Below are 56,821 nucleotides of genomic sequence, written 5' to 3'. Positions count from 1 at the left end.
CCGAGCAAACGCCAGAACTGATTGCGCGGATGCGCGTAATACTGCGTGGCGGCAAGCGATGCCTCGCCGGGAAAGCTGCCGAGAATCAGCGTATGCGTATCGGCAGACACGACTGGAGGAAAGCCGCGCAGCATCAATGCGCCTGCGCACCGCGCGCACGCCGCTCGCCGTGCGCGTCCAGATGCCGCCACAACGCGGGCAGCAGGCACTCCGTCACCATCAGCGGCGCACCATGCCGCTCGAATACCGAGCGGCGCGCGGCGAACGCGTGCGGCACGGCGGCAATCTCGGCGGCCGCCCGTGCCGCGGCATCCACGGCGAAAATTGTCGCCGCCGCCGTCGCGGCCTCGGCACCGATTTCCGAGGCCGTTCCCGTCGCGCCTTCGTCGGCGCCCGCGAGCGCGCGCACCGACAGTGCGAACAGCGGATGCCGGGCGATCACGCGCCGGCTCACGAGCGGCGAGCGCGTCACGTCGGAATCGCTGTACAGCAACTCAGCGAGCGGCCGCGTGCGCAACCGGCGGATCGCCTGCCAAACGCCTTTGCTCGCGGCAAGCGGCGCGATGCTGTGCGCGGCGACGAACGGCACGCCATCGACCGCGAGCACGACCTCGCGCACCCAAACGGGCGCGCGCGCCGCGCACGCGAGCGCGGCATGCTCGTCGGTCCACGGCGTCGAGACAGCCTCGCGCGTCACGCGCACCGTCACGTCGCCGAGCCGCGCGAGATGGGCGGTCAGCGACCCGCCGCGCATGAGCCAATCCTTCTGAGCGGCCGACGCGCCGGCGCGCGGCGTCTCGCGCCAATGCGCGTCGGCCGCATCGAACCGCACTCGCGCCATCAGAGCGCGCGCGACAACAGCAGTGCGTTGGTCCGCTTGACGAAGCTCGCCGGGTCCTCGAGCGCGCCGCCCTCGGCAAGCATCGCCTGCTCGAACAGCAGGTGGCACCAGTCGCCGAAATCGGCCGCATCGGTCTTCAGCGCCTTGACGAGCGGATGCTCGGGATTCACTTCGAGGATCGGCTGGAAGGTCGGCGCTTTCTGGCCGGCGGCCTTCAGCATCCGTTGCAGATAGCCGCTCATGTCGTTGTCGTCGGCAACGAGGCACGACGGCGAATCGGTCAGGCGAAACGTGACGCGCACGTCCTTGACCTTGTCGCCAAGCGTTTCCTTGATCTTGTCGACGACGGGCTTGAACGCCTCGCCGGTCTGCTCCTGGGCCTTCTTCTCTTCGTCGTTCAGCGCGCCGAGATCGAGATCGCCGCGCGCCACGCTCGCGAGCGGCTTGCCGTCGAACTCGTGCAGGAACGACAGCATCCACTCGTCAACACGGTCGTTCAGCAGCAGCACCTCGACGCCCTTCTTGCGGAACACCTCGAGATGCGGGCTGTTCTTCGCGGCCTGCCACGTATCGGCCGTCACGTAATAAATCTTGGTCTGCTCGGGCTTCATGCGCGCGACGTAATCGGCGAGCGACACGTTTTGCTCGTCGGTGTCGCCGTGCGTCGACGCGAAACGCAGCAGCTTCGCGACCCGCTCGCGGTTCGCGTGATCTTCGCCCACGCCCTCCTTGAGCACCTGGCCGAACTCGCGCCAGAACGTGCGGTACTTTTCCCGACCGGCGTCGTCCTGCGCATTCGCGAGTTCCTCGAGCATCGACAGCGCACGCTTGGTCACGCCTTCGCGGATCGCCTTCACGTCGCGGCTTTCCTGCAGGATTTCGCGCGACACGTTGAGCGGCAGATCGGACGAATCGACAACGCCTTTCACGAAACGCAGATATTGCGGCAACAATTGCTCGGCGTCGTCCATGATGAACACGCGCTTCACGTACAGCTTCAGGCCGCCGCGATAATCGCGGTTCCACAGATCGAACGGCGCATGCGACGGCACGTACAGCAGTTGCGTGTACTCGCTGCGGCCCTCGACGCGGTTGTGCGTCCACGCGAGCGGGTCCTGATGGTCGTGCGCGAGGTGCTGGTAAAACTGCTGATACTGCTCGTCGGTGATGTCGCTTTTCGCGCGGGTCCACAGCGCGCTGGCTTGATTGACGGTCTCGTCTTCGTCCTTCTGGACCATCTCGCCCTTTTCCTGATCCCACTCTTCCTTCTTCATCAGGATCGGCAGCGCGACGTGATCCGAGTATGTCTGCACGATCGACTTCAGCCGGTAGGCCGACAGCAGCTCGTCCTCGCCGTCGCGCAAATGCAGCGTGATCGTCGTGCCGCGCGCGGCGCGCTCGATCGTGTCGATCGAGAAGTCGCCCTCGCCCGCGCTTTCCCAGCGCACGCCGTCCGCCGCGGGCAGCCCCGCGCGGCGGGTCTCGACGGTGATCTTGTCGGCGACGATGAAGCCGGAGTAGAAGCCCACGCCGAACTGGCCGATCAGCGCAGCATCCTTCTGCTGGTCGCCGGAGAGCTTCGAGAAGAATTCCTTCGTACCCGAGCGCGCAATCGTGCCGAGGTTCGCGATCGCCTCGTCGCGGCTCATGCCGATGCCGTTGTCGTCGATCGTGATCGTCCGCGCGGCTTTGTCGAATGCGATGCGGATACGCAGGTTCGGATCGTTCTCGTACAGCGCGTTGTTTTCCAGAGCCTCGAAACGGAGCTTGTCAGCGGCGTCGGACGCGTTCGACACGAGTTCGCGCAGGAAAATTTCCTTGTTGCTGTAAAGCGAGTGGATCATCAGGTGGAGGAGTTGCTTGACCTCCGCCTGAAAGCTCATGGTTTGCTGAGTCATCTTGGTTTACCTGTTGATTGCGTCAGGATGGACACGGTCTACATGGGCACGGCCGGTCAGGCTTGGCCGCCCTAGACGCGACGTTTTCGATTTACGACCCCATCGGGGCCGGCGCGCGGCGGCCCGCGTCGCTCGACCGCGAGCGCAGATAAGGGCGTTCGCGCGAATTTCAAGAGGCGCGCACGCAGTCTCACGGCATGCGGCGCCCCGCGCTGTCCAGATAACGCGACAGGAACGCGGGCAGCGCCGGATCGCCGCAATTGGCCACATTGAAGCGCGTCCATGTCGACGGCGACTGCTTCGGCGAAAAAAGGCTGCCCGGCGTCAGCAGGAAGCCCGCCTCGTGCGCGGCCGCCGCGAGCGCGTCGGAATCGACGCCCGTGTCGGCCCACAGGAACATGCCGGCCGCCGGCATCGCGAACAGCCGCATGCCGGCGCGCTCGATCATTCGGGCGGTCTTGTCGCGCACGCCGTCGAGCCGCGCGCGCAGCCGTTCGACGTGGCGGCGGTAATGCCCTTCGGTGAGCACCTTGTACAGCACGCGCTCGTTCAGCTCGGGCGTGGTCAGCCCGGCCAGCATCTTCTGATCGGTCAGCACCGTCGCACGCTCCGGCGCGCACGCGATATAGCCGACCCGCAGATTCGGCGCGAGCGTCTTCGAGTAGCTGCCCAGGAAAATCACGCGCTTCAGCTGATCGAGGCTCGCCAGGCGCGTGGCCGGATAGTTCGGCGCGCATAGATCGCCATAAACGTCGTCCTCGACGACGAGAAAATCATAGGTTTCCGCGAGCTTGAGGATCCGGAACGCCTGCGCGGCCGACAGCGACGTGCCCGTCGGGTTCTGCAGCACGGAATTGATCACGAGCATTTTCGGGCGCCAAAGCTGCACGAGGTGCTCGAGCGCGTCGAGATCGGGGCCGTCGGGGGTATACGGCATCCCGACGAGCTGCGCGCCCTGCGACGCGAAACGGCCGAACATTTGGAACCACGCCGGATCGCCGACGATCACCGCATCGCCGGCGCCGACATACTGACGCGCGATCAGATCGATCGCCTGCGTAATGCCGGACACGAGCACGATCTGCTCGGGCGTCGCGCCGATCTCGATTTCGGCAAGCCGCGTCTGCAATTGCTGGCGCAGCGGCAAAAAACCCTGCGCGGAGCCGAAGCCGAGCATCTGCGCGCCGGCCTGCCGGCCGAGCGCGCGCAACGCGCCCCCGATCAGCTCGCCGTCGAGCCAGCGGCTGGGCAGATAGCCCAGCCCCGGCCCCTTTTCCGGACTGACCGTATGCAGCATGTTGCGCAGCAGCCAGACGACATCGATCGTGTTATGCGCGGGCGGCGCATCCGCGCCACCCGCCAGCGCGACGGCAGGCTGCCCGGCCGCGCGCTCGCGCACGTAAAAGCCCGACCCGCGGCGCGAATCGAGATAGCCCTGCGCGACGAGCCGCTCGTAAGCCTCGACGACCGTGAAGCGCGACACGCTCTTGTCGAGCGCGAGCTTGCGGATCGACGGCATGCGCATGCCGGGCCGGAACACGCGCTCATCGATTCGGCGGCGCGCCCATTGAACGAGCTGGTCGACGAGCGTGAGCGTCGCGGTATCGTGCGGCGCCGGGATCTGCTCAAGCGGGACGGTGGACATCGCGGATCTCCAACCTCGAACTGTACAGAAAATTATTGCATCGATTGTACCGTTACTGTGCCGGTCAGCACGATTACAGTGTGTCGGGTCGATGATATGCGCAGCCGGCGGCACGCTCGCCTCAAAGACACCCGGAAGACGCGAGCCAAGCACGGCACGGCGAATCGACAAGATCGCGGCGCCGCGCGCGCAACGGCCTGGCGCACGCGCCATCCGCCAAGCCGCATGCCTAGGCCGCGCGCATGTTCCAACCGGCATCCGCCAAACCGATTCCGTTTTTCCGATTCCGTTTCAATTCATGGCTGCTCATCCCCTGACACTCGATCATCTCGTCGTCGCGGCGCGCACACTCGACGAAGGCACCCGATATGTCGCCGACACGCTCGGCATCGAGCCCGCCGGCGGCGGCGCGCATGCGTCGATGCGCACGCACAACCGTCTGTTCGGCTTGTGGGGCGGCGCGTATCTGGAGGTGATCGCGCCCGATCCCGACGCGCCGCCGCCCGCTGCCGGCGAACAGCCGCGGCCCCGGCTCTTCGGGCTCGACGATCCGGCCACCCGCGCGCGGCTCGAGCATGGCCCGTATCTCGCGCACTGGGTGGTGCGCGTCGAGCGGCCATGCGAGCTGGGCCGGTGGCAGCGGCAATATCCCGCGCGCATCGCGCGCGTCGTGCCGATGTCGCGCGGCGATTTCCACTGGCAGCTGACGGTTCCCGACGACGGCGCGCTGCCCGCGTGGCAATACGCGGGCGACGGCGTGCTGCCGTCGCTGATCCAATGGCAAGACACGCGCCATCCGTCCGATACGCTGCCGCACGGCGGCGTCGCGTTGAGGAAGCTCAACGGCGCGCACCCTCACGCGCACGTGCTGCGCGAGCAGCTCGCGTGGCTGCGCGCCGCGCATCTGATCGATATCGACGCGGGCGACGCGCCCGCGCTCGTTGCCGAATTCGAAACCCCGGCAGGCATGCGCACGCTGCGCTGACGCGCACCGCCCCGCAACCCGCCCTCCATAAGGACCCGCCTCGATGGATTCACGCGAAACCCGCGGTATGCTGCTCGGCCTCATCGGCGTGATGATCTTCAGTCTCACGTTGCCGATGACGCGCATCGCCGTCACCGAACTCCACCCGCTTCTGAACGGCCTGGGCCGCGCACTTGTCGCCGCCGTGCCGGCGGCGCTGCTGCTCGCGCTGCGCCGCGAAGCCCTGCCCACCCGCGCGCAGCTCAAAAGTCTGGGCATCACGGCGGCAGGCGTGATCATCGCGTTCCCGGTGCTTTCCGCCTGGGCGATGAAAACCGTGCCCGCATCGCACGGTGCGGTCGTCGGCGGACTGCAGCCGCTCTTCGTCGCGGTGTATGCGGCGTGGCTGTCGCACGAGCGGGCGTCGAAAGCATTCTGGGCATGCGCGCTCGCGGGCAGCGCGATCGTCGTCGCATTCGCGCTGCGCGACGGCGGCGGCACGTTCCAAGCGGGCGATCTGCTGATGCTCGGCGCGGTGGGCTTCGGCGCGCTCGGTTACGCGCAAGGCGCGCGGCTCGCGCGCGAGATGGGCGGCTGGCAGGTGATCTGCTGGGCGCTCGTCGTGTCCGCGCCGTTTCTCGTGCTGCCCGTCGGCTGGCTCGCGTGGACGCACCACGTCGCGCATCCGCAGCCCATATCGCCGCGCGTGTGGTTCGCGTTCGGCTACGTGACGCTGTTCTCGCAGCTCATCGGCTTCTTCGCGTGGTACGCGGCGCTCGCGATGGGCGGCACCGCGCGCGTGGGGCAAGTGCAACTGCTGCAAATCTTCTTCACGATCGCGTTTTCGGCGCTCTGTTTCGGCGAGACCGTCGCGCCGTCGACGTGGCTGTTCGCCGCCGCCGTGATCGCCACCGTCATGCTCGGCCGTCGCACCACGATCACCACCGCACCGCTGCCGGCTCGCGCGGGCTGATCCGGCGAGCGATAATCGCTTCCTTGCATCCCATTCACTACGATACCGAACGAGGAGACACATGAATTCGAGCGATCTCAAGCCGCCCCGCTGGACCCTGTCCGAACGCGCGCGCAAGCTCACCAGCTCGGCGATCCGCGAAATCCTGAAAGTGACCGAGCGCCCCGAAGTAATCTCGTTCGCGGGCGGTCTGCCCGCGCCCGCGACGTTCCCGGCCGAACGCATGCGCGAGGCCGCCGATCGCGTGCTGCGCGACGCTCCCGGCGCCGCGCTGCAATACAGCGCGACCGAGGGCTTTCTGCCGCTGCGCGAATGGATCGCCGAGCGCTACCGCGTGCGCACGACGCAAGTGCTCGTCACGACGGGCTCGCAGCAAGCGCTCGATCTGCTCGGCAAGGCGCTCGTCGATCCGGGCTGCCGCGCGCTCGTCGAGACGCCGACCTATCTCGGCGCGCTGCAATCGTTCTCGCTGTACGAGCCGCACTACGTGCAGGTGCCGACCGACGACGCCGGCCTGCTGCCCGACGCGCTGACACCCGAGCTGACCCGCGGCGCGCGTCTTCTGTACGCGCAGCCGAACTTCCAGAACCCGACCGGCCGGCGTCTTCCCGTCGAGCGCCGCCGCGCGCTCGCCGCGCTCGCGCAGACAAGCCCGTTTCCGGTGCTCGAGGACGATCCCTACGGCGCGCTCAATTACGCGGGCGAGCCGCTGCCGACGATGCTGTCGATGGCGCCCGAGCATATCGTCCATCTCGGCACGTTCTCGAAGGTGCTCGCGCCGGGTTTGCGGATCGGCTATATCATTGCGCCCGAGGAGCTGCACTTCAAGCTCGTGCAGGCCAAGCAGGCGACGGACCTGCATACGCCGTCGCTCACGCAGCGCATCGCATACGAAGTGATCAAGGATGGCTTCCTCGACACGCACATCCCGGCCATCCGCCAGCTTTACGCCGCGCAGTGCGACGCGATGCTCGCGTCGCTCGCGCGGCATATGCCGCCAGGCGTGAGCTGGAACCGTCCGGAAGGCGGGATGTTCATCTGGGTGAAATTGCCCGCGCGGATCGACAGCATGCAGCTGCTCGACGCCGCGGTGGCCAATCATGTCGCCTTCGTGCCGGGCGCGCCGTTTTTCGCGAACGACGCGCAGCAGAACACGCTGCGGCTGTCGTTCGTCACGGTGCCGCCCGAGCGGATCGAAGAAGGCGTCGCGCGGCTCGGCAAGCTGCTGCGCGAACGCCTGTGACAGGCCGCCGTCCGCCTGCTTCATGCAACCGGCGGACGGCTTCACTCAGCCATTCACATTGTTACGATTGACAGAAAGGACAGCAACGCCATGGCGAACGTCTACGACAAACTGAAGGAACTCGGAATCGAACTGCCCGCCGCCGGCGCGCCGGCCGCCGCCTATGTGATGAGCGCGCAAAGCGGCAACACGGTGTATCTGTCCGGCCACATCGCGAAAAAGGACGGCAAGGTGTGGGCCGGCAAGCTCGGTCACGATCTGGGCACGGAAGACGGCAAGGCCGCCGCGCGCGCGGTCGCGATCGACCTGCTCGCGACGCTGCACGCGCACACGGGCGATCTGAACCGCGTGAAGCGGATCGTCAAGCTGATGAGCCTCGTGAATTCGACGCTCGAATTCACCGAACAGCATCTGGTCACGAACGGCGCGTCCGAGCTGATCGCCGAAGTGTTCGGCGACGCCGGCAAGCATGCGCGCTCGGCGTTCGGCGTCGCGCAAATTCCGCTTGGCGCGTGCGTCGAGATCGAACTGATCGCCGAAGTCGCCGGCGACGCATAACGCGATGGCCGCGCGCACCGTCGCACCGGGCGCCATCGCGACGGTGCGCTTCAAGCAGGTCGATGTGTTCACGTCGACACCGTTCAAGGGCAATCCGCTCGCCGTCGTGTTCGACGCCGATGCGCTCGACGACGCGGCCATGCGCGCGATCGCGCATTGGACAAACCTGTCCGAGACCACCTTCATCGTCGCGCCGACCGATCCCGGCGCCGACTACCGGGTGCGGATCTTCACGCCGGGCGGCGAGCTGCCGTTCGCCGGCCATCCGACGCTCGGCACCGCGCATGCGTTCCTCGAAGCCGGCGGGCAGCCGAAAACGCCCGGCAAGCTCGTCCAGCAATGTGGCGCGGGGCTCGTCGAGCTGGCCGAGCGCGACGGCTGCTGGGCATTCGCCGCACCGCCCGCGCGCGTCACACCGCTGCCCGAGCGCGACTATCCGGCGCTCGCGGCCGCATTGCGCACCGAGTCGATCGATTACGCCGGCATGCCGCCGCAGGCGGTCGACAACGGCGCGCCATGGCTCGTCGTGCGGCTCGCATCGGCGGCCGACTGCTTGACGCTCGCCCCCGATTACGCGGCGCTCGCGCCGCTCGCCGCCGCGATGGACACGCACGGCGTCGCGGTATATGGGCCGCATCCGGCGGGCGGCCCGGCGACGTTCGAGGTGCGCTGCCTGATGCTCGACGACGCATTCGGCGCGGGCGAAGATCCCGTCACCGGCAGCGCGAACGCGGCGATCGCCGGCCTGCTCGCCGATGCGGGGCGCCCGCCCGGCTCGCGCTACACGGCCCGCCAAGGCACCGCGATCGGACGAGACGGCCGTATCGGCGTCGAATACGACGCCGGCAGGATCTGGATCGGCGGCGCGAGCGTGACGGTCATCGACGGCCGCATCCGCTTGCGCTGAAACGCCGGCGGCGTGCGCGACACCGACCGTTTCCGCGCCTTGGCGCGCCGCCGGCACGGGCTTGCCGGCACCGCCGGGCCGAGCGCTTCGCGCGCCGGCGGCTAGCGCTAGCTTGCCCGGGATAAATTCCAGCACGGTCATTCAGTAATATCGGACCTCATCGGTCATCTCAATTTTGGCCGTTCATCCCGTCATTCCGTCGAATCGACCATGCGCGAAAGGACACCTTCCGTCCGATGAGTCCGTTTCGGTCCCATGCCTCCCGTACCGGGAGACCGGTACGCGTGCAGCGCATGTCGCGCCGCCGCGCGCTGTTTGCGATTCCGTTGCTCGGCACGCTCGCGCTCGTGCTGCTGTGGGTCGTGATCGTCGCGCGCCTGTCCGTCGAGAAAGACGGCGCCTATCGCGAAGCCACCGCGTCGGCCGCGATCCTGTCGGCCGCGCTCGAGCAGCACACGGTCAAGGCGATCCATCAGGTCGACCAGATCACCCGCTTCGTCAAATACGAGTTCGAGAAATCGCCCGCGCACTTCAATCTCGCGAACACGGTCGAGAAAGGCGTGGTGCCGAGCGATACGCTGATCCAGGTGTCGCTGATCGACGCGCACGGAAAGCTCATCTCGAGTACGGCCGACGCGCACCCCAAACCCATCGACCTGTCCGATCGCGAGCACTTCAAATTTCACGCGCAACGCAACGACGATCAGCTCTATATCAGCCGCCCGGTGCTCGGCCGCGTGTCCGGCCGCTGGACGCTGCAAATGACGCGGCGTCTAAACCACCCCGACGGCACGTTCGCGGGAATCGTCGTCGTATCCGAGGATCCGAACTACTTCACGAGCGACTTCTATAACAACGCGGCAATCGGCAAGGAAGGCGTGATCGCCGTGATCTCGGACACCGGCGCCGTACTGGCGCGCCGCACCGGCGCCAACAAGCGGGCGCTCGGCGCATTCACGGCCTCGGGCGTGTATTCGCCGCCGGAGCGCGCGTCGGGCGCCTATGTCGATCCGATCGACGGCATCGCGCGGATCGTGTCGTATCGCCATCTCGACGGCTATCCGCTCGGCGTGCTGGTGGGGCTGTCGCAGGCCGAGGAATTCGCCGACTACCGCCACACGCGCAACATCTATCTGCTGATGACGAGCTTCATCACGCTCGCGATGCTGTCGTTCTTCGGCGTGGCGACCGGCTTGATCGGCAAGCTGCTCGGCCGCGAGCGCGAAATGACGCAACTGGCCGAATACGATCTGCTCACCGGCCTCGCGAACCGTTATGCAACGCTGCGCGGGTTGCGCAACGACGTCGCGCAGGCCTCGAGCCTGTCGCGGCTTGCGCTCCTGTTCATCGATCTCGACAACTTCAAAACCGTCAACGATACGCTCGGCCACAATGCCGGCGATATCGTGCTGCAAATGACGGCCGCGCGGCTATCCGACGCGGTCGGCAACGAGGGCGCGCTCGCGCGCATCGGCGGCGACGAGTTCGTCGTCGTGGTCAAGGGCGACCATGTCGAGCGGCGCGCCGAGCGCCTCGCCGCGGCGATCATCCAGATGTTCTCCGCGCCGTTCGACGTGCGCGGCAGCACGTTCGTACTGCACGCAAGCATCGGCATCGCGCTGCATTCGGTAGCGAACGAAAGCGAAATCGACCTGCTGAAAAAGGCCGACCTCGCGATGTACAGCGCGAAGGACGCGGGCAAGAACTGCTATCAGTTCTATGCGCCGCATCTGTCGCATCGCGCCGATCATTTGATGCGATGGGAGCAACAATTGCGCATCGCGTTGTCGGATGAGCAACTCTTCCTTGCGTATCAGCCGAAGATCGATCTCGCGCAACGCTGTATTACCGGCTTCGAAGCGCTCGTGCGCTGGGATCATCCCGAACACGGCGTGATTTCGGCGAACGAATTTATTTCGATTGCCGAATCAACCGGGCTGATCGTGCCGATCGGCGATTTCGTGATCCAGAGCGCATGTGAGCAACTCGCGCACTGGCGCGACGAGGGCCTCGATACGCTGACGCTTGCCGTCAACATCTCGCCCGTCCAGTTCTGGCGCGGCGACCTGATCGAGACGATCGCGCACGCGCTCGCGCAAACGGGCATCGAAGCGCGCCGCCTGGAAATCGAGATTACCGAGACCGCGATGATGGAATATCCGGAACTGGTGTCGGAAAAAATCGCCGCGCTGAAAAAGCTCGGCATTCGCATCGCACTCGACGATTTCGGCACCGGCTATTCGTCGCTATCGTATCTGCAACGCTTCTCGGTCGATACGCTGAAGGTCGACCGCTCGTTCATCCAGGCGGTGCCGACCGACCGCAACGTCTGCGTCATGGTGTCGTCGATCGTGCATCTGGCACGCGCGCTCGGGCTCACGGTGGTTGTCGAAGGCACCGAGACGCAAGAGCAGGTCGCCTGGCTCGCCGCGCTCGGCCAGATCGAAGCGCAAGGCTTCCTGTTCTCGCGCCCCGTGCCCGCGGACGGCATCGCCGCCCTGCTCGCGCGCTTCGGCGTCTGCGGCCGCACGACGCCGCACGACGCGAGCACGGAAATGGCAAGCATCGCTAAACAATCGGCCGACAAAAACTAAACAAACGATGGGCCGCGCTGCGCGGCGATTGACCACGCAACCGGGCCCCCGCTGCCCTATTCGCCATCAATTTTCGCAATCCTCAAAAATCCGAAAAAAGCGGCGTCCCGGTGGCACAATGACAGCCAAGTTTCGATGCATGCCAGGCCGGGCGTGCACGTTCCATCCGTACATCATCATGCCAATGACAAACCTCAACGCCGCATTACGCGGCGAGCAGGAGCCGCTGTGGGCGCTGTTCAGGGCCGTCGCCGGCGTGTCCGCCGTGTCCTGGGGCGGTTTGGCGATGATGGCCCAGCTCGAACGGCATTACGTCGAGCGGCAGCGGCGCATCGATGCGGCATCGTTCGCGGATCTCGTCTCGCTTGCTTGGATGATGCCCGGCCCCGTCGGCTGCAATGTCGCGATTCAGGTCGGCCATGTGCTGCGCGGCCCTGCCGGCGCCTGGGCCGCCGGCGTGGCGAGCGTGCTGCCGTTCTTCGCGGCGATGACACTATTCGCGATTTTCTACCGCACGCCGTTCGTCCGCTCCCTCGCGTCGCCCGTGCTGCTTCATCACTTCGGCATGGTGCTCGCCGCGTTGATCGGGCTCACCTGGTTCAGGCAAGTTCGCACGCTCGTGCATGCGCCGCTCGAGCGCAGCATGGCCGCGCTCGCGACCGTGCTGCTCGCGCTCGCGCATCGCCCTGCGGCATTCGTCGCCATTCTCGCCGCGGCGTTCGCCACCGGCTGGCTTGCCACCGGCCGGTGGCGCAGCGAGCCGATGCGGCTTGCGCTGCCCGCGCGCGAATGGCGGCTTCTGATCCTGTTCGCGATCCTGATCGCCCTCTTCGCACTGCCGCTGCCCATCCGATATCAAATACCGCTGCTCTGGCCGCGACTCGCGGGCGCCGGCATGATGCTCTTCGGCGGCGGCTTCTCCGCGTTGCCGGTGCTGAAATCGCTGTTCGTCACGAGCGCGACGGGTATCTCCGAGCAGGATTTCATGCTCGCGTTCACGCTGTCGCCGGTGTCGCCGGGGCCGCTGTTGAACGTCGTGCCGTTTCTCGGCTATCTCGAAGACGGCTGGCGCGGCGCGCTGCTGTCGACCATCGCGCTCTTCGTGCCGTCGGGCTGTCTGGTCGTGCTCGCGCGCCGGCACGTCGAGCGCCTGAAATGCCACCCGCGCTTCGCAAACGGCATGCGCATGCTGCGCGCCGCCACCACGGCGTTTCTCGCGATCGCGTCCGCGCGCCTCATCGTGAAAACGCCCGCCGAGCCAATGTACTGGGCGACGGGCGCGCTCGCCTGGCTGTGCCTCGCGCGCTTCAAGATGCCCGTCTATGCCGTCTATGGCGCGGTCGCGGCAGGCTGCGGCGGCTGGCTGATTTTGTCCGCGCACGGCTGAGGCGGCCGCTGCGCCCTGCCGGCCGCCTTCTCACGGCAAAGCGCCGGCAATCGCGCCGAAAAACTCCGCGCGCGAAGCATAAAAAAAGCCGGCAGTCACGCCGGCTTTCGTCTCGAACCCCTGCAATCGATTCGCTTTGCGTTCGTCATCAGGCCATCGCCCTTTGCGCAACCCAGCGCGTGCGCAGGCGGTCGTAGCCCAGGTTGAACAGGAACGTGTACGGCAAGAAGAACAGCAGAATGCCGAGGTCGAGCAACAGGGCCTCGAACAGGGTGATTTCGAGCCACCACGACGCAAGCGGCAACGCCATCGCGATCAGGCCGAGTTCGAACACGATCGCGTGAACCGCGCGCAACGCCAGCGTGCGCGTCAAGCGATACCGACGCTCGATCCGCTCGAACAACGCGTTGAACGCCATGTTCCACGCCATCGCGATCAGCGACACCACGGCCGTCAATGCGCCGACATGCACGAGCGACAAGCCGAGCAACCAGCTCATGAACGGCGCACAAATGGCGATCGCGGTCACTTCGAAAATGAGCGCGTGAATCAGGCGCTCGGTCAGGGTTTTCTGCGGAATCAGCTTTTGCATGAACATCTCCATCGGTCAACGACATGGCACTATTTTTATCGGATTGACCGAAATTATCCAATTAAATAGCATCGGTTTTTCCGATATAAAAAAGGACGATGCGCCATGCGTCATTCCCCCGAAGCGCTGCTCGCGTTTGCCGAAGCGGCCGCCCTTGGGTCGTTCTCCGCCGCCGCGCGCAAGCTCGGCAAGCGGCAGTCGACCATCAGCGAGGCGATCGCGAATCTCGAAATCGACCTTGGCGTCACGCTGTTCGACCGTTCGACCCGTCAGCCGACGCTGACCGACGCCGCCCGCGCACTGCTTCCCGACGTGCATCGCGTGCTGGAGGCCAGCGAGGCGATCGATCAGGTCGCCGCCCGCCTGGCGGGCGGCGAGGAAGCGCGGCTGACGCTCGTCGTATCGGATACCTACCAGTCGAGCCGGTACGAGCAGACGCTCGCGGAACTCGATCGCCGTTTTCCGACGCTGGAATTCGAATGCCAGATTGCCGAACACGACGACGTGCTCGACCTGATCCAGCAGGGGCGCGCGCAGCTCGGGCTGATGGCGGCGCGCAGCACGTACCCGCCCGACATCGGCGCGGCAACGATCGCCGAACGCTCGGAAATCGGTCTGTACGTCGGCTTGCAGCATCCGTTCGCGGCGCACGGCAACGCCGAAGTGCCGCTTGCCGCGTTGCACGACGCCCGCGAGCTGCGGCTCAACACGTATGTCGCGCCGCATGGCGAGCGCATCGAGACAGGGCTGGTCGCGGGCAGGCGTTACTGGTCGGCGCCGAGTTATCTGCTGCTGTTGGAAATGGCGGTCGCGGGGTTCGGCTGGGCGGAACTGCCGCGTTGGATGGTCGAGCATTTCGCGCGCGAACGGCTCGTTGAACTCAATGCGCGCGGCTGGCCGCGGCGGGTGCCCGTCGATGCGGTATGGTCGCGCAGCCGGCCGCTCGGGCCGGCCGGATCATGGCTTTTGGACACGATGCTCGCGGCGTGACGCCCGGCGCATACCGGCCGTGACCCGGCATTCGCGCGCGGCGCAAAACGGCAACGAAGCGCGAAAGCCGGCATGAAACCGGCCCGCCGCCGCGAATCGGCGCTCAGAAGCCGCGCGACAGCACTGCCGCCCCGGTCGTCACGACGCCGAGCACGAGATTCACGACGACGAGCAAACGCATCGCATTGACGGCGCGCGCGCCGTCCGGCCAATTCTGCGCCTGCACCGCGCGGCGGATGCGCGGAAAGATCGCGAAGCGGACGTGGCCGAAGATCAGCATCATCACGATGCCGAGTCCCGCCATCGCATGCAGCGGCCAACTCGCGTGCGCGCCGCCGAAGCTCGTCAGCAAAACGCCGCCCGTCAGCAGGATCGCGATCACCGCGCCCGCCACCCAGTTGAAGAAGCGGCCGAACACCGCCTCGATGAGCGGCAGGCGAAGCTGCGGCGACAGATCGGACAATGCGGGACGTAGACAGAAGTGCGCGAACACCATGCCGCCCACCCACACCGCGACCGCGAGCAAATGGACAAACAAGGCGACGGCTATGGCGTGAGACATGTGAGGAATCCTGGTTGTTTTGTGGATTGCGGCGCCGCGCGGCGCGCGGCACGATGAGCGCGTTCGACAGCCGCGGCGCGCAACGGTTCAGCGCAATGGGCCACAATGGCTCACGGTCGGCGCGAAACCCGCCGCGCCGCCGGCACCCGAACCACCAGCGCGCCCGCCGGCGCCGAACGGCCATGGCCGAATCACCTCGTTGACCATCCGCAGCCAGCCGCCGTCCGGCACGAACGCGCATCCGCCATCCCGAACCGCCACCCAAAGCCGGCCGCCGCCACCCGCGCCTGGGCGGCCGCGCCGCCTGCCCGTCAGCCGAGCACTGGCCGCAACCCGGCGATCTTCAGCTTCGTGTCCGGCGCGCGCCCTTTACGCGCGCGCTTGCCGATATGCGGCTCGAGCGCGCCGCCGGCAAACGTTTCTTCCTGCACCTTGCCGCCGCGCCCCGTGCCGGTCAGCACCACGCCCGTCGCGCCGACGGCCAGCGCCTGCACGAGCGTCTCCTTCGGGTCGAGCGCCATCAGCGTCACGCCGCGCCCGCCGCCCGCGAGCGTCTTCATCTCGTCGATGCCGAACACGAGCAGACGTCCGCCGCTCGACAAACACGCGACCATCGCCGCATCCGGCGGCACCGGCATCGGCGCGAGCGGAACCGCGCCGTCGTCGATCGTCATGAACGCCTTGCCCGCCTTCACGCGGCTCACCATATCGCCGACCTTCGCGACGAAGCCAAAGCCGTTGCTCGACGCAAGCAGAAGCGGCTGTTCGGCCGGCGCGGCGAAGTAATGCAGCAGGTGCGAACCCGATTCAAGCTCGATCAGCGACGTGACCGGCACGCCGTCGCCACGCCCGCCCGGCAGCAATTGCACCGGCACCGAATAGACGCGGCCCGAGCTGCCCCATGCGATCAGCGTGTCCGGCGTGCGGCACTGGAACGCCGCGTACAGGCCGTCGCCCGCCTTGAACGAGAAGCTGGCCGGATCGAGCCCGTGGCCCTTCAGCGCGCGCACCCAGCCCTTTTGCGAGACCACCACCGTCACCGGCTCGTCGACGACCTTCGCCTCGAACGTCGCGCGCTTTTCCTGCTGGATCAGCGTGCGGCGCTCGTCGCCGAATTGCTTGGCGTCGGCCTCGATCTCCTTGATCATCAGCCGCTTCATCGCGCTGTCGTTCGCGAGCAATTCCTCGAGCTTGTCCTTCTCGGCGCGCAATTCGTCGAGTTCCTTCTCGATCTTGATCTTCTCGAGCCGCGCCAATTGGCGCAGACGAATTTCGAGAATGTCGTCGGCCTGCCGCTCGGTCAGCTCGAACGCGTTAATCAGCGCGGCCTTCGGTTCGTCCGATTCGCGGATGATGCGGATCACTTCGTCGATGTTCAAAAAGACGATCATCCGCCCTTCGAGGATGTGGATCCGGTCGTTCACCTTGCCGAGCCGATGGCGGCAGCGGCGCGTGACGGTGGCCTGACGGAACCGCACCCACTCGCCGAGAATCGATGCCAACCCCTTCTGCGCGGGCCGCCCGTCCTCGCCGATCATGACCAGATTCAGCGGCGCATTCGATTCGAGGCTCGTGTGCGCGAGCAGCGAATTGACGAACTCGGTCTGGTCGATCGTGCGCGACTTCGGTTCGAACACGAGCCGCACGGGCGCGTCCTTGCCCGATTCGTCGCGCACCGCGTCGAGCAGATCGAGCATCGCTTTCTTCGTATTGGCCTGCTCTTGCGTGAGCGTCTTCTTGCCGGCCTTGAGCTTCGGGTTCGTCAGCTCCTCGATTTCCTCGAGCACCTTCTGGCACGACGTGTTCGGCGGCAGTTCGGTGACGACCAGCTGCCACTGGCCGCGCGCGAGATCCTCGATCTTCCAGCGCGCGCGCACCTTGAGGCTGCCGCGGCCCGTCTCGTAAGCAGCCGAAATCTCGGCGTCGCTCGAGATGATCTGGCCGCCGCCCGGAAAATCCGGCCCCGGCACCAGCTGCATGAGTTCCGCGTGCGGCAGCGCCGGCTGGCGGATCAGCGCGACGGCGGCCGCCGCGACCTCGCGCAGGTTGTGCGACGGAATCTCGGTCGCCAACCCGACCGCGATCCCGGACGCGCCGTTGAGCAGCACGAACGGCAGCCGGCTCGGCAGCAGCTTCGGCTCGTCGAACGAGCCGTCGTAGTTCGGCATGAAATCGACGGTGCCCTGGTCGATCTCGTCGAGCAGCAGCTTCGCGATCGGCGTGAGGCGCGCTTCGGTATAGCGCATCGCCGCCGCGCCGTCACCGTCGCGCGAGCCGAAGTTGCCCTGGCCGTCGATCAGCGGATAGCGCATCGAGAAATCCTGCGCGAGCCGCACGAGCGCGTCATACGCGGACTGGTCGCCATGCGGGTGATACTTGCCGAGCACGTCGCCGACGACGCGCGCGGACTTCACGGGCTTCGCACTGTCGCCGAGGCCCATCTCGTTCATCGCGTAAAGAATGCGCCGCTGCACGGGCTTCTGGCCGTCGCAGACGTCGGGCAGCGCGCGCCCCTTCACGACGCTCACCGCGTAGTCGAGATACTGGCGCTCCGCGTAGCGGCCGAGCGTCAGATAATCGCCCTCGGGCGCGGCCGGCTCGGCGAAAAGATCGGGAGTGTTGTCGTCCATCTAGATTCCGTGTCCGTATATGCGATGCGTGCAATGCCGGGCGCACGCCCGGCTTCGCTCAGATATCCGCCTCGACTTCGTTGCCCTTTTCCTCGAGCCAGTTGCGGCGCGCGGCCGCCTCGCCCTTGCCCATCAGCATCGTCATCTGCCTGACGGTCGATTCGAAATCGAGCTCGCCGAGCGCGACGGGCATCAGGCGGCGCGTGTCGGGGTTCATCGTCGTGTCCCAAAGCTGCTCGGCGCTCATTTCGCCCAGGCCCTTGAAGCGGCTGATGCTCCACTGCGATTCGCGCACGCCGTCCTTGCGCAGCTTGTCGAGGATCGCGTCGAGTTCGCCTTCGTCGAGCGCGTAGAGCTTCTGCGCGGGCTTCTTGCCGCGCGCGGGCGCGTCGACCCGGAACAGCGGCGGGCGCGCGACGAACACGTGGCCGCGCTCGATCAATTGCGGGAAATGCTTGAAGAACAGCGTGAGCAGCAGCACCTGGATGTGCGCGCCGTCGACGTCCGCGTCCGACAGAATGCAGATCTTGCCGTAACGCAGGTTCGACAAATCGACGCTTTCGTCGGGGCTGTGCGGATCGACGCCGATCGCCACGGAAATGTCGTGCACCTCGTTGTTCGCGAACAGCCGGTCGCGCTCGGTTTCCCACGTGTTCAGCACCTTGCCGCGCAGCGGCAAAATCGCTTGGTATTCCTTGTCGCGGCCCATCTTCGCCGAGCCGCCCGCCGAATCGCCCTCGACGAGGAACAGCTCGTTGCGCGCGATGTCCTCGGTTTCGCAGTCGGTCAGCTTGCCCGGCAAAACGGCCACGCCCGAACTCTTCCGCTTCTCGACTTTCTGCCCCGCGCGCGTGCGCGCCTGCGCCTGCTTGATGACGAGATCGGCAAGCTTCTTGCCGTGCTCGACGTGCTGATTGAGCCACAGCTCGAGCGCCGGACGCGTGTACGACGACACGAGCTTCACCGCGTCGCGGCTGTTCAGCCGCTCCTTGATCTGCCCCTGGAACTGCGGATCGAGCACCTTCGCGGAAAGCACGAACGACACGCGCGCGAACACGTCCTCGGCGAGCAGCTTCACGCCCTTCGGCTGCAGGTTGTGCAGCTCGATGAAGCTCTTGACCGCCTGATAGAGGCCGTCGCGCAAGCCCGATTCGTGCGTGCCGCCCGCGGGCGTCGGAATCAGGTTCACATACGATTCACGCACGAGCGAGCCTTCCTCGCTCCATGCGACGACCCACGATGCGCCCTCGCCCTCGGCGAACGTATCGTCGCCCGAACGCGAATCGGCAAAGCGCTCGCCTTCGAACAGCGGAATCAGCAGCTCGCTGCCGTTCATCTCGTCGAGCAGATAGCCGCGCAGGCCGTCATCGTACTTCCAGCTCTGCCGCTCGCCCGTCTTCTCGTTGACGAGCACGATCTCGACGCCGGGCAACAGCACCGCCTTCGAGCGCAGCAACCGTTGCAGTTCGCCCATCGGCAGGTTCGGCGAATCGAAATATTTCGGATTCGGCCAGACGGTCACGCGCGTGCCGGTTTTCTTGTCGCCGCGCGCCGCCGATTGCGTCGCCAGCGGCCGCACCACGTCGCCGTCCGCAAAGCCGAGCGTGGCAAGCTTGCCGTCGCGCCAGACGCTGACGTCGAGCCGCGTCGCGAGCGCGTTCGTCACCGACACGCCGACGCCGTGCAAGCCACCGGAGAACGTGTACGCGCCGCCCTTCGCCTTATCGAATTTGCCGCCGGCGTGCAGCCGCGTAAACACGATCTCCACGACCGGCACGCCTTCGTCCGGATGCAGTCCGAACGGAATGCCGCGGCCGTCGTCCTCGACGGACACCGACTGGTCCGCATGCAGCGTAACCGTGATCAGCTTGCCGTAACCGCCCAACGCCTCGTCGGAGGCGTTGTCGATCACTTCCTGAATGATGTGCAGCGGGTTTTCCGTGCGCGTATACATGCCGGGCCGCTGCTTGACGGGCTCGAGGCCCTTCAGCACCTTGATCGATGCTTCGCTATAGGCCGCTGCGGGCTTTTTCATGGACATAGATCAGTGTCGTCATTCACCGGGACCTTATCCCCAGCTCGTGTGGATAAGGTCGTGGACAAAACGTTGAATTCGATAAAAATTCGAGTCGAAACAAGGACGTGCGCGCCGTGCTCCGAAAGCGGGCGGCGCGCCGCGAACGGCCTGCCCGCGACGCGGCGTATTTTACTGGTTCCGCAACGCCGGATCACAAAGGCTTGCGTTTCGCCTCAAGCGCCTCCCAACGCTCGAGCGCCTCGAGCAGCGCGTCGTCGAGCGCGGCGAAGCGCTCGGTGAGCCGCGCGCCTTCCTGCGGGTCGGTCGCGAAAATCGCGCCGTCCTCGAGCCGCGCGCCGATCGCCTTCTGCTCGGCCTCCAGCGCGGCAATCTTGTCGGGCAGCGCGTCGAGTTCGCGCTGCTCGTTGAACGACAGCTTCACCGTGCGCTGCGCATTGCGGCCTGCCGCGCTCTTCGGCGCGTCGTCCTTCTGGTCTTTCTGATCCTTCGCGCCCGCGGGCTCCTTCGCCGCATGCTTTGCCGCCTGTTCGTCGGCGAGCCGCTGCGCACGCTCGCGCTGCACCTGCCAGTCGGTGAAGCCGCCGACGTACTCGCGCCAACGGCCGCCGCCCTCGGCCGCGATCACCGACGTGACGACGTTGTCGAGAAACGCGCGGTCGTGGCTGACGAGCAGCACCGTGCCGTCATAGTCGGTCAGCAGCTCCTCGAGCAGCTCGAGCGTGGGAATGTCGAGATCGTTGGTCGGCTCGTCGAGCACGAGCACGTTCGCGGGCCGCGCGAACAGACGCGCGAGCAGCAGGCGGTTGCGCTCGCCGCCCGACAGCGACTTGACCGGCGAGCGCGCCCGCTCGGGGGCAAACAGGAAATCGCCGAGATAGCTCATCACATGCTTTTTCGCGCCGCCGATCTCGACCCAATCGCTGCCGGGGCTGATCGTGTCGGCCAAGCTCTTTTCCGGATCGAGCTGCGCGCGCATCTGATCGAAATACGCGAGCTGCAGGTTCGCGCCGGTGCGCGCCACGCCTTCGTCAGGCGCCAACTCGCCGAGAATCAGCTTCAGCAGCGTCGTCTTGCCCGCGCCGTTCGGGCCGACGAAGCCAATCTTGTCGCCACGCATCACCGCCGCCGAGAAACGCTCGACGACGGTACGCTCACCGAAACGTTTCGTCACGTCGGTCAGTTCCGCAACGATCTTGCCGGACTTCTCGCCCTGCGCGACATCGAGCCGCACATTGCCTTGCACGGCGCGACGCTGCGCGCGCTCGCGGCGCATCTGCTCGAGCCTTGCAATGCGGCCGACGCTGCGCGTGCGCCGCGCCTCGACGCCCTTGCGAATCCAGACTTCCTCCTGCGCGAGCAGCTTGTCGAATTTCTCGTTCTCGATGCGTTCGACTTCGAGCTGCTGCGCCTTGCGTGTCTGATACGCGGAGAAATTGCCCGGATACGACAGCAGGCGCCCGCGATCGAGTTCGACGATGCGCGTCGCCACGCGGTCGAGAAACGCGCGATCGTGCGTGATGAACAGCAGCCCCGCGCGCTGCGCGACGAGCCATTCCTCCAGCCAGCGGATGCCGTCGAAGTCCAGATGGTTGGTCGGCTCGTCGAGCAGCAGCACGTCGGGCTGAACGACGAGCGCTCGCGCGAGCGCCACGCGCTTTTGCATCCCGCCGGACAGCGCGTCGACCTGCAACGCTGCGTCGAGCCCGATTTGCGCGAGTGTCGTTGCAACCCGCGTGCGCCAATTCCACGCATCGGCCGCATCGAGCGACGATTGCAGCACGTTCATCCGCGCGAGCAGCGCGTCGTGCTCCGCGCCTTCGGGCGTCTGCGCCAGGCGGTGCGCGATCGCGTCGTAGTCGGCGAGCAGCGCGCGCGCGCCGGCAACGCCGGATGCGACCGCGTCGAACACCGTCTGCCCCGCGTCGAATTCCGGCTCCTGCGGCACATAGACCGTCACGAGCCCCTGCTGGCGCGTGACGAGGCCGTCGTCCGGCTTCGCCAGCTCCGCGACGATCTTGAGCAGCGACGATTTGCCCGCGCCGTTGCGCCCGATGAGCCCGACACGCTCGCCGGCCTCGAGCGAAAAGTCCGCGTGATCGAGCAGCGCGACATGACCGAACGCGAGTTGCGCGCCGGTGATCGAATAAAGCGACATGGGAAAGACAGCAAAGAGGAATCGGACGCACATTGTACCGGGGGCCGCACGCGCTGCCGACATGGCCGGACGGCCTGCCGTGCCGGCGCGTGCGGGGCCGGTGATTTTCCGATCCGACCGGCCGGGCCGATTGACGGGCGGCGGGCTCGGGAAAACCTGTTCGCGACGGCCGCGGCCCACGGCGCGCCCGGTGTGCGCCCGAATGCCCGAATGCCCGAATGCCCGGTTGCCCGGTTGCCCGGTTGCCCGGTTGCCCGGACGCCCGACGCGCAGCGTCAAGCCGCGCGCCGGCTTACTTGACGTTGACCGTGATCGTCTGGCTCAGTTCGGGCCCATACGAGCGGTGCATGCCGTCGCCGAGCTGCAGCGTCAACTTATGCGAACCGGGCGACAGCTTCACGTCGGCCTCGGTCTGCCCCTTGCCGTAGTGCAGCGAATGTTCGTTCGCGGGAATCACTTCGCCCTTCGGAATCGGCTGTCCGTCGATCAAAAGATGATGGTGGCCGGTGTTCGCCGTCATGTCGCCCGCGGGCTTGATGGCCATATCGCCTTCGAGACCGAATTTCAGATGAACGGGGCTCGTGACCGTCGCACCATTGGCCGGCTCGGCAAAATACACGTTGGTTTCCGCGTAAGCGGCGGCGGATGTGCCGAACGCAGCCGCCGCAAACGCACCGGCCAGCCATTTGGTATTGAACATCGCTTTCTCCTATGGAGTTGAAAGGTTATCGAAGGATACACCGTGCGCCAAGCGCCGACGAATCCCTCCTGCAATTCCGGTACCATTGCGCCGTCCCGCCCCGATACGCCGCGCGCGCCGGGCGGGCCGAATGCCGTGTCATTTTCAGAGTGCGATATGAGTGAAGTCATCGAATACAAGAGCTGGGTCTGCCTGATTTGCGGCTGGATCTACAATGAAGCGGAGGGCCTGCCGGACGAAGGCATCGCGCCCGGTACGCGGTTCGCCGATATCCCGGACGACTGGCGATGCCCGCTGTGCGACGTCAGCAAAGAAGAATTCGCGGCTGTGGAATTCTGAGGGTCGGTTGCGCGAACGCCGGCGGCATAGGCCTATGCCGCCGGTCGCGCGCCCGCCCGAATCCGCCGGGAGGGCGCCGGCCGGCCCGCCTCGCCTGCCAGCGCCATGCGCGTCGCAACGCCCTTTCAACGAACGACGCGCGTCGACAGCGCCCCTTTCCCGGAGCGCAAAGGAAGCGGCCGTCGCCTGCGGCGCACACTGGTTCGCGTAGCCAAGCACCTGTTTGCCCGGCTAACGACGCAGCCAAATCGGATACGCGTCTTTATTTCCGCTGAAATCACGCGGCCTACGAAAATGGCCGAAGGCCCGTCGACATGCGGCGAAGCCCGTCTTGCTGCGCGCGCCGGCGTGCAGCGCCACTCCCCGCGCAATTCCCGGTGTGCAGGTGCCGAGCCGATTTATTTAGGAAACTGAACAGAAGCAAACCGTGCGAAAGCGGCGCTCATAACCGCGCGCCCGATCGGCGAGGGTCACGCCATTCACGCCGGCTTGGCGTTCTCTCGGCCCGCTCGTGGCGGCGTCGGTTCGCGCGGCGCGCGCCCTCATCGAGCAGCACGCCTATGCCGCGGCGGGATGCGCGACCGGCCCGCTCGGCGTGCGCCGCCGGGCGCAGCCGCCCAAGTCGCGGCGGCGCTTGACAGACAATCCGCCGCCGCGACGCTGCGCGGCTCAGCGCGGAGCCCGGCCGGTCACTGCTTTCGCGGCGCTCGCACCGCGCCTCGCCCTCGGCGCATACGCGTACCGGAATCGCTCGCGCTTGTGCTCCTCGTCGAAATGCTTGAGCGCGGGCTTGACGAGATCGCTGCGCGCGACGATGCCCACCACACGCAAGCCCCGGGCATCGGCCACCACCGGCAAGCGCTCCAGTTCCCGCACGGCGAGCCGCGTCGCGACGAGCCGGCAGGTCTCGTGCGGCAGCGCATACGCGAGCGTGGGCGCGGCGGCGCGCACGGCTTCACCGGCATTCGCGCGGCGGCCAAGGGCGTCGATCGCGCGCTCGAACGCCGCCCGATCCAGCATGCCCACCAGCGCGCCGCCGCGCGTCACCGGATAAGCGCGATGACGCTGCGTGCGGCTGAAATATTCGACTTGCACGTCGGCGAGTGCCGCATCCGCGTCAATCGTGACGACCGGCTGCGCCATCACCTCATCGACATAGTGCCGCTCGAGCGGATCGACACCGTACTCGCGGTAGATATGATGGCCCCGCCGCGCAATTTTCTCCGTCATGATCGAGCGCTTCATCACCGCAATCGACAAACCGTGAGCAACGAGCGTCGCGGCGAGCAGCGGCAATAGCGCGTTGACGTCGTGCGTGAGTTCGAGCGCGAACACGATCGCCGTGAGCGGCGCGCCGAGCGTGGCCCCGAGCGTCGCCGCCATGCAGACGAGCGGCCACAGCGCGGCCTCGCCGCCTGGCAGCACCGGCCCCAGCAACGTGCCAAGTCCGGCGCCGAGCATCAGCAGCGGCGCAAGCACCCCGCCCGACGTGCCCGAACCGAGCGCGACGACCCAAATCACCGCCTTCACGAGCAGCAGCGCGAGCGCGATGCGCAGCGCCAGATGCCCGTGCAGCAGATCGCCGGTCACGTCATAGCCGACGCCCAGCGCGCGCGGCTCGACCAGCCCGCCGATGCCGACCGCGAGCGCGCCGAGCGCCGGCCACCACATCCAATGCACCGGCAGCTTCCCGAACCAGTCCTCGGTTTTGTAGAGCGCGGCCGACAGCCCGCACGCGAGCGCGCCGGACAGCAACCCCGCGACGATGCATGAACCGAACGCAACCGGCGTTGGCGCAGCGCTCGTCAGCGGAAATAACGGCCCCGCGTCGAACCACACCGCGCGCGCGAAACCGGCCGTCGCGCACGCGAGCGCGACCGGCAGGAAGCTGCGCGGACGCCATTCGAACAACAGCAGCTCGACCGCGAGCAACGCCGCCGCGACAGGCGAGCCGAACACCGCGGTCATGCCGGCGGCGGCGCCCGCGACGAGCAGGGTCTTGCGTTCGGCCGCGGTCAGCTTGACGAACTGTGCGATCAGCGAGCCGAGCGCGCCGCCCGTCATGATGATCGGCCCTTCCGCACCGAACGGGCCGCCGCTTCCGATCACGATTCCCGACGACAGCGGCTTCAGAATCGCCACTTTCGGCGACATCCGGCTCTTGCCGAACAGAATCGCCTCGATGGCCTCCGGAATGCCGTGCCCGCGGATCTTGTCCGAGCCGAAGCGCGCGATGCAGCCGACGATCAGCCCGCCCGCGACCGGCACCACGACCACCCACGCGCCAAGCGCATTCGTTGCGGGCGAGCGGTCCGCGAACGAAAACTGCTGAAAGAAAAACAGATTCGTGAACAGATGAATCAGATTCAGCAGCACATAAGCGGCCAGCGTGCTCGTCAGGCCGATCACGAACGCGAGCGCGATGAGACGCGGCAGCCGCGCGCCCGGGGCGAAATCGCGCTTGTGCGAAACGGAAAGAGACATGATGGAGAAAAAGCGAGCGGTCAATAATCGATTTGAGGCACCTGGAATGCGCCACGCAAGGATTTCAGCTCCGCGCGATGCAACGCAGCGAGCCGCGCGAGCAGCTTCTCGCCGGTCTTTTCCAAATGGACTTCGACCTGCCGCCGATCGACATCGCTCGTCTTGCGCCTGACGAGCCCCAGCTTCTCGCAACGCGACACCAGCGCGACCACGCCATGATGTTGCGCTTGCAACCGTTCGGCCAGCTCGCCGATCGTTGCCCACTCGCGATCCGGATAACCCTTGATATGCAGCAGCAGCAGATATTGCAGCGGCGTGATGCCCTCGCTTTGCGCGGCTTGTTCGGAAAAACGCTCGAAACGCCGCATCTGGTAACGAAACTCCGAAAGCTGCTCGAAATCGGTTTTTTGTAGAACTCGGGAAGCGTCGGTCATCGAGATTCCATGGATCAGTGCACGCGCAAATATATCACAATGTGACGAAAATGCCGGCAAACGGCCCGCGCCGCGCGAGCCGGATCAAGCCACGCGCTGCATCCGCGTCTGCCGGTACAGGCCCGCGATCAGATCCGACTGCGTGACGATGCCGGCAAGCCGATGATCGGCGTCGACCACCGGAATATGGTGATGGCCCCGATCCGCGAACAGCGGCACGAGCGCCGCGATGGGCGTCGTCGTGCGAACCGTTTCGACATGCGTGGCCATCAGCGAACGGATCTCGCGCGCAGAAGCGGGCTGGATGGCCCCGCGCCAGCGCGGGCGGCCGTGTGCGGCGAGGTCCGCGCGGGTGACGATGCCGACGACGCGCGACGACGCATCGACGACCGGCAGCGCCTTGATCCGATGCCGATTCAGCAGCGCGAGCGCGGCGGACGCCGGCGCTTCGGGTCGCACGCTCAACGCGGGACAGGTCATCACGTCGGCCGCCGACAGCGTGTCGAATGTCCGCGCATACGCGTGCATTTCGGCGTCCTGAACCAACGCTTCGAGATCGTCGGGCGCAATGTCGAGCCATTCGTCCCGTCGCCGCAGCGCCTCCTCGAGATCGGCCCGGGTGAAGTCCATCGCAACAGGCTGCGGCGGGCCGCCGTGCTGCGCGCCCGGCTTCGCAAGCGCGTTGCCATGCGGATAACGGTGCCCCGTCAGCGCGTGATAGACGAGCGCCGCGCCAAGCAACGCCATCGATTGCAACAGAATCGGGACGACGATGAAATGAAAGCCCAGCGCATGGATCGCGGGGCCGCCAATGACAGCCGTCAGCGCAACCGCGCCCGATGGCGGATGAACGCAGCGAAACGCGAACATCCCGGCGATGGCAACCGCGATCGCCGCCGCCGCTGCAAATACCGGATCGCCAATCCATCGCGCGCAAGCCACACCGACCGTCGCCGCAACGAAATTGCCGCCGATCAACGACCAAGGCTGAGCGAGCGGACTGGCGGGCACCGCGAACAGCAACACCGCGGACGCGCCCATGGGCGCGACGAGCAGCGGCGCATGTGCGACCTCCCCCGGCATCGCACGCATGATGCAACCGACAAATGCAATACCGACGAACGCGCCGATACAGGAGCGCAGCCGTTCACGCCGGCTCAACGTGACCGGAAGCGGAACGAAATGGTGCAGCCACGTGCATAACTGCGCAAACGGGAAAACGAAGCGAAACGGCATCGGAATGACGAAGTGATGGTCGACGTGCGCCGGCAAGCGGCGGGCGCGGAAATTATATGTGATTGTGATATATTTGGCGACGACCATCCTGATGGGAAGACGTCATTCGCCGCACGCTGGTTGGGGTTGTGCGTTTTATGTTTTGTGCTTTGCGTTGCCTGAGTGCGGGGAAATCGGCAATCGCGTGCTCCTTGGCGGCGACGCACACTACGTCCACGTCTTTCGAACCCGGCGCATGCGACGCTCAGCGTCCGACCCTCATCGATTCCCTTCACTCATATCGCTTTGATATACTCTGTCCTCGTCGGCGGACACCGAATCGATTCGGCCGGCATTTGCCGATCGGCAACATCGAAGCCTGCATTGCTTCGTCTGAAGACTGTAGCCATCCAGCGGAGGCAGCGCTGCGATACAGCTGGGGCGAAGTCATCAACCACGCTTCATGACATATCAGCGCACGTTATTCACACACTCGCTGATATTCCGCCAAGGCAGTTGGGACAAGGCTTGGTTTGACCCGCTTTCATCAAGCGCCGCCCCATGCCGCTCAAACTATCCGCTCCCCGTAGTTCAATGGATAGAACAAGCGCCTCCTAAGCGCTAGATACAGGTTCGATTCCTGTCGGGGGGACCAGTCATGCTCCCAGCCACCCCCAAGATTCACAAGAAATCGCCCGCTCAGGCCCGTGTGGCGGCCTTCTAGCACCCATCGTCACCCAACGTTGCTCAGTGACAGCCGGAGAAAGTGTTGGTATTTTTGTTGGTATCAGCAGATACCAACAATGCCTCTCACCGACGTACAGGTACGGAACTGGCAGCAACCTCAGCTAGAGAAGGCTTCGAGCCGTTCTACGCTCAGGACAACAAGTGCTATTTGCGTCACATGGCCACCAACACAATCGCAACCGCACCGGCAAACCCTCACCGGTCGTTTTCAGCTGCGGAACTAAAGTGGAGAGAGCAATTGATCGCTTATCTCGATCTGGCGTCGGAAGACAAGTTGATTGAGGAGTGTCATCAATGCAGCCCCAGCGCTGCATTGACCGCCTGCACTCCGTCACGGCCGTCGACCGTCATGACGCCCTTGAGCCAAGCACGCCACAGCGCGGGATTGCGTTGCAGCGCGCGGCGCGCGGCTGTCGACGCATCGAGCTTGTCCTGCAACATATCCGCGATGATCCGGTTCTCAAGATCGACGTCGAACGTGAGTTGCGTAAAGAACCGCCCCAGGTTGGCACATTCGCCGGCAAAGCCCGCGCGCGTCACCGTGTTGACTGTCGCGCCGCCATAGTTCGGACCGAAGTACGCATCGCCGAGCGCGAGGTAGCGCAGATGAAACTTCGTGTTCATCAAATGCGGCTCCCACGCGAGAAACACGATCCACTTCCTGTCGCGCCCGGCGCGCTCGACCTGGGTCAGCATGCCGGTCTCGCTCGACTCGACGATCGACCAGTTGCCGAGGCCAAATGCATTGTCGGCGATCATTTTCTTGATGTTCTGATTCGCGGGCGCGCCCGGCTCGATCCCGTAGATGCGGCGGCCGAATTGGTCCGCGCGCCTGGCAAGATCGGCGAAGGTTCGCACGCCGGCGTCCGCGACGTAATCCGGCACGGCGAGCGTAAACTTCGCGCCGCTCAGATTCGCGTGCAGCACGTCGATCGCGTGCTCGTCTACGAACGGCTTCACGAGCGGGCCTTGCGCGGGCATCCAGTTGCCGAGGAACACGTCGATCTGCCCTTTTTTCAGGCCCTGGTAAGTGATCGGCACCGACAGATTCGAGACGCTCTGACGGTAGCCGAGCGCCTTCAGGATCACGCCGGCCACCGCGTTGGTCGCGTCGATGTCGGTCCATCCCGGCCCGGCCATGCGCACCGTCTCGCAGGTTTGCGGTTGCGCCGCGTGCGCGGGCCGCGCCGGCTGCGCCAACGCCAGCATGCCTGCAAGCGCGCACGTCAGCGCGGCAATCCAGCGGCTTTTCATGGTGACCTCCGTATGGCGTAAACGATCAGCGCGCCGCGCGCGGAAAACGTGCGAGTGCCTCCAGCGCATCGAGTTCGAGGTGATTGCGCATGTAGCGCTGGCTCGCATCGTTGAACGGCTGCCAGTCCCACGCGTGGATTCGCCCTTGCGTGGTCGCGGCGAAATGAAAGCGGCGCCGGCGCTGGCTCGCGATCACGTCGCGATGCAGCGCGGGCAGATCCCAGCGGCGCGCGATCTCGGCGCGAAACGCATCTGCGAGCGGCGCAGCCTCGGAATCGGCCGTCAGATTGCGCAGTTCATGCGGATCGCGCGAAAGATCGTAGAGTTGATCCGGATCGGCCGGCGAATGGATGAACTTGCATGCGCCGCGCCGAAGCATCACGATCGGCGCGACGGCCCCTTCCGCCAGATATTCGCCGATCGCCTCGTCATGCCCCGCGTCGCCCCGCAGATGCGCAACGAGGCTTTGCCCGTCGACCGGATCGGGCCACACGGTGCGCCGCTCGCCCATCGCAAGCTCGACGAGCGTAGGCAGCAGATCGACATGCGACACCGACGCCGCCACGCGGCGCGCGGCGAAGCGCCCCGGCGCATGCACGATCAGCGGCACGCGCACGCCGCCTTCGAAGAACGTCATCTTGTACCAAAGGCCGCGCTCGCCGAGCATATCGCCGTGGTCGGACGTGACGATCACGATCGTCTCGCCGGCCATGCCGGTTTGCGCGAGCGCATCGAGAATCGCGTCGAACTGCGCGTCGACATACGACAGCGCGCCGTAATACGCGCGGCGCGCGTGGCGAACTTGCTGTGCGCTCGGCGGCGTGCGGTCGGTCTCGCAAACGCGGCGCAGCCGCTGCGAGTGCGGATCGCTCTCGTCGAACGACAGCGACGTATGCGGCGCATCGATATCTTCGTCGCGATAGCGGTCCCAGTATTCGCGGGTGATCGCATACGGATCGTGCGGATGGGTGAGCGAGGCGACCATGCAGAACGGCCGCTCGTCGCGGCCTGCGGCCCGCTCCCGCGCAAGGTCGAAAAGCTTCTGGCGCGAAGTGAACGTGACCTCGTCGTCGAAATCGAGCTGATTGGTGCGCACGCAGGGGCCGGCGTCGATCACCGAACTCATGTTGTGATACCAGCTAGGCCGGACGTCAGGGCGCTCCCAATCGGGCACCCAGCCGAAATCGGCCGGATAGATGTCTGTCGTGAGCCGCTCCTCGAAGCCGTGGAGCTGATCGGCGCCGCAGAAATGCATCTTGCCCGACAGGATCGTCCGATAGCCGGCCGCGCGCAGATAGTGCGCGAACGTCAGCGTTTGCGCTGGAAATTCCGCCGCGTTATCGTAAGCGCCGATGTGCGACGGCAGTTTGCCCGCCAGCATCGAGAAGCGCGCGGGCGCGCACAACGGGCTCGCGCAATAAGCGGAATCGAACACCACGCCTTCGCGCGCGAGCGCGTCGATGCGCGGAGTCGACGATACGCGGTGGCCGTATGCGCGCAACGCAAGCGGCGTCATCTGATCGGCCATCAGAATAAGGATATTCGGCTTCTTGCTAAGGCTCATGGACCGGGGCGGCTAGAATCGTGACGGATTGCGCAGGAGCGCCACGTTGCACGACACACCGTCCGCCGCGCGACGAACAATGCGCGATGGACAGTTCCATGCGGGCAACCTGCGTGCGTTTCGTCGAGGAACCGACCCGCGTACTATCGCCGCTCGGATATCCCGTGTGAAGACGCCGGGCGCTTATGGAAACATAAGAGGAACTTATGCCGGAACAGGATCGCCTGCCGCCGCTGCCGACGCTGGCGGTATTCGAATCGGCCGCACGCCTCGCCAGCTTCACGGCGGCCGCGCGCGAACTCGGCTCGACTCAGCCGGCGGTCAGTCAGCGGGTCGTTCAACTCGAAACGGATCTGGGCGCGCCACTGTTCGAACGCGGATATCGCGGCGTCACGCTCACGCCCGAGGGCGAGCGGCTGTTCGAGGCGGTGCGGCACGGCCTCGATGCGATTCGCATCGCGAGTGCCGGTATCCGCGCACGCCGCGAGCGCGAAGCGCTGACGATCCTCACCGATTTCGGGTTCGCAACGTACTGGCTGATGCCTCGGCTCGCGCGGCTGAAAGCGGCGTTGCCCGATTTGAACGTGAAGATCGTCACGTCGCAGCATGCGTATGATCCGCAGCGCGACCGCGCCGATATCGCCATCGCATTCGGCAGCGGCGACTGGGCGCCATGCGCGTCGACGCGGCTGTTTCAGGAAGCGGTAACGCCCGTTTGCTCGCCCGCGTTTCGCGCCGCGCATCCGAGCGCCACGTCGCCGTCAGGCTTGGCCGGCCTGCCGTTGCTGCATGTACAGCCAACCGACCCCGAACGCTGGCTGTCATGGCGCGGCTGGTTCTCGGCCCAGTCGCTCGATGCGCCCGACGAGCGGTGCGGGATGATGTTCAACAGCTATGCGCTCGTTATCCATGCCGCGCTGATGAACCAGGGCGTCGCGCTCGGCTGGACGCCGCTCGTCGACGAACTCGTCGCGAACGGCCAGTTGGTCCGGCTGTTCGATGCGCCGGTCACCACCTCGCGCGGCTATTTTCTCGTCCGCCCGGCCGCGCGGCCCGAAGCGGCCGCGGCGCCGCGCTTTCGGCGGTGGCTGCTTGCCGAATGCGGTTGATCAGCGCGGCTAAACGAAATATCCGAAAGCACGCCGACACGCCGCGAAACCGGGCAAAGCCGCCGGCACAGGTTCCTGCCAAGCGGCTGGATTTTGGCGTAGCCTGTTCCCGGAGGCGCGCTTTGCTGCGATGATCGATATCGCGCCAAAGCGCCACAAGCGGCTTGCCGCGTCCGACTCTTGCCCACCTTAGCGCGATGAACCCGAACCTGCCCGATCCGGTCAAGCCCAAACGCCGGCGCCCTTCGAACCTCGCACTCAACGTGTTCGCCGTGCTGATCGGCATCGTCACGTTCGGCCTCGGCGCGGCCTGGGTGATTTATCGCTGGTACGTCGATCGTGAAGCGCCCTACTTCGCGATTCCGCTCGTCTTTTCCGTGCCGGTGATCGTCGCTGTCGCGGTGCGCGGCATCTGGGAATGACGCGCATCCGGCCATGATGCCGCGCTCCGTGATGCGGCGTGCGGCCGATGCCGTGCGGCACGGCGCCCGCAGCCCGGACGGCCGCGCCGACCGTGCGATGTCCGCGCCGGCTCGCGTGTCCGCCGACGGCACGGCCGCGCGCCATCGCCCTGTATCGGCCGCACGCGGCGGCCGGAATGCCCGCGTTTATCGCTCGACGGCCCGCGCGACTTCATTCGACGCGTACCACAGCCGATAGCGCACGTCGAACCCGCTCGGCACATAGACGACGATCGGCAAACGGCTGTTGTAACTCAGCAGATAACCGCTCCCCCTGACGGGCACGAAGTCCTCGCGTGCCGCCTGCGACGGGCACGCCATCAGCGTGGCGGCCGGGCCCTTCGCATCGACGAGGGAATAATACGAATAGCCCCAGCCTTGCACGGTCTCATGCTTAAGATCGCCGCCGAACCAGTGAGAATTGCAGTCAACCTGCATCGTCTTGCCGACAATCAGCTCGACCCGGATGTCGTCCTCCTGACGCTCGGCCGGCAGCGCGATCACCACGCGCTTCTGGCCCGGCTTGGCAGCCGGAAACATCTTGACGTCGTTGGCCGACAGTTTCGGCGCCGATGCCGCATCGGCGGCCGCGTCGGGCGACGGCTCACTCGCCGCGACCGTGAATCCGCAAAAGCCGGCGAATACCGCGACGCAAGCTGCATTGGCGGCAGAACGAATGACTGACTTCATCCAGTACTCCCAAAAAAGTTGACCATGCGCGAAGCGGCACGCGCGCCGCCTGCGTGCCCCAATTATCGCTTACGCGATTGTAATGTGCGGACACAATTCGTCTCGAACTTGGTATAGGCGTGGGCTTCCTAACTCAGTAAAACGACGGGGAAAACAGTAAACAGGGAGAACACCATGCTAAAACGGCTCATTGCGTTGGGGACCGCCGCGCTGCTTGCAGGCTGTGTCGCCGTGCCGGACGGCGGCTACGGCTACGATTACGGACAGCCGGCCTACCCCGGCGGTTATGTGTATGACCAGGGCTACGCCCCCGTGTACGGGACAGTCAATATTTGGGGCGGCGGAGGCGGCGGCTGGCGTGACCACGATCATTGGCGCGACGGCAACTGGCGTGGCGATCGCGGCAATGGCTGGCAAGGCAACGGGCATGGCGATCGCGGTAACGGCTGGCAGGGCGGCCGCGGCAATGGCGGCGGCGATCACGGCAACGGCTGGCAAGGCAATTGGCATAGCGATCGGGGCAACGGCTGGCAAGGCGGCCGCGGCAACGGCGGCGGCGATCGCGGCAACGGCTGGCAGGGCAATTGGCATAGCGATCGGGGCAACGGCTGGCAAGGCGGCCGCGGCAATGGCGGCGGCGATGGCGCCGGCGGCGGCCGGCATTGAGGTTGCTTCCGAGAGATCGGTCCAAGAGACCGGCCGGCCGTCAATTTGCAACGAGATGTATCAAAACGGCTGCCGATGCGCGTGATTCGAAACCGGCAATCGCGCGCCCGCCAATCGCGATTTGATCCCGGATCACGCCCGGCCCCGCTTCGTCCGAGCACGCGTAGCCTCGCGCGTGCGGAGCGCCGATCAACGTGCTCTTACCCGAGCCGGGGCCGCCGGTGACGACGAACCCGCGCCCGACACGTCAACGTCGACCCCGGCGCACGCGTTCAGCGCTGCTCGCCGCGCGTGCGCCGCGCTTTTCACGCATTGGCGATGCGCCGCCCCGCGCGTTGCGTCACCGATGCCGCCGTCGCAACGCTGCGCAGATCGGTGAGGAACGAATCGCGCCATACCGACAGATCGTTGCCGCGCAGCCGCGCGAGGTTGTCCGCGTGGCGCGCCTGCCGCTCGTCGAGCGGCATCGCGAGCGCACGCTCGAGCGATTCCGCCATCTGCGACAAATCGTAAGGATTCACGAGCAATGCGCCCGGCAGTTCCGCCGCCGCCCCCGCGAACTCGGACAGCACGAGCACGCCCGGATTATCGGCATCCTGTGATGCGACGTACTCCTTCGCGACGAGATTCATTCCGTCTCGCAACGGCGTCACGTAGCCGACTTGCGACAGCCGGAACAACGCCATTAGCAGATTGCGCTCGTACTTGCGGTTCAGATACTGGATCGGCGTCCAGTCGAGCTGTGCGAAACGGCCGTTGATGCGCCCCGCCTCGCCTTCGAGCGTCTGGCGAATACGCTGATAGGTCTGCACGTCCGAGCGCGTCGGCGGTGCGATCTGCACGAGCGATACGCGCCCCTGCCAGCCGGGTGCGTTCGCGAGCATCCGCTCGAACGCCTGAAAACGCTCGACCAAGCCCTTCGAATAATCGAGACGGTCGACGCTGATCACGAGCTTGCGATCGCGCATCGAATCGCGCAGCGCCTTGACCGCCTTGCGCGATCCGTACTCGACGGCCGCCTTGCCGATTGCGTCCGGATAGATGCCGATCGGATAGGCCGCGACCTTCACGACCCGGCCGTGCGCATGCAGCATCCCGTCTTCGCTCGACGTGCCGAGCCCACGCCGCTCGATGTAATCGACGAACGACTGCTTGTCGCCTTCCGTTTGAAAACCGACCACGTCATACGCGCACATGAATTTGATCAGTTCTTCGTGTGGCGGCACCGTGCGCAGAATTTCCGGCGTGGGAAACGGAATGTGCAGGAAAAAGCCTATCGGATTTTTTATGCCGAGTTCGCGCAAGCAATGCGCAAACGGCAGCAGATGATAGTCGTGCACCCAGATGATGTCGTCGGGCTGAATGAGCGCGCTCAACTGCTTGGCGAGCGCGGAATTCACGCGCAGATAGCCCGCGTACTCCTGCCGGTCGAAACGCGCGAGATCGACCCGGTAGTGGAACACCGGCCAGAGCGTCGCGTTCGAGAACCCCCGATAGTACTGGTCATAGTCACGCCGCGTCAGGCCGACAGTGGCATAGGTGACCTTGCCGTCGCGCTCGATCACCGGCTCGCCAGCCTCCCCGACGATGTCGCCGCTCCAGCCGAACCAGATGCCGCCCGTTTCCTTCAGCGCGTCGAGCACCCCCACGGCAAGCCCGCCCGCTGTCGGACGCGCATCCTGGCCGGCCGCCACGCGATTCGATACCACGATCAATCTGCTCATTACGGCTACCCTCCTGTTTGCTGATTGCCCGGTACAACGGAAACCGTCCCCGTCGAAGCGAGCAAGTCGCATGCCACTTGCGACATTTCAAGCGTTAAACATGCAAACACATGTAACAACGGCGCGTTCACGCATCCTGATCGATGCCGAGATCGCGTTGATAGTCGAGCCCTTCCGGGCGTGCGCCGCCCTGGTTGTGATCGCCGTCGGACGGATGTGCGGGTGCCGAGCCGGCGGGCGCGGGGGAAGTCGGTGCGTTGACCGGCTGCTGCGAGCCGGTGCCGGCGTCGCGCACCCGTGGTTCGGCGCGCTTGGAGCGGCGCATGGCAGGGTGTCTCATGATCAGCGCGGCGCGTAGCCGCCGTCGAAACAGTCCATGGTCAATTAGTGTAGGAGCCATTCAGTTAGTTCGCGGTAACAATGACATTCAATTTGTAACGATTCGACCCCCGCGCCCTGCTTTGCACCACAATGCCAAAGATTGCCCGCGCGATGCGCGCGGCATACGTTTGTCAATTTTTTGCATTTCTCGTCGGACAATTGCAGAACAATGGCACTACGCTTGCGGTGCCTGCGCCGCAGCGCAGAAAGACAGGATCGCAATCAGGGATGAACCATCGCATCGCAACGCCCGCACGCAGTGGGGCGCGCAGTTGGGCGGCATGGGCCGTGCTCGGCGCCGCCGCATGCTCGGCACTCTTGTCGGGCTGTAACTCGCTGTATAGCGAAGGAGCGACGGCAGGCGCCGGTATCGCCGGCGCGGCCATCGCGTCGAAAGTCACCACAAACGCCTCCGTCGCAACCGGCATCGGCCTCGGCGCCGTCGCCGGCGCACGCGCGGGCGTTCAGTACACTCAGCGCGTCGCGCACCGCTACACGCAGGCGAAGATCGCCGAGGCGGCCGGGCCTCTGGACGTCGGTGGCGTCGCCCCGTGGTCGGCGCATCATTCGTTCCCGATCGAAGACGACGAACACGGCCGCGTGACCGTCAGCCGGCTCATCAGCGTCGGGCCGCTCGACTGCAAGGAAATCGTCTTTTCGGTCGACACCAACGCGAAGCCGGGCGCGCCGACCCAATCGGGCTTCTATATCGCGACGCTCTGCCGGGACGGCCAAACGTGGAAGTGGGCGTCCGCGGAGCCGGCGACCGAGCGCTGGGGAGCACTGCAATGAGCGCGGCCACGCGCGCGGTACTGCCGCTCGCGGCCGCCCTCGCCCTGGCCGCCGCGGCGGCCGGGCTCACCGGCTGCGGTTCGGTCGGCGCGGCAAGCGGCGCGCTCGCGGGCGCCGCGACGGGGTTGGTCACCGCGAACCCCGCGGTCGGCGTCGGCGTCGGCATCGCGGTGCAGGCCGCGACAGACGAAGCCGTCAATCGCACGATGAAGCAGTTGCACAAGAATCAGCAGGATGCGATCGCGCAGGCAGCGGCAGGCCTTGCGGTCGGCGAGACCCGCGCATGGCGGGTAAAGAACGTCGTGCCGCTCGAAAACGGCGAAGGCGAAGTACGCGTGACGCGCGCGTTCACGACGCCGCTTGCGCTCTGCAAGGAATTTGCGTTCTCGGTGAAGGACGGCGCACGCGCCGACTGGTATTTCGCGAGCGCATGTGAAGGCCAGCATGGCTGGCAATGGGCGGCGGCGGAGCCGGCGGTCGAGCGCTGGGGCAATCTGCAGTGATGCGGTGACCGAAGCGGCGTAGCCACGACAAGCCGCGCGCAAGCGCTGCGATCCGATACGTTGCCCACGCCGTTACCGGCTGACATCGCTGGCAGCGCCCACGCCTCGCTGCCAGCGGAAAACATCCCGACAAGCGACAGCAACCGGCGGCTGCGTCGCCACCCCGCGCCGGATCAGGACTCGACGTCCTCGAGACTGAAGATTTCCGTTTGGTCGTTGTACGAGAAGATCTCGCCATACCGGCCCCAGTCGATCACCGCGTCGAGCGTCTCCTCGGCCGCGCCATCCGACAGGAAATCCTCGAGCTCCTGCTCGAAGCGCACGCGCGGCGCACGATGCCCCGGCCGCTCGTTGAGCACCTTCTTGATCCGCGCGGCGAGCGGCACGTGGCGCAGCAGATGCTCGGCGAACATGATCTTGCGCTCCTGCGTGCCGAACTCGGCGAACACGCGCCCGGGCGGGGTCAGGAACACGTCGCCCTCGCGCACGTCGGCGAACCCGAGATGCTGCAGCACTTCGGCGATCGGGAACAGATCGTCGACCTCCAGATGCAGCGTGCGCGCGATTTCCGGCATGTCCGCGCGGCCGTGGTACGGCGCCATCGCCAACGTTTCGATCAAGCCGGCCATCAGGTTCGTCGACACCCGCGGCAGCCAGCTTCCAAGTTCCAGCCCCTTTTTCGTCGCCTCGCCGAGCTGGCGCGCGGTCATCTTCGCGTAGATGTCGTCGACGAGCCGGCGGAACGCCGGGTCGAGGCGATTGCGCGGGTGCTTGAACGGCACCTTGATCTCGGCGATCACGCGGCCCGGGTTCGACGACAGCACGAGAATCCGGTCGCACATGAACACCGCTTCCTCGATGTTGTGCGTGACGATCAGCACCGATTTGATCGGCATGCGGCCCTGCGTCCACAGATCGAGCAAGTCGGTGCGCAGTGTTTCGGCGGTCAGCACGTCGAGCGCGGAGAACGGCTCGTCCATCAAGAGCAGCGTCGGATCGACGACCAACGCGCGCGCGAAGCCCACGCGCTGACGCATGCCGCCCGACAACTCGCGCGGATACGCGTTCTCGAAGCCGTCGAGACCGATCAGGTCGATCGCGGCGAGCGCGCGCTCGCGACGCTCGCGCGCGCCGACACCGAGCGCCTCAAGCCCGGCCTCGACGTTCTGCAACACGGTGAGCCAAGGAAACAGCGCGAAGGTCTGGAACACCATCGCGACGCCTTCGGCCGGGCCCGACAGCGGCTTGCCCAGATACGTGACCTCGCCGCCCGTCGGTTCGATCAGGCCGGCGATGATGCGCAACAGCGTCGACTTGCCGGAGCCCGAGCGGCCGAGCAAGCCGACGATCTCGCCCTCGCGCAGCGACAGGTTCGCGCCGTCGAGCACGAGGAGTTCGCCCTGGGTCTTATTGAAGCCGCGACTCACGTTGTCGACGCGCAGGATTTCGTCGCCCAGGCGCGGCGCGCTCGGCGCCGGGGTCTGAACAGGGGCGTTCACAGCATTCAGGTTTTGCATCGCGTTTCGCTCTCGGTCGGTCTCGATAGGCAGACAGGCAGACAGGTTTCGAATCTCGCTCAATCGAGACGAAGCTTCGCTTCGGCGTACGCGTACAGCGGACGCCACAACAGACGGTTGAACAGCGTGACGAACAGGGACATCACGGCGATGCCGAGAATGATCTTCGGATAATCGCCCGCGGCCGTCGTCTGCGCAATGTACGCGCCGAGACCGTGCGCCTGGATCTTGGTATCGCCCCATTGGACGAACTCGGACACGATGCTCGCATTCCACGCGCCGCCCGACGCGGTGATCGCGCCCGTCACGTAATACGGGAAGATGCCCGGCAGGATCGCCTGGCGCCACCATTGCCAGCCGCGGATACGGAAATTGGTGGCCGCTTCGCGGTAATCGTTCGGGTACGAGGTCGCGCCCGCGATCACGTTGAACAGGATATACCACTGGGTGCCAAGCACGATGAGAGGCGACAGCCAGATGTCGGCGTTCAGGTGGTAGCGCGCGATCACGATCACGAACACCGGAAACAGCAGGTTCGCCGGAAACGCCGCGAGAAACTGCGCGAGCGGCTGCACCTTCTCGGCGAGCGCCGGCCGCAGGCCGATCCATACGCCGACCGGCACCCAGATCAACGACGCGAGCGCGATCAGCAGCGTGACGCGCAACAGCGTGATGAGGCCCAGCACGAACACGCGGCCCACTTCGTCGAGCGTCACCCCGGTTTTCACGTATGCGACCACGCGCCACACCACGTAGAGCGTGCCGGCGATCACGAGAATCGCCCAGCCGATATCGGCCAAGCGCGACGCCTTCTTCTCGACGCGCGGCATCGAGAAGCGGACCGCGTCGAGCGACGGCACGCGCAGCGGAATCCGCGCGGCCTTCGCGAAGAACCAGCCGGCCGGCACGAGAAGCTGATGGATCAGGCGCGTGCGGCGCACCAGATCGAGCAGCCACGATTCCGGCGCGTTGCCCGAACTCGTGTTTTCCATCCGGAACTTGTCCGCCCACGCGACGAGCGGACGGAACAGCAATTGATCGTAAGCGAGGATCACGACGGTCATCGCCAGAATCACCCAGCCGACCGAGCCCAGGCTCTTCTCGGCGATCGCCTGGGCGAGATACGCGCCGATCCCCGGCAGCGTGATCGTATGATTGCCGACCGTGATCGCCTCGGAGGCGACGACGAAAAACCAGCCGCCCGACATCGACATCATCATGTTCCAGATGAGACCCGGCATCGAGAATGGCACTTCGAGCTTCCAGAAGCGCTGCCACGCGGTCAGGTGAAAACCGCGCGAGACCTCGTCGAGATCGCGCGGCACCGTGCGCAGCGACTGGTAGAAGCTGAACGTCATGTTCCACGCCTGGCTCGTGAAGATCGCGAAGATCGCGGCAAGCTCGGCGCCGAGCACGCGGCTCGGGAACAGCGCGAGGAAGAACGTGACCGTAAAAGAAATGTAGCCGAGCACGGGCACCGACTGCAGGATGTCGAGGATCGGCACGAGCACCATCCCCGCGCGGCGGCTCTTCGCGGCAAGCGTGCCGTAGACGAGCGTGAACACGAGCGAGGCGACCATCGCCGCGAGCATCCGCAGCGTCGTGCGCAGCGCGTACTCAGGCAGGTTCGCGGGATCGAGCGAGATCTTCTGCGTGTCGAGCGTCGTGATCGGCGCCATCGTCTCGTGAAAGCCGATCGACGCCATCGCGATCAGGCAGATGATCAGCGGAAACGCGACGAAATCCCAGCGGTTGGGCAATACGCGCCATGCGGACGCATTGGCGGTGCGGTTCGGATCGAGGAGTCCGAGATCCATCAGGCGCCCTCCCCGGCAAAGCCGTGCGAATCAATAAAAGAAGCCAGAAAGAGAATGTGACTCATGGCAAGGCGCACTTGCGCGGTAATTCATTTCGACAGCGACGACGCGAAAGCGGCTGCACGCGCACCGAGGTCGCCGGCTTTCCCCGCGAACGGAACCCACCCGGCTTCGCGACGGCACGACACTACACCATCCGGTATTTCAGGCACAACCTTTTGGGCAACGAATCGAAGAAATCCGGCGTTGCCGCGCAACAATCGCCCGAAACCCGCACACGGGCAGGCGGACGACGAAACGGACGGCAAGCGGACGGCGGACGGACGGATCGACGAGGAAGGGCGTGCGCCGGCTGGCCTCGCTGCTGCGCCGCAACGCCGAATTATGCCGTGATCCGGTGCCGCCGTGAACCCGCATGGCGGGCACCCATGCGGCGACGCGGCGCAGCCGGTGACACCTGACTGGCAGACAGCGCGCCGAAGCAGGTTATGATGGGTGCTGGCTCCGAACGCAAGCGCGGCGGGAAACCGCGCGAGCCGGCAAGAGCCGATGGTCAATCAGCCGGAGGAAATGAATGGCAGGAAATCTGGTTATCGTATGCCGCGACCAGGACGCCGACGCGTTCGATCAACTAATGCACGAGTACGGCTCGTTCCAGACGCGGCTATCGTCGACGGCTTGGTATCTGAACATGAACATCGTTCCCGAGACCCTTCAGGAGACGATCCTCGATCGGCTCGGCAAGTACACGACGCTGTATATCTTCGAAGCAACGAGCGTGACCTACAACACGATCGACAGCAACGCCGCCGAAACACTCAGCACGCTGTTCGGCGAATAACCGGCCCGCGGCGCCCGGCAAAGCCCGGGCGACCGCCCCGCCTGGCGCCCGGGCTTTCAGCCGCGGCGCGCATCAGGGCACCGTCGCCGGTTCCGACTTCGGCATCACGTCGAACGGGAACGTCATCACCACCCGCAGGCCGCCCTGCTCGCGGTTGCCGACTTCGCACGCACCGCCCGTGCGCGCCACCAGCCGATCGACTATCGCGAGCCCCAGCCCGCTATGTCCGTTGCCGCCGCGCGCCGGATCGAGGCGCACGAACGGCCGGGTCGCATCGGCCAGATCGCGCGGCGCGATGCCCTGGCCGTGATCGCTGACCTCGAGGGTGTAGCCGTCGGCGGTCCGCGCCGTCGAAATCACCACGGGCGGCGCGCCATACGCGTGCGCATTGTCGAGCAGATTCGACAGCACGCGGTCGAGCGTCGCGGTGGGCAGCTTGAAGCCCGGCCCGGCCGCCAGCTCGGTCTGCACGGCAGGCGCATTCGGCGCGACCGCGCGGTAGGTGCGCGCGATCCGCTCACACGCCTGATCGACGGGCACGATCTCGCTGCGATCGACGCCGCCGTGCGCAAATACGAGGAACTGGTCGACGATATGCGTCATCGAATCGACGTCGCGCACCACGCCGTCGCGCAGCCGCGCGTCTTCCATCATCTCCGCGCGCAGCCGCATCCGCGCGAGCGGCGTGCGCAGATCGTGCGCGACGCCCGCGAGCATCACGGCGCGATCGTTTTCCGCCCGCGACACCTGCTGCACCATTTGATTGAAACCCCGCGTGAGCTGGCGCAACTCGCGCGGCCCGCGCTCGGCGAGCGGCGGCGGCACCATCCCGCGGCCGAAGCGCGCCACCGCGCGGGCGAGCGAACTCAGCGGCTGCTGCAATTGCCACGCGGCAAACAGCGCGGCCATCACCGCGGCCGAAAAGATCATGGCGAGCCAAATCACCATCCGGTCGAACGAACGCGGCGGCCGCAACGGCTGTACCGGCACGACGATCCAGTTGCGGTCGTCCGGCTGCTTGACCCATACCACTGGCGGATGGCCGGGCGGGCCGACCCGTACTTGCGTGCCGGACGGCAGACGCTCGCGCAGGTCCTCGGTGAAACGCTTGAGCGGCGACGGAAGATCGTCCTCGTTGCCGTCGGCCGGCACATCGCTGCTCGCCGGTGCGACGAGCCGCACGCGCGACGGCAACGGCTGATCCGGCGAGCGCTCGACATGCTGGCGCACCGCGTCGACGAGAAACGCGGCCTCCTCGACTGCATAGCGCGTCTGCACCCGGTTGCGTTCGAGCTTGATCGCGAAGAACCACGCGAAGTGCGACAGCAACAGCACACAGACGACGAGCAGCGCAAGCCGGCCGAACAGCGAATCAATGGGCTTGCGCATGAGCCTCGCCGTTCGGCACGAACACGTAGCCGCGGCCCCGCACCGTCTGAATGAAACGCGGCGTCGACGGATCGGTTTCGAGAATCCGGCGCAAGCGCCACACCTGCACGTCGATCCCGCGATCGGTGCCGTCGTATTCGGGGCCGTGCAGCAGTTCGAGCAGGCGCTCGCGGGTCAGCGTGCGCAACGCGTGGCTGACGAAGATCTTCAGCAGCGCGAATTCGCTGCTCGACAGCGTCGCCGGCCGGCCGTCGACGGCGAGCGTGCGCGCCTGGAAATCGAGCACGAAACGGCCGAATGCGTAAGGCTCGCGCTGCTCCGGCGCGGCGGCCGACGGCGTCGCGCGGCGGCGGCGCAGCACCGCCTGCACGCGCGCAAGCAGTTCGCGCGGATTGAACGGCTTGCCGAGATAATCGTCCGCGCCGAGTTCGAGACCGACGATGCGATCGACGTCGTCCGCGCGGGCCGTCAGCATGATCACGGGGATGTCGTCGCCCGCCGCGCGAAGCTGGCGCAGCGCGCTCAGGCCATCGACGCCCGGCATCATCAGATCGAGCACGATGAGATCGGGGCGCTCGCGTTCGAGGCGCTTTTCGAGCGTCGCGGCATCGTGCAGCACCGATACCTCGATGCCTTGCCGGACGAGATAGTCGCGCAGCAAATCGCGTAGTTCTTGGTCGTCGTCGACGATGAGGATCTGGGTAGTCATGGCGTAAAGTTTACCGTGCAGGTGGGTGGGCGAACACGAAACAAATATCCAAAAGGGTTACTGCGGGTTACCGTGCAAGGCAAGCGTAATGCGGCGTAAACGCAGCTTGCTCATACGTAACACGACGGCGGCGTCGCTTGGCTACGCTGCAACTTACCGGATGCCGGCGGGCGATGCCGCCCCTAAGCCGGCCGCAATACCGGATTTCTCAGAATAGGAGTTGTTTGACATGCAGAAAAAGACTTCCCGCCTCGCTATTGCCGCCGCCGTGCTCGCCCTGTCGTTCAGCGCCGTGTCGCATGCCGCGCCTGCCGACGCGCCGCCGCCCGGCGGCCCTGGCGCGCACCACTCGATGGAAGGCGGCCCGTTCGGCGTGATCATGCGACTGCACGACAAGCTGAATCTGACGGCTGCGCAGGAACAGCAATGGCAGACCGCCGTCAATACGATGAAACAGAACCGCGACACGATGCGCAAAAGCCATGAAGCGCTGCGCGGGCAGTTCCAGGCACAGCAAAACCAGCCGATCCTCGACCTGAGCGCGCTGCACTCGGCGCGTCAACAAGCCGAACAGCAAGATGCGCAACTGCGCGAGCAGACGGCATCCGCGTGGCTCGCGTTCTACAACGGGCTGAACAATCAGCAGAAAACGACGGTCAGCACGGCAATCAAGCAGCAATTCGCGAAGATGGAGCAGCGTCGCGAAAAGATGAAGGAGCGCTGGGAGCAACGCCGCGCGGCGCAGGGCGCGCCGGCCCCCGACGCCGCGCCGCAACAGTGACCGGAGCCGGGCAACGTCAGCCCGGTGACGCGGACAGCGCGGCTGGCACGGCCGGCCGCGCTGCCGCATGTTGAAAAAAACGCCGCGGCGCACTGGCGTGCGCTCGCGGCGTTTCAGCGCCTGCCCGAAGCAACGGCTCGCGCGGCAGACCCGGCCCGCGCCGGCCGGTGGCAGCGCCCGGCCCGATATCACGCCAGATCGAACAACAACACCTCCGCCGCGCTGCCGTGCTCGAACGTGACCGTCTCGACGTCGGCCAGCCGCGCGCCATCCCCGGCATCGAGCGCTTGGCCGTTTACCGTCACGCGGCCGCGCGCGACATGGACATATGCGCGCCGCCCGGGCGGTAACGCGAACTCGATGCGCTCGTCGCCGTCGACGAGACCCGCATAGATCGACGCATCCGCGCGCATCGACACCGAGCCGTCGCGCCCGTCCGGCGATGCGACGAGCCGCAGCCGCCCGCGCTTGTCCTCATCGGTGAAGCGCACTTCCTCGTAGCCGGGCTTGCCGCCGCGCTCGGTCGGAATCAACCAGATCTGCAACAGATGCAGCGTCGTATCCCGCGATGCGTTGTACTCGCTATGAACGATCCCGGTGCCCGCGCTCATGCGCTGCACGTCGCCCGCCCGGATAATCGAGCCGTTGCCCATGCTGTCGCGGTGCGCAAGCTCCCCGTCGAGCACATACGTAATGATCTCCATGTCCCGGTGCGGATGCATGCCGAAGCCGCGCGTCGGCGCGATGCGGTCGTCGTTGAGCACGCGCAGCGGGCCGAAATGAACGTGCTCGGCATCGTAATACTCGGCGAACGAAAAGCTGTGCCAAGTATCGAGCCAGCCGTGGTTCGCATGGCCGCGGTCGTTCGCGCGAAGGATCTGAAACATGGCGTCTCTCCCAAACAAAATTGATACGACTCCAATGTAAGGGCGCCACCCCCTCGCATCAATCGACCTGGATGCACCGATTTGTTGCATCTATCACGCCAATCGGCGCACTGACCATTTCCGCGAATCGCGGCCGACGTTCGGGTAAAATACCGCGCTTTTGGCCGCTCACGCCGAACACCACCGCCGCAGCGGGCCGCGTCGAGCCGACGAACGCGAATTTTGACCGCCTAGAATACGCCCGGCGCACGTGGCCCGATAACCGCGGCACGCACCCGAAAGTCAGCAAGAGGAACGACATGAAGAAGCTCGCCCTGTGCGCGGCTCTCGCCTTCGCGGCGGGCGGCGCCTTCGCGAAAGAATGGAAGACCGTGCGGATCGGCGTCGATGCCAGCTATCCGCCGTTCGAATCGACCGCGCCGAACGGCGAGATCGTCGGTTTCGACGTGGATCTGACCAAGGAAATCTGCAAGCGGATCAAGGTCAAGTGCGTTTGGATATCGCAGGATCTCGACGGCGTCATCCCCGCGCTCAAGGCGAAGAAGTTCGACGTGATCGTGTCGTCGCTGACCGTCACCGACAAGCGCCGCGAGCAGATCGATTTCTCCGACAAGCTGTACGACGCACCCGCGCGAATGATCGCGAAGGCCGGCTCGCCGCTCGTGCCGAGCGTCGAGTCGCTAAAGGGCAAGCGGGTCGGCGTCGAGCAGGGTTCGACGCAGGAGACTTTCGTGAAGGCGCATTGGGAGCCCAAGGGCGTGACGATCGTGTCGTACCAGAATCAGGATCAGGTGTACGCGGATCTCGGCTCCGGCCGCCTCGACGCGACGCTGCAAGACGAGTTTCAAGCCGACTACGGCTTCCTGCGCACGCCGCGCGGCAAAGGCTTCGCATGGGCGGGACCGGCCGTGCAGGACCCGAAGACGCTCGGCGACGGCACGGCGATCGGCCTGCGCAAGGAAGACGCCGAGCTGAAAGCAATGATCAACCGCGCGCTCGCGTCGATCCATCAGGACGGCACCTACGACAAGCTGTCGCGCAAATACTTCCCGTACAGCATCTATTCGGCGAAGTAACGGCAACGGCCGATAGCGGCCGCAAGGCCGGCGTGAGCCGCACGGCGCGACCGGCGCGCGGCCCGCGCAGCAGCAACCGCCGGTCGCGGGACACCGCACGCCGCCCACTGGGGCGGCGCATTTACGCGAAAGCGAGAACGGCGCGGGATACGTTCGATATGCACGGCGCGCCCCGCGCAACGCGCGATGCGCGCCTGCGTTGCGCCCGGCGCGTCGTCAAGGATTTCATATGTTTCTTCAAGGCTACGGCCCGCTGATACTTTCCGGCACCTGGCAAACCGTCAAGCTCGCGGTGCTGTCGCTCGCGCTGTCGTTTCTGCTCGGCCTCCTCGGCGCGGCGGCGAAACTGTCGAAGAACCGGCTGTCGAACGGCGCCGCGACGCTCTACACGACACTGATCCGCGGCGTGCCCGATCTCGTGCTGATGCTGCTGCTCTTCTACAGCATCCAGATCTGGCTCAACCAGCTGACCGACGTGATGAACTGGGATCAGATCGACATCGATCCGTTCGCGGCGGGCGTGCTCGTGCTCGGCTTCATCTACGGCGCGTACTTCACCGAGACGTTCCGCGGCGCGTTCCTGTCGGTGCCGCGCGGCCAGCTCGAAGCGGGCAGCGCGTATGGAATGACGAACTGGCAGGTGTTCTCGCGCATCATGTTCCCGCAGATGATGCGCTTCGCGCTGCCCGGCATCGGCAACAACTGGCAGGTGCTCGTCAAATCCACCGCACTCGTGTCGATCATCGGCCTCGCCGACGTCGTGAAGGCATCGCAGGATGCGGGCAAGGGCACGCTGCGGTTCTTTTTCTTCACGCTGCTCGCGGGCGCAATCTATCTCGCGATCACGACGCTCTCGAACTTCGTGCTGATGTGGCTCGAGAAGCGCTATTCGACGGGTGTACGCAAGGCTGACCTATGATCGAGCTGATCCAAGAATACTGGCGCAACTATCTGTATACCGACGGGTATCGATTCACCGGCCTCACGATCACGCTGTGGCTGCTCGTCGTGTCGATCGGATTCGGGTTCTGCCTGTCGATTCCGCTTGCGGTCGCGCGGGTGTCCAAGCGCAAATGGCTCGCGTTCTCTGTGTGGCTCTATACCTACGTGTTTCGCGGCACGCCGCTGTACGTGCAGCTCCTGCTCTGCTACACCGGCCTCTATAGCTTGCAGATCGTGCGCGGCACGCCGATGCTCGATGCGTTCTTCCGCGACGGCATGCATTGCACGCTGCTCGCATTCACGCTGAACACCTGCGCGTACACCACCGAGATCTTCGCCGGCGCGATCAAGGCGACCTCGTATGGCGAGATCGAGGCCGCGCGCGCCTATGGGATGTCGACGTTCACACTGTACCGGCGCATCGTGCTGCCGTCGGCGTTGCGCCGCGCACTGCCGCTGTACAGCAACGAAGTGATCCTGATGCTGCACGCGACGACCGTCGCATTCACGGCGACCGTGCCCGATATCCTGAAGATCGCGCGCGACGTCAATTCGGCAACCTATATGTCGTTCCACGCATTCGGCATCGCCGCCCTGCTCTACCTCGCGATCTCGTTTGCGCTCGTGTGGCTGTTCCGCCGCGCCGAGCGTCGCTGGCTCGCCTATCTGCGCCCGCAAGGCAAATGAACCCGGACCGCCTCGGATGAACTCCCAGATGCATAAGCTTTTCGTCGACGATCTCCACAAATGCTACGGCAACAATGAAGTCCTGAAGGGCGTATCGCTGCGCGCGCAAGCGGGCGACGTGATCAGCGTGATCGGCTCGTCCGGCTCGGGCAAGAGCACGATGCTGCGCTGTATCAATTTCCTCGAGCAGCCGAACGCGGGCCGCATCTTCGTCGATGGCGAGGAAGTGCGTACCGCGAAGGACAAGACGGGCGTGCTCAAGGCCGCCGATCCGAAGCAGTTGCAGCGCGTGCGCACGAAGCTCGCGATGGTGTTCCAGCACTTCAATCTGTGGGCGCACATGAACGTGCTGGAGAACGTGATGGAAGCGCCGGTGCATGTGCTGGGGATTCCGAAGAAAGAGGCGCAGGAGCGCGCGCGCGAATATCTGGAGAAGGTCGGGCTCGCGCCGCGGGTGGAGAAGCAGTATCCGTCGCATCTGTCGGGCGGCCAGCAGCAGCGCGTGGCGATCGCGCGCGCGCTGGCGATGCATCCGGACGTGATGCTGTTCGACGAGCCGACCTCGGCGCTGGACCCGGAGCTGGTGGGCGAAGTGCTGAAGGTGATGCAGAAGCTCGCGGAGGAAGGGCGCACGATGATCGTGGTCACGCACGAGATGGGCTTCGCGCGCAACGTGTCGAATCACGTGATGTTCCTGCACCAGGGGCGCGTCGAGGAGCAAGGCGCGCCCGCCGACGTATTCGGCGCGACCAAGAGCGAGCGCCTCAAGCAGTTCCTGTCCGGCAGCCTCAAGTAATGCGCCGCGGGCGCTGTCCGGCGCCCGCCCAACCCTTCGTTTTCGTTACGCATTCGCCGCCCGATCCGCATCGGCGCGCTTTACCCCCACGCCTGCCCAGCGTCAATAGTGGCAATCCTTGACCCCTCCCGCCCGAATCCTCAAATGTCTTGCACGACAAGGGTTTCGGGTGCCTGTCCCAGTGCCGCTGAGTGCGCTGCGGCACACGGCTATGGCAATTTGGCGACATGCGCTAGTCAAACAACGATTTCCATCGCCACAAAATTTTATTTTTGCTAAATTAGTAACCAAAGTAGCAAAACGAAAGCCATGAAATGTAGTTTTACTTCATGGCAACAGGAGACCCCGACAGGTCGCGTGCTTCGGCCGCACGGGTTCGCAAAACAGCGTTTTCACCCGCTCGCTCACGTGCGTGCCGCACTCTCGACCGGATGTGGTCTCCCTGGTTACCCCATTTTGCCCGGCCTGCAACGCCGGGCATGTCGCGTAGTTCCGGGTTAACTTTTTTGACAAAGGGTATGGAGGGGATGATGAAAAAAGCAATGCTCGCGGCGGTGCTGGCGACTGCCGGAGTGGCGGCTCACGCTCAAAGCAGCGTGACGCTGTATGGCCGTCTCGATGCCGGTATCGAGTACATCAACGGTCTCGTGGGCGCGAACGGCCAAAAGACCAACCGCTGGCGCGCGGAAAGCGGCGATTGGGGCACGAGCCTCTGGGGCTTGAAGGGTACGGAAGACATCGGCGGCGGCAATAAGGTCGTGTTCCAGTTGGAAGGCAGTTTCAACACGATGGACGGCAGCGGCCCAGGCGGCGGCAGTATCTGGAACCGCTGGGCGACCGTCGGCCTGTCGAACGACGCATACGGCACGCTGCTGTTGGGTCGCGAACTCGCGATCGCGAACGGCGTGTGGGACTTCGACCCGTTCGGTCAATCCGCCTGGTCGACCGCCTCGCTCGTGCGCGGCCGCAACTGGAACAAGACGAGCAACAACATCTCGTATCAATCGCCGAAGTTCTACGGCTTCGACGTCTACGGCCAGTATTCGCTGTCGAACGCGACGAACTGGAACGGCAACGGCACCACAGGCCAGGGCCGCAGCGCGGGCCTGCAGCTCACCTACACGAATTCGCTGTTCCAGGTCCGCGGCATCTACGACGAAGCGCGTAATCCGGCAAACGGCAAGCTCGACGACGTGTTCAACTACTCGCGCGAATACTTTGCGGGCGTGAACGTGTTCCTCGGCCAATTCAAGCTGCAAGCGGCCTACCAGGCTTCGCACGCCGACGGCGCGCCGCCGGCGAATCAGGGCATCACCGGCACCCAGCAAGTCTGGGGCGGCGTGACGTGGCAGGCAACGCCGGCCGCCGCGCTGATCGCCGCCGTCTATCACGTGAACGCGAACCACGGCGGCGGCAACGCGAACATCTACACGCTCGGCGGCACGTACAACCTGTCCAAGCGCACGCTGCTCGACTTCCAGGTCGCGACGGTACGCAACAGCAAGAACGCGAACTTCGGCCTCGAGGCCAACAACGCAGGCCCTGGCGGCCCGATCCAAGGCGGCGGCTACAACGACAATCCGCTGCCCGGCCACAGCCAGACGGGCTTCTATGCCGGCATCCAGCATCTGTTCTGATGCCGGAATGTCCGACAACTTGAATCGATAGTCTTTTACGCTGCTGCGAGAGGCGCGTACCGGCGCGATGCCCACACGGGCACCGCGCCGTTTTTTTGCCGGCTGCGGAACGGCTCTGCTTGTTCCGCGCTCGCACGTTGCTTGCGGCGAACACGATGCGGTACAGACAAACCCGCCTGCGCGGGGCTGCGAGAGGTCAACGCAACCACACGTGAGCGCCCCGCGCGGGCGGACGCGACGCAGAATGAAGCGCGCGCCGCACGGCGCGTGCTTCATCCGGGGCCGCGACGGCCGTCAATCAGACCGCCGCCTCGTTCTCCTCGCCGGTGCGGATTCGTATCACGCGCTCGACGTCCGACACGAAGATCTTGCCGTCGCCGATCTTGCCCGTGCGCGCGGCGCCGATCACCGCGTCGATCACGCGATCGACGATATCGCTCGCGACCACCACCTCGATCTTGATCTTCGGCAGAAAGTCGACGACATATTCGGCGCCGCGATAAAGCTCGGTATGCCCCTTCTGCCGGCCGAACCCTTTCACCTCGGTTACGGTAAGCCCCGTCAAGCCGACTTCGGCGAGCGCCTCGCGCACCTCGTCCAGCTTGAACGGTTTGATGATGGCAGTAATGCGTTTCATGGTGTCCCCCTGCTTCGAATGAGTGGAAGTCGCCGGTCGATTCTAGCCGCGCGCCGCGTCAGTCGATACGCTCGGCGAAACGCGACGTGATCGGATAACGCCAGTCGCGCCCGAACGCGCGATGCGTGACGCGAATTCCGACGGGCGCCTGGCGCCGCTTGTACTCGTTGATCTTGATGAGCCGCGTGACGCGCTTGACGTCATCCTGCGCATAGCCGGCCGCGACGATCTCCGAGAGCGGCCGGTCCTCCTCCATGTACATCCGCATGATCGCGTCGAGCACGTCGTATGGCGGCAGGCTGTCCTGGTCGGTCTGGTTCTCGCGCAGTTCGGCGGATGGCGCGCGGGTCAGAATCCGCTCGGGGATGACGTCGCGCACGCCATAATCGGCGCTCGCGTTCCGGTAGCGGCAGAGGCGGTATACGAGCGTCTTCGCGATGTCCTTGATGACTGCGAAACCGCCGGCCATGTCGCCGTACAGCGTGCAGTAGCCGACTGCCATCTCGCTCTTGTTGCCGGTCGTCAGCACGATCGAGCCGAACTTGTTCGACAGCGCCATCAACAGCGTGCCGCGAATTCGCGCCTGGATATTCTCCTCGGCCGCATCCTCCGCCAGCCCCGCGAACTCGGCCGCAAGCGATGCGCGAAACGCATCGAACATCGGCGCGATCGCGATCTCGTCGTAGCGCACGCCGACGCGCCGCGCCATGTCGGCCGCATCGGTCGTCGACATGTCGGCCGTGTAACGCGACGGCATCATCACCGCGCGCACGCGCTCGGGCCCGAGCGCGTCGACCGCGATCGCCAGCACGAGCGCCGAATCGACGCCGCCCGACAGCCCGATGATCGCCCCCGGAAAGCCGTTCTTGCCGATGTAGTCGCGCACGCCGAGCACGAGCGCGCGATACACCTGCGCCTCGACCGGCAGTTCCGGCGCGATGCGCGCAGGCACCGGCCGCGCGCCGTCGAATTCGACGATCGCATTGCCTTCGTCGAATTGCGGCATCTTCGCAACCAGCTCGCCGGCCCCGTCGAGCACGAACGAGCCGCCATCGAACACCAGTTCGTCCTGCCCGCCCACCAGGTTCACGTAGATCATCGGCAGGCCCGTTTCGCGAATCCGCGCGCGCAGAATGTCCACGCGCACCGCCTCCTTGTTCATGTGATACGGCGAGCCGTTCGGCACGATCAGCACCTGCGCGCCCGCTGCCTTCGCAAGCTGCGCGGCCGACGCGTGCCACACATCCTCGCAAATCACGACACCGAACTTCACGCCGTTCAGCTCGAATACGTACGGCGCCGCATCAGTCGCGAAATAACGCTTTTCGTCGAACACCTCGGTGTTCGGCAAATCCTGCTTCCGGTACGTGCCGACCACTTCGCCGCCGACGATCAGCGAGGCCGCGTTGTAGGTGTCGACCGGGTCGATGCCGCGCTCGATCGGGCGGTTTGCATTACCATCGGCGCTTGGCGCGCCCGCGCCGGCCGTGCGCAACGGATGGCCGACCAGCACCGCGAGCCCCGCGAGCGGCTTCAGTTGCGCGGCGAGATCGGCGAGCGCGTCGGCCGACGCCGCGTAGAACGCTGGGCGCAGCAGCAGATCCTCGGGCGGATAGCCCGACAGCGCAAGCTCCGGCGCGATCAGAAGCTGCGCGCCGGCGGCGTGCGCGGCGCGCGCGGCGGCGACGATCTTGGCGACGTTGCCGGCAAAATCGCCGACAGTGACGTTGAGTTGGGCAAGAGCAATACGGGTCTTCATCACGGAATCAACGCGGCCGGTTGGCCGCTGCACGAACGGCTTTGAGCAAACGTACCGGCTGGCGGCGCGCTACGGCGCGCATGCCGGACGATACGAACGGGTACGAACAAGGTGCGAACGGGCACGAACGAGTACCGACGAAAAGGATTCAGATCGTTGAAACACGAACGTTGCGATTATCGCATGGGCCTCCTGTCATCACCGCTCGACGCGAACGCCGCCGAGTGGGACGCGCTCGTCGCGCGCGCCGCGCAGCCGACGCCCTTCCTGAAGCACGCGTTCCTGAGCGCGCTGCACCGCGCCCGCTGCGCGCTCGACGATACCGGCTGGGCGCCGCGCTTCGTCACGCTGACCGACGCAAGCGGCGCACTCGCCGCGGCCGCGCCCGTCTATCTGAAAGCCCATTCATACGGCGAATATGTATTCGACTGGGCGTGGGCCGACGCATACCAGCGCAACGGGCTGCCGTACTATCCAAAGCTCGTCTGCGCCACGCCGTTCACGCCGGTACAAGGCAGCCGGCTGCTCGCCGTCGACGATCACGCGCGCCGCCGGCTGGCCGCGACGCTCATCGCGCTCGCGGAACAAAGCGACGTGTCGTCGCTGCATGTGCTGTTTCCGACCGAAGACGAAGCGCGCACGCTCGCCGACATGGGCATGATGCAGCGCGAAGGCGTGCAGTTCCACTGGCTGAACGGCGGCTATCGCGATTTCGAAGATTTTCTCGCGACGCTCGAACAAAAAAAGCGCAAGAACATTCGTGCGGAGCGCCGCAAGGTCGCCGACGCGGGCGTCACGTTCCGCCGCGTGCGCGGCGAGGACGCAACCGACGCCGACTGGCGTTTCTTCACGCGCTGCTATCGGCAGACCTACCGCGAGCATTTCTCGAGCCCGTACCTGAATTTCGACTTCTTCAAGGAAATCGGCTCGACGATGCCGCAGAACCTGCTGCTCGTGATCGCCGAGCGCGGCGGCAAGCCGATTGCGAGCGCGCTGGCGTTTTATCAACGCGACGCGGATGCCGATGCGAGCGCACATGCCGACAACGATACCGGCGCGGCTCTCGCGAACGGGCGCGAAGCGAAGCGAGACGCCACCGCCGGCCGCGCGCCGCGCGGTACGCTGTACGGCCGCTACTGGGGTGCGGTCGAGCATGTGCGATGCCTGCATTTCGAAACCGCGTACTATCAATTGCTCGAATTCTGCATCGACGAGCGGCTCGCGACATTCGAAGGCGGTGCGCAAGGCGAGCACAAGCTGGCGCGCGGCTTTCTGCCGACCGTCACGCGCTCCGCGCACTGGCTCGCGCATCCGGCGTTCGCGGATGCGGTCGGCCGCTTCCTCGAGCACGAGGCGAACCAAATTCACGCTTACGTCGACGAATTGCGCGAGCACGATCCGTTCAAGTCCGGCGGGCGCTGACAACGGGCGCGCACCGTTAGGCGCTATCAGCTGCGGCAACCCGCCCGAGCATCGGACTGCGAAGCGACGAAGCACTCGCGCGTGAGCCGACCCAGGGCCGCCGGGGTACGGAACCCGCGCACGCGGCGCTCTTGCGTGTCACGAAGCAGCGTGCCGCCATCCGAGTTGCTTAACACACCGAATCATCTGACGCCATTTCGGATGGGGCACGGTCATTTCGCGCCGGCGCAATGTTATATCGGCGATTTGGATACCATTCATTTCCGTTTGGAAATCGAAAGATTATTCAGTTGCCATTTGGTAGGTAAATCCCCTAGACTTTCGGCATGCTTAATAAAGTCTAATGAAACGGTTGAGATCAATTGCATTCGGTTTCGGCCCTGTTTCCGGTTTCTCGAATTTCGGTTCGGGGAATTGAAATAAAAACTTCATATTCCGAGGCGCATTTGCAGTTCCGTCCTTCGGTATACCGCGCGGCATGGTTCATCGCGGCCGAAGAGGATGGGGAGACATTTTGATCTTTTGGTTGACGATCTTTTTTCAGATTATCAATTAGGAGTATTAAATGCATCTAATCTCTCCATTCGTCGGAAACGGCAAAAAGCAGCCGCTTTCGCCAAATGCCGCGCCATTCGGCATCTGCCCGGATAGGTTGCTCGAGCCGGAAATTTTAGAAATAAAGCAGAAATATCGGCCATTCGCGCCGTCACATTCGAGCAAGCCGCCGGTTGCCCTCGCCGGGCAGGGCCGGTGTTTGCCCATCCCACGCGGCACGACTCTATCCCAATAACCATGTTCTTCGCGAGCCCTGCCCGGGGCTCGCGGGGCTCGCGTCGCGCGGCCACCCGCGACGCTCACTTTCAACGTCCGCGCCATGTCCAATACTACTTCTCGCACGACGCTGCTCTGGATTGTCGCCACGGCCTTTTTCATGCAGGCCGTCGATACGACCATCGTCAACACGGCGTTGCCGTCGATCGCTCACGCGCTGGGCCAAAACGCGCTCTCGATGCATAGCGTCGTCACCGCCTACACGTTGACGATGGCCACCCTCACCCCCGCGTCCGGCTGGCTCGCGGACCGTTTCGGCACGCGTCGTGTATTCTTCACCGCGATCGTCGTGTTCGCGCTCGGCTCGCTGTGCTGCGCGGCCGCGCAAACCCCGGCTCAACTCATCGTCGCCCGCGTGCTGCAAGGCATCGGCGGCTCGATGCTGCTGCCGATCGGACGGCTCGCGGTGCTGCGCGGCGTGCCCGGCGACGAATATGTCGCCGCGCTCGCGTTCGTGTCGATCTTCGGCCAGATCGGGCCGATCCTGGGGCCCACGCTCGGCGGCTGGATCACCCAATCGATGTCGTGGTACTGGATCTTTCTCGTCAATCTGCCGATCTGCGCGATCGGCCTCGTCGCCGTTCACCGCTACATGCCGCAAGACCAACCGATCAATCCGCCGCCGTTCGACTACACCGGCTACACGCTGCTGTCGAGCGCGATGATCGCCGGCTCGCTCGCGATTGATGCATCGTCGGACGGCGGCTATACGATATGGACGCTCGGCATCGCCGCGACCGCAGTGGCCGCGACGCTCGCCTATGTCGCGCATGCGCGCAAACGCGCGAATCCGCTCTTCCGGCTCGAACTCTTTCGCGAACCGAACTTCGCCGTCGGCTTGGCGGGCAATCTGGTCTCGCGCATCGGCATCGGCGCGACGCCGTTCCTGCTGCCGCTGATGATGCAGCTCGAGTTCGGCTATGCACCGCTGCGCTCGGGGCTGCTGCTCGTGCCGGCTGCGATCGCCGGCGTGGTCGCGAAGCCGTGGATCACGCCGCTCGTTCGCCGTCACGGCTACCGGACTTTCCTGTTCGTCAATACGCTGATCGTCGGCGCGGTGATCACGTTGTTCGCGACGATCGGCCCCGACACGCCGCTCGTCTTCGAAATGGCGCTGATCGCGATCTTCGGCGCGACCAATTCGGTGCAGATCGCGGCGATGAACAGCGTCACGCTGAAAAGCCTGCCGCATCGCGACGCCGCGAGCGGCAACAGCCTCTATTCGATGGTGCAGATGCTGTCGATGGGGCTTGGCGCATCGGTGGGCAGCGGGCTGGCGGCGCTGTTCGGCACGCAAACCGGTTCGACGCTGCTCGGCTTCAAACTGAGCTTCATTTGCGTGGGCGCGATCACGCTCGCGTCCGCGGCGATTTTCTGGCGCGTTCATGAATCGCGCGCGTCGCGCACCCCGCCCAATCACGCGGTCGCGCAGCGCTAAGCGGGCGCGCGGCGCGAATCATCGGGCAAACCGTATCGGCTTTCGCCGGCGGCTCGATGCGTTCGCACCGCGCGTTTTCTGCGACACTGGCGGCTTCGCATCACGCCGCCTCTCATGTCCTGGTACCTATACCTGATCGAATGCGCCGACGGCAGTGTCTACACGGGCATCACGACCGATGTTGCCGCCCGCTTCGCCCAACACGCGCAAGGCAAGGGCGCGCGCTATACGCGCGCGCGCAAGCCGCGAGCCGTGCTCGCATCGTTCGAGCTTGCCGACCGGTCAAGCGCGTCGCGGGCCGAATATCGAGTCAAGCAACTGACGGCCACGCAGAAGCGGGCGCTGGCGAGCGGCGCGCTGCCGCTCATGTCGGTACTGCCGGCCACAGCGGCCGGCGGACGCGATGTCGATGTCGGGCATGCCGCAAGCGGAACGGATGCGGCTGAAAACGGCACGGCGGCGACAGCCGACAAAGCGGCCGACGGTGCTGCCGTGACCCAGAGTACACGCTCAAGACAGGCGCGCGGCGCGTCGGAGCTATCGAAGCCGTCGAAGCCGTCGAAGCCGTCAAAGCCGTCGAAGCCGTCGAAGCCGTCGAAGCCGTCGAAGCCGTCG

At 65.6% G+C, this 56,821-nt stretch carries 48 protein-coding genes, 1 tRNA gene and 3 pseudogenes (1 of these 52 cut by a window edge); 25 read left to right on the top strand and 27 right to left on the bottom strand.

Annotation, left to right across the window (positions count from 1 at the left end):
• From BSIN_RS08415 to BSIN_RS08400, 5 genes and pseudogenes are all read right to left on the bottom strand, one after another.
• On the bottom strand, window positions 1-134 hold the beginning of the coding sequence (locus BSIN_RS08415; RefSeq protein WP_173678647.1) for a DNA-deoxyinosine glycosylase. Its footprint begins 343 nt before the window's first position; the window shows 134 of its 477 coding nt (coding positions 1-134); the start codon lies at window positions 132-134; its stop codon lies beyond the left edge, outside the window.
• Window positions 134-283: pseudogene (locus BSIN_RS26750) on the bottom strand (chorismate--pyruvate lyase); the annotation flags it as partial. The pseudogene BSIN_RS26750 and the gene BSIN_RS08415, both read right to left, overlap by 1 nt.
• Window positions 284-388: 105 nt before the next feature.
• A pseudogene (locus BSIN_RS26745) lies at window positions 389-841 on the bottom strand (chorismate--pyruvate lyase family protein); the annotation flags it as partial.
• The gene (htpG, locus tag BSIN_RS08405; protein WP_089340141.1) at window positions 841-2,739 is read right to left on the bottom strand and encodes a molecular chaperone HtpG; all 1,899 of its coding nucleotides are present in this window, start codon (window positions 2,737-2,739) and stop codon (window positions 841-843) included. The gene htpG and the pseudogene BSIN_RS26745, both read right to left, overlap by 1 nt.
• 190 nt (window positions 2,740-2,929) lie before the next feature.
• A complete protein-coding gene (locus tag BSIN_RS08400) occupies window positions 2,930-4,384 on the bottom strand; it encodes an aminotransferase-like domain-containing protein (protein WP_089340140.1) in 1,455 nt (484 codons plus the stop codon).
• A 298-nt stretch (window positions 4,385-4,682) separates the two neighbouring features.
• On the opposite strand from BSIN_RS08400, the gene BSIN_RS08395 reads away from it, so the two are divergent.
• The 7 genes from BSIN_RS08395 (at window position 4,683) to BSIN_RS08365 (ending at window position 13,010) form a co-directional block, all read left to right on the top strand.
• A complete protein-coding gene (locus tag BSIN_RS08395) occupies window positions 4,683-5,369 on the top strand; it encodes a VOC family protein (protein ID WP_089340158.1) in 687 nt (228 codons plus the stop codon).
• A 43-nt stretch (window positions 5,370-5,412) separates the two neighbouring features.
• The gene (locus tag BSIN_RS08390) at window positions 5,413-6,321 is read left to right on the top strand and encodes a DMT family transporter (protein WP_059512985.1); all 909 of its coding nucleotides are present in this window, start codon (window positions 5,413-5,415) and stop codon (window positions 6,319-6,321) included.
• 61 nt (window positions 6,322-6,382) lie between these two features.
• A complete protein-coding gene (locus BSIN_RS08385) occupies window positions 6,383-7,564 on the top strand; it encodes an aminotransferase-like domain-containing protein (RefSeq protein ID WP_089340139.1) in 1,182 nt (393 codons plus the stop codon).
• A 90-nt stretch (window positions 7,565-7,654) separates the two neighbouring features.
• A complete protein-coding gene (locus BSIN_RS08380) occupies window positions 7,655-8,122 on the top strand; it encodes a RidA family protein (RefSeq protein ID WP_089340138.1) in 468 nt (155 codons plus the stop codon).
• A gap of 4 nt (window positions 8,123-8,126) precedes the next feature.
• Complete coding sequence (locus BSIN_RS08375) at window positions 8,127-9,029, top strand: PhzF family phenazine biosynthesis protein (RefSeq protein ID WP_089340137.1); 903 nt, start codon at window positions 8,127-8,129, stop codon at window positions 9,027-9,029.
• A 236-nt stretch (window positions 9,030-9,265) separates the two neighbouring features.
• Window positions 9,266-11,623 carry a bifunctional diguanylate cyclase/phosphodiesterase gene (locus BSIN_RS08370; protein ID WP_089340136.1) on the top strand — a complete coding sequence of 786 codons (2,358 nt, stop codon included), beginning with the start codon at window positions 9,266-9,268 and terminating at the stop codon, window positions 11,621-11,623.
• Window positions 11,624-11,807: 184 nt separating this feature from the next.
• The gene (locus BSIN_RS08365; RefSeq protein WP_369828158.1) at window positions 11,808-13,010 is read left to right on the top strand and encodes a chromate transporter; all 1,203 of its coding nucleotides are present in this window, start codon (window positions 11,808-11,810) and stop codon (window positions 13,008-13,010) included.
• Between the two features lie 148 nt (window positions 13,011-13,158).
• Here BSIN_RS08365 and BSIN_RS08360 read toward each other — a convergent pair whose 3' ends face one another.
• Window positions 13,159-13,614: a multidrug/biocide efflux PACE transporter gene (locus BSIN_RS08360; protein WP_089340135.1), complete on the bottom strand. Its 456-nt coding sequence runs from the start codon at window positions 13,612-13,614 to the stop codon at window positions 13,159-13,161.
• A 93-nt stretch (window positions 13,615-13,707) separates the two neighbouring features.
• On the opposite strand from BSIN_RS08360, the gene BSIN_RS08355 reads away from it, so the two are divergent.
• Window positions 13,708-14,592, top strand: coding sequence for a LysR family transcriptional regulator (locus BSIN_RS08355; RefSeq protein WP_059569343.1), 885 nt, complete (start codon window positions 13,708-13,710; stop codon window positions 14,590-14,592).
• Window positions 14,593-14,695: 103 nt separating this feature from the next.
• On the opposite strand, the gene BSIN_RS08350 is transcribed toward BSIN_RS08355, so the two are convergent.
• The 5 genes from BSIN_RS08350 to BSIN_RS08330 all read right to left on the bottom strand — a co-directional run bounded on the left by BSIN_RS08350 (window position 14,696) and on the right by BSIN_RS08330 (window position 22,677).
• Window positions 14,696-15,154, bottom strand: a complete 459-nt coding sequence (locus tag BSIN_RS08350; protein WP_059512970.1) for a CopD family protein — start codon at window positions 15,152-15,154, stop codon at window positions 14,696-14,698.
• 311 nt (window positions 15,155-15,465) lie between these two features.
• Entirely contained in the window at window positions 15,466-17,784 is a 2,319-nt protein-coding gene (gene parC / locus BSIN_RS08345; protein WP_089340134.1) for a DNA topoisomerase IV subunit A, read from the bottom strand.
• Window positions 17,785-17,842: 58 nt separating this feature from the next.
• The gene (gene parE, locus BSIN_RS08340) at window positions 17,843-19,825 is read right to left on the bottom strand and encodes a DNA topoisomerase IV subunit B (protein WP_059512966.1); all 1,983 of its coding nucleotides are present in this window, start codon (window positions 19,823-19,825) and stop codon (window positions 17,843-17,845) included.
• A gap of 187 nt (window positions 19,826-20,012) precedes the next feature.
• Window positions 20,013-21,977 carry an ATP-binding cassette domain-containing protein gene (locus tag BSIN_RS08335; RefSeq protein ID WP_089340133.1) on the bottom strand — a complete coding sequence of 655 codons (1,965 nt, stop codon included), beginning with the start codon at window positions 21,975-21,977 and terminating at the stop codon, window positions 20,013-20,015.
• A gap of 292 nt (window positions 21,978-22,269) precedes the next feature.
• Window positions 22,270-22,677, bottom strand: a complete 408-nt coding sequence (locus BSIN_RS08330; RefSeq protein WP_089340132.1) for a DUF4399 domain-containing protein — start codon at window positions 22,675-22,677, stop codon at window positions 22,270-22,272.
• A gap of 156 nt (window positions 22,678-22,833) precedes the next feature.
• Here BSIN_RS08330 and BSIN_RS08325 point away from each other — a divergent pair, with 156 nt between their 5' ends.
• Window positions 22,834-23,016 (top strand): rubredoxin, encoded by a 183-nt coding sequence (locus BSIN_RS08325; protein ID WP_059512960.1) that lies wholly within the window; start codon window positions 22,834-22,836, stop codon window positions 23,014-23,016.
• Window positions 23,017-23,685: 669 nt separating this feature from the next.
• Here the strand turns inward: BSIN_RS08325 and BSIN_RS08320 are convergent.
• From BSIN_RS08320 to BSIN_RS08310, 3 genes are all read right to left on the bottom strand, one after another.
• Window positions 23,686-25,500, bottom strand: coding sequence for a chloride channel protein (locus BSIN_RS08320; protein WP_089340131.1), 1,815 nt, complete (start codon window positions 25,498-25,500; stop codon window positions 23,686-23,688).
• A 20-nt stretch (window positions 25,501-25,520) separates the two neighbouring features.
• On the bottom strand, window positions 25,521-25,934 hold the full coding sequence (locus tag BSIN_RS08315; protein WP_059512956.1) for a MarR family winged helix-turn-helix transcriptional regulator: 414 nt from the start codon (window positions 25,932-25,934) through the stop codon (window positions 25,521-25,523).
• A gap of 84 nt (window positions 25,935-26,018) precedes the next feature.
• Window positions 26,019-27,170, bottom strand: coding sequence for an HPP family protein (locus BSIN_RS08310; RefSeq protein ID WP_089340156.1), 1,152 nt, complete (start codon window positions 27,168-27,170; stop codon window positions 26,019-26,021).
• 559 nt (window positions 27,171-27,729) lie between these two features.
• Between BSIN_RS08310 and BSIN_RS08305 the strand changes: the two genes are divergently transcribed.
• Window positions 27,730-27,804, top strand: a tRNA-Arg gene (locus BSIN_RS08305).
• 383 nt (window positions 27,805-28,187) lie between these two features.
• On the opposite strand, the gene choX is transcribed toward BSIN_RS08305, so the two are convergent.
• On the bottom strand, window positions 28,188-29,150 hold the full coding sequence (gene choX, locus BSIN_RS08295; RefSeq protein ID WP_089340130.1) for a choline ABC transporter substrate-binding protein: 963 nt from the start codon (window positions 29,148-29,150) through the stop codon (window positions 28,188-28,190).
• A 25-nt stretch (window positions 29,151-29,175) separates the two neighbouring features.
• Window positions 29,176-30,714, bottom strand: coding sequence for a choline-sulfatase (gene betC / locus BSIN_RS08290; protein ID WP_089340129.1), 1,539 nt, complete (start codon window positions 30,712-30,714; stop codon window positions 29,176-29,178).
• A 206-nt stretch (window positions 30,715-30,920) separates the two neighbouring features.
• On the opposite strand from betC, the gene BSIN_RS08285 reads away from it, so the two are divergent.
• Together BSIN_RS08285 and BSIN_RS08280 are read left to right on the top strand one after the other, a co-directional pair.
• Window positions 30,921-31,823 carry a choline sulfate utilization transcriptional regulator gene (locus BSIN_RS08285; RefSeq protein ID WP_089340128.1) on the top strand — a complete coding sequence of 301 codons (903 nt, stop codon included), beginning with the start codon at window positions 30,921-30,923 and terminating at the stop codon, window positions 31,821-31,823.
• Between the two features lie 197 nt (window positions 31,824-32,020).
• On the top strand, window positions 32,021-32,245 hold the full coding sequence (locus tag BSIN_RS08280) for a hypothetical protein (RefSeq protein ID WP_059520351.1): 225 nt from the start codon (window positions 32,021-32,023) through the stop codon (window positions 32,243-32,245).
• Window positions 32,246-32,431: 186 nt separating this feature from the next.
• Here the strand turns inward: BSIN_RS08280 and eco are convergent, their stop codons facing one another.
• Window positions 32,432-32,974, bottom strand: a complete 543-nt coding sequence (gene eco, locus BSIN_RS08275; RefSeq protein WP_089340127.1) for a serine protease inhibitor ecotin — start codon at window positions 32,972-32,974, stop codon at window positions 32,432-32,434.
• 174 nt (window positions 32,975-33,148) lie between these two features.
• Between eco and BSIN_RS08270 the strand changes: the two genes are divergently transcribed.
• A complete protein-coding gene (locus tag BSIN_RS08270) occupies window positions 33,149-33,640 on the top strand; it encodes a hypothetical protein (RefSeq protein ID WP_089340126.1) in 492 nt (163 codons plus the stop codon).
• A 40-nt stretch (window positions 33,641-33,680) separates the two neighbouring features.
• Here BSIN_RS08270 and BSIN_RS26440 read toward each other — a convergent pair.
• The 3 genes and pseudogenes from BSIN_RS26440 to BSIN_RS08255 form a co-directional block, all read right to left on the bottom strand.
• Window positions 33,681-33,860 (bottom strand): annotated as a pseudogene (locus BSIN_RS26440) (AAA family ATPase); the annotation flags it as partial.
• 85 nt (window positions 33,861-33,945) lie between these two features.
• On the bottom strand, window positions 33,946-35,364 hold the full coding sequence (gene otsA / locus BSIN_RS08260; protein ID WP_059520354.1) for an alpha,alpha-trehalose-phosphate synthase (UDP-forming): 1,419 nt from the start codon (window positions 35,362-35,364) through the stop codon (window positions 33,946-33,948).
• 127 nt (window positions 35,365-35,491) lie between these two features.
• Complete coding sequence (locus tag BSIN_RS08255; protein WP_089340125.1) at window positions 35,492-35,689, bottom strand: hypothetical protein; 198 nt, start codon at window positions 35,687-35,689, stop codon at window positions 35,492-35,494.
• Between the two features lie 284 nt (window positions 35,690-35,973).
• On the opposite strand from BSIN_RS08255, the gene BSIN_RS08250 reads away from it, so the two are divergent.
• The gene (locus tag BSIN_RS08250) at window positions 35,974-36,537 is read left to right on the top strand and encodes a hypothetical protein (protein ID WP_059520580.1); all 564 of its coding nucleotides are present in this window, start codon (window positions 35,974-35,976) and stop codon (window positions 36,535-36,537) included.
• Entirely contained in the window at window positions 36,534-37,040 is a 507-nt protein-coding gene (locus BSIN_RS08245; RefSeq protein WP_059520356.1) for a hypothetical protein, read from the top strand. The genes BSIN_RS08250 and BSIN_RS08245 overlap by 4 nt, the downstream gene beginning before the upstream one ends.
• Before the next feature lie 173 nt (window positions 37,041-37,213).
• On the opposite strand, the gene BSIN_RS08240 is transcribed toward BSIN_RS08245, so the two are convergent.
• Both BSIN_RS08240 and BSIN_RS08235 read right to left on the bottom strand, forming a co-directional pair.
• Window positions 37,214-38,557, bottom strand: coding sequence for an ABC transporter ATP-binding protein (locus BSIN_RS08240; RefSeq protein WP_059520357.1), 1,344 nt, complete (start codon window positions 38,555-38,557; stop codon window positions 37,214-37,216).
• Between the two features lie 59 nt (window positions 38,558-38,616).
• Window positions 38,617-40,374 (bottom strand): ABC transporter permease, encoded by a 1,758-nt coding sequence (locus tag BSIN_RS08235; protein ID WP_089340124.1) that lies wholly within the window; start codon window positions 40,372-40,374, stop codon window positions 38,617-38,619.
• Window positions 40,375-40,948: 574 nt separating this feature from the next.
• Between BSIN_RS08235 and BSIN_RS08225 the strand changes: the two genes are divergently transcribed.
• Window positions 40,949-41,215, top strand: coding sequence for a double-stranded DNA-specific endonuclease (locus tag BSIN_RS08225; protein WP_059520359.1), 267 nt, complete (start codon window positions 40,949-40,951; stop codon window positions 41,213-41,215).
• A gap of 72 nt (window positions 41,216-41,287) precedes the next feature.
• Here the strand turns inward: BSIN_RS08225 and BSIN_RS08220 are convergent, their stop codons facing one another.
• The gene (locus tag BSIN_RS08220; protein WP_089340123.1) at window positions 41,288-42,604 is read right to left on the bottom strand and encodes an ATP-binding protein; all 1,317 of its coding nucleotides are present in this window, start codon (window positions 42,602-42,604) and stop codon (window positions 41,288-41,290) included.
• Entirely contained in the window at window positions 42,588-43,313 is a 726-nt protein-coding gene (locus BSIN_RS08215) for a response regulator (RefSeq protein WP_059520361.1), read from the bottom strand. Before BSIN_RS08215 ends, BSIN_RS08220 begins: the two co-directional genes overlap by 17 nt.
• A 229-nt stretch (window positions 43,314-43,542) precedes the next feature.
• Between BSIN_RS08215 and BSIN_RS08210 the strand changes: the two genes are divergently transcribed.
• Complete coding sequence (locus BSIN_RS08210) at window positions 43,543-44,094, top strand: Spy/CpxP family protein refolding chaperone (RefSeq protein ID WP_059520362.1); 552 nt, start codon at window positions 43,543-43,545, stop codon at window positions 44,092-44,094.
• Window positions 44,095-44,282: 188 nt separating this feature from the next.
• Here the strand turns inward: BSIN_RS08210 and BSIN_RS08205 are convergent, their stop codons facing one another.
• Window positions 44,283-44,981, bottom strand: coding sequence for a pirin family protein (locus BSIN_RS08205; RefSeq protein WP_089340122.1), 699 nt, complete (start codon window positions 44,979-44,981; stop codon window positions 44,283-44,285).
• Between the two features lie 299 nt (window positions 44,982-45,280).
• Here BSIN_RS08205 and BSIN_RS08200 point away from each other — a divergent pair, with 299 nt between their 5' ends.
• From BSIN_RS08200 to BSIN_RS08180, 5 genes are all read left to right on the top strand, one after another.
• Entirely contained in the window at window positions 45,281-46,057 is a 777-nt protein-coding gene (locus BSIN_RS08200) for an ABC transporter substrate-binding protein (RefSeq protein WP_089340155.1), read from the top strand.
• Between the two features lie 229 nt (window positions 46,058-46,286).
• Window positions 46,287-46,976: an ABC transporter permease gene (locus BSIN_RS08195; protein ID WP_059520364.1), complete on the top strand. Its 690-nt coding sequence runs from the start codon at window positions 46,287-46,289 to the stop codon at window positions 46,974-46,976.
• Window positions 46,973-47,686 carry an ABC transporter permease gene (locus tag BSIN_RS08190; protein ID WP_059520365.1) on the top strand — a complete coding sequence of 238 codons (714 nt, stop codon included), beginning with the start codon at window positions 46,973-46,975 and terminating at the stop codon, window positions 47,684-47,686. Before BSIN_RS08195 ends, BSIN_RS08190 begins: the two co-directional genes overlap by 4 nt.
• Window positions 47,687-47,702: 16 nt before the next feature.
• Window positions 47,703-48,482 (top strand): ABC transporter ATP-binding protein, encoded by a 780-nt coding sequence (locus BSIN_RS08185; RefSeq protein ID WP_059520366.1) that lies wholly within the window; start codon window positions 47,703-47,705, stop codon window positions 48,480-48,482.
• A gap of 530 nt (window positions 48,483-49,012) precedes the next feature.
• Complete coding sequence (locus BSIN_RS08180) at window positions 49,013-50,119, top strand: porin (RefSeq protein WP_059520582.1); 1,107 nt, start codon at window positions 49,013-49,015, stop codon at window positions 50,117-50,119.
• A gap of 298 nt (window positions 50,120-50,417) precedes the next feature.
• Here the strand turns inward: BSIN_RS08180 and BSIN_RS08175 are convergent, their stop codons facing one another.
• The gene (locus tag BSIN_RS08175; RefSeq protein ID WP_059520367.1) at window positions 50,418-50,756 is read right to left on the bottom strand and encodes a P-II family nitrogen regulator; all 339 of its coding nucleotides are present in this window, start codon (window positions 50,754-50,756) and stop codon (window positions 50,418-50,420) included.
• A 58-nt stretch (window positions 50,757-50,814) separates the two neighbouring features.
• Window positions 50,815-52,515, bottom strand: a complete 1,701-nt coding sequence (locus BSIN_RS08170) for an NAD+ synthase (protein ID WP_089340121.1) — start codon at window positions 52,513-52,515, stop codon at window positions 50,815-50,817.
• A gap of 156 nt (window positions 52,516-52,671) precedes the next feature.
• Between BSIN_RS08170 and BSIN_RS08165 the strand changes: the two genes are divergently transcribed.
• The 3 genes from BSIN_RS08165 to BSIN_RS08155 form a co-directional block, all read left to right on the top strand.
• A complete protein-coding gene (locus tag BSIN_RS08165) occupies window positions 52,672-53,937 on the top strand; it encodes a GNAT family N-acetyltransferase (RefSeq protein WP_089340120.1) in 1,266 nt (421 codons plus the stop codon).
• 874 nt (window positions 53,938-54,811) lie between these two features.
• A complete protein-coding gene (locus tag BSIN_RS08160; protein ID WP_089340119.1) occupies window positions 54,812-56,206 on the top strand; it encodes a DHA2 family efflux MFS transporter permease subunit in 1,395 nt (464 codons plus the stop codon).
• A gap of 114 nt (window positions 56,207-56,320) precedes the next feature.
• Window positions 56,321-56,821: GIY-YIG nuclease family protein (locus BSIN_RS08155; protein WP_143757382.1), on the top strand; the 501-nt coding region annotated here is incomplete at its 3' end.

This window comes from Burkholderia singularis (genome assembly GCF_900176645.1).
GTDB lineage: Bacteria > Pseudomonadota > Gammaproteobacteria > Burkholderiales > Burkholderiaceae > Burkholderia > Burkholderia singularis.
The sequence above is the reverse complement of the archived record's forward strand: the minus strand, read 5'-3'. Positions and strand labels throughout refer to the sequence as shown.

What these genes read in the sequence shown, in the direction of transcription:
- otsA (WP_059520354.1), bottom strand. Translation starts at nt 35,364, where the DNA reads ATGAGCAGATTGATCGTGGTATCGAATCGCGTGGCGGCCGGCCAGGAT.
- BSIN_RS08325 (WP_059512960.1), top strand. Translation starts at nt 22,834, where the DNA reads ATGAGTGAAGTCATCGAATACAAGAGCTGGGTCTGCCTGATTTGCGGC.
- BSIN_RS08385 (WP_089340139.1), top strand. Translation starts at nt 6,383, where the DNA reads ATGAATTCGAGCGATCTCAAGCCGCCCCGCTGGACCCTGTCCGAACGC.
- BSIN_RS08375 (WP_089340137.1), top strand. Translation starts at nt 8,127, where the DNA reads ATGGCCGCGCGCACCGTCGCACCGGGCGCCATCGCGACGGTGCGCTTC.
- BSIN_RS08395 (WP_089340158.1), top strand. Translation starts at nt 4,683, where the DNA reads ATGGCTGCTCATCCCCTGACACTCGATCATCTCGTCGTCGCGGCGCGC.
- BSIN_RS08220 (WP_089340123.1), bottom strand. Translation starts at nt 42,604, where the DNA reads ATGCGCAAGCCCATTGATTCGCTGTTCGGCCGGCTTGCGCTGCTCGTC.
- choX (WP_089340130.1), bottom strand. Translation starts at nt 29,150, where the DNA reads ATGAAAAGCCGCTGGATTGCCGCGCTGACGTGCGCGCTTGCAGGCATG.
- BSIN_RS08235 (WP_089340124.1), bottom strand. Translation starts at nt 40,374, where the DNA reads ATGGATCTCGGACTCCTCGATCCGAACCGCACCGCCAATGCGTCCGCA.
- BSIN_RS08380 (WP_089340138.1), top strand. Translation starts at nt 7,655, where the DNA reads ATGGCGAACGTCTACGACAAACTGAAGGAACTCGGAATCGAACTGCCC.
- htpG (WP_089340141.1), bottom strand. Translation starts at nt 2,739, where the DNA reads ATGACTCAGCAAACCATGAGCTTTCAGGCGGAGGTCAAGCAACTCCTC.
- BSIN_RS08280 (WP_059520351.1), top strand. Translation starts at nt 32,021, where the DNA reads ATGAACCCGAACCTGCCCGATCCGGTCAAGCCCAAACGCCGGCGCCCT.
- BSIN_RS08365 (WP_369828158.1), top strand. Translation starts at nt 11,808, where the DNA reads ATGACAAACCTCAACGCCGCATTACGCGGCGAGCAGGAGCCGCTGTGG.
- BSIN_RS08200 (WP_089340155.1), top strand. Translation starts at nt 45,281, where the DNA reads ATGAAGAAGCTCGCCCTGTGCGCGGCTCTCGCCTTCGCGGCGGGCGGC.
- eco (WP_089340127.1), bottom strand. Translation starts at nt 32,974, where the DNA reads ATGAAGTCAGTCATTCGTTCTGCCGCCAATGCAGCTTGCGTCGCGGTA.
- BSIN_RS08315 (WP_059512956.1), bottom strand. Translation starts at nt 25,934, where the DNA reads ATGACCGACGCTTCCCGAGTTCTACAAAAAACCGATTTCGAGCAGCTT.
- BSIN_RS08190 (WP_059520365.1), top strand. Translation starts at nt 46,973, where the DNA reads ATGATCGAGCTGATCCAAGAATACTGGCGCAACTATCTGTATACCGAC.
- BSIN_RS08355 (WP_059569343.1), top strand. Translation starts at nt 13,708, where the DNA reads ATGCGTCATTCCCCCGAAGCGCTGCTCGCGTTTGCCGAAGCGGCCGCC.
- BSIN_RS08390 (WP_059512985.1), top strand. Translation starts at nt 5,413, where the DNA reads ATGGATTCACGCGAAACCCGCGGTATGCTGCTCGGCCTCATCGGCGTG.
- BSIN_RS08205 (WP_089340122.1), bottom strand. Translation starts at nt 44,981, where the DNA reads ATGTTTCAGATCCTTCGCGCGAACGACCGCGGCCATGCGAACCACGGC.
- BSIN_RS08330 (WP_089340132.1), bottom strand. Translation starts at nt 22,677, where the DNA reads ATGTTCAATACCAAATGGCTGGCCGGTGCGTTTGCGGCGGCTGCGTTC.
- BSIN_RS08195 (WP_059520364.1), top strand. Translation starts at nt 46,287, where the DNA reads ATGTTTCTTCAAGGCTACGGCCCGCTGATACTTTCCGGCACCTGGCAA.
- BSIN_RS08175 (WP_059520367.1), bottom strand. Translation starts at nt 50,756, where the DNA reads ATGAAACGCATTACTGCCATCATCAAACCGTTCAAGCTGGACGAGGTG.
- BSIN_RS08185 (WP_059520366.1), top strand. Translation starts at nt 47,703, where the DNA reads ATGAACTCCCAGATGCATAAGCTTTTCGTCGACGATCTCCACAAATGC.
- BSIN_RS08350 (WP_059512970.1), bottom strand. Translation starts at nt 15,154, where the DNA reads ATGTCTCACGCCATAGCCGTCGCCTTGTTTGTCCATTTGCTCGCGGTC.
- BSIN_RS08250 (WP_059520580.1), top strand. Translation starts at nt 35,974, where the DNA reads ATGAACCATCGCATCGCAACGCCCGCACGCAGTGGGGCGCGCAGTTGG.
- BSIN_RS08360 (WP_089340135.1), bottom strand. Translation starts at nt 13,614, where the DNA reads ATGGAGATGTTCATGCAAAAGCTGATTCCGCAGAAAACCCTGACCGAG.
- BSIN_RS08240 (WP_059520357.1), bottom strand. Translation starts at nt 38,557, where the DNA reads ATGCAAAACCTGAATGCTGTGAACGCCCCTGTTCAGACCCCGGCGCCG.
- BSIN_RS08215 (WP_059520361.1), bottom strand. Translation starts at nt 43,313, where the DNA reads ATGACTACCCAGATCCTCATCGTCGACGACGACCAAGAACTACGCGAT.
- BSIN_RS08400 (WP_089340140.1), bottom strand. Translation starts at nt 4,384, where the DNA reads ATGTCCACCGTCCCGCTTGAGCAGATCCCGGCGCCGCACGATACCGCG.
- BSIN_RS08285 (WP_089340128.1), top strand. Translation starts at nt 30,921, where the DNA reads ATGCCGGAACAGGATCGCCTGCCGCCGCTGCCGACGCTGGCGGTATTC.
- parC (WP_089340134.1), bottom strand. Translation starts at nt 17,784, where the DNA reads ATGGACGACAACACTCCCGATCTTTTCGCCGAGCCGGCCGCGCCCGAG.
- BSIN_RS08160 (WP_089340119.1), top strand. Translation starts at nt 54,812, where the DNA reads ATGTCCAATACTACTTCTCGCACGACGCTGCTCTGGATTGTCGCCACG.
- BSIN_RS08210 (WP_059520362.1), top strand. Translation starts at nt 43,543, where the DNA reads ATGCAGAAAAAGACTTCCCGCCTCGCTATTGCCGCCGCCGTGCTCGCC.
- betC (WP_089340129.1), bottom strand. Translation starts at nt 30,714, where the DNA reads ATGAGCCTTAGCAAGAAGCCGAATATCCTTATTCTGATGGCCGATCAG.
- BSIN_RS08170 (WP_089340121.1), bottom strand. Translation starts at nt 52,515, where the DNA reads ATGAAGACCCGTATTGCTCTTGCCCAACTCAACGTCACTGTCGGCGAT.
- BSIN_RS08245 (WP_059520356.1), top strand. Translation starts at nt 36,534, where the DNA reads ATGAGCGCGGCCACGCGCGCGGTACTGCCGCTCGCGGCCGCCCTCGCC.
- BSIN_RS08225 (WP_059520359.1), top strand. Translation starts at nt 40,949, where the DNA reads ATGGCAGGAAATCTGGTTATCGTATGCCGCGACCAGGACGCCGACGCG.
- BSIN_RS08310 (WP_089340156.1), bottom strand. Translation starts at nt 27,170, where the DNA reads ATGCCGTTTCGCTTCGTTTTCCCGTTTGCGCAGTTATGCACGTGGCTG.
- BSIN_RS08320 (WP_089340131.1), bottom strand. Translation starts at nt 25,500, where the DNA reads ATGTCTCTTTCCGTTTCGCACAAGCGCGATTTCGCCCCGGGCGCGCGG.
- parE (WP_059512966.1), bottom strand. Translation starts at nt 19,825, where the DNA reads ATGTCCATGAAAAAGCCCGCAGCGGCCTATAGCGAAGCATCGATCAAG.
- BSIN_RS08370 (WP_089340136.1), top strand. Translation starts at nt 9,266, where the DNA reads ATGAGTCCGTTTCGGTCCCATGCCTCCCGTACCGGGAGACCGGTACGC.
- BSIN_RS08335 (WP_089340133.1), bottom strand. Translation starts at nt 21,977, where the DNA reads ATGTCGCTTTATTCGATCACCGGCGCGCAACTCGCGTTCGGTCATGTC.
- BSIN_RS08255 (WP_089340125.1), bottom strand. Translation starts at nt 35,689, where the DNA reads ATGCGCCGCTCCAAGCGCGCCGAACCACGGGTGCGCGACGCCGGCACC.
- BSIN_RS08180 (WP_059520582.1), top strand. Translation starts at nt 49,013, where the DNA reads ATGAAAAAAGCAATGCTCGCGGCGGTGCTGGCGACTGCCGGAGTGGCG.
- BSIN_RS08270 (WP_089340126.1), top strand. Translation starts at nt 33,149, where the DNA reads ATGCTAAAACGGCTCATTGCGTTGGGGACCGCCGCGCTGCTTGCAGGC.